Annotated in this window: 61 protein-coding genes, 1 tRNA gene and 4 pseudogenes (1 of these 66 cut by a window edge); 48 read left to right on the forward strand and 18 right to left on the reverse strand. The window is 64.5% G+C overall.

Annotated elements, in window-relative coordinates; genetic code table 11:
• Positions 1-18: 18 nt before the first annotated feature.
• From CRO48_RS26365 to CRO48_RS33405, 3 genes are all read left to right on the forward strand, one after another.
• Positions 19-95: transfer RNA gene (locus CRO48_RS26365), tRNA-Met, on the forward strand.
• Between the two features lie 43 nt (positions 96-138).
• Positions 139-333, forward strand: coding sequence for a hypothetical protein (locus tag CRO48_RS33400; protein ID WP_342588294.1), 195 nt, complete (start codon positions 139-141; stop codon positions 331-333).
• Positions 334-451: 118 nt separating this feature from the next.
• The gene (locus CRO48_RS33405) at positions 452-727 is read left to right on the forward strand and encodes a hypothetical protein (protein ID WP_342588295.1); all 276 of its coding nucleotides are present in this window, start codon (positions 452-454) and stop codon (positions 725-727) included.
• Here the strand turns inward: CRO48_RS33405 and CRO48_RS33410 are convergent.
• Positions 667-1,704: pseudogene (locus tag CRO48_RS33410) on the reverse strand (recombinase family protein); the annotation flags it as partial. The gene CRO48_RS33405 and the pseudogene CRO48_RS33410 sit on opposite strands and share 61 nt — an antisense overlap.
• Positions 1,705-1,723: 19 nt before the next feature.
• Complete coding sequence (locus CRO48_RS26375; protein ID WP_102026017.1) at positions 1,724-1,915, reverse strand: hypothetical protein; 192 nt, start codon at positions 1,913-1,915, stop codon at positions 1,724-1,726.
• 294 nt (positions 1,916-2,209) lie between these two features.
• On the opposite strand from CRO48_RS26375, the gene CRO48_RS26380 reads away from it, so the two are divergent.
• From CRO48_RS26380 to CRO48_RS26395, 4 genes are read left to right on the forward strand one after another with little or no spacing between them, the layout of a single operon-like run.
• Positions 2,210-2,512 (forward strand): hypothetical protein, encoded by a 303-nt coding sequence (locus tag CRO48_RS26380; protein ID WP_036742432.1) that lies wholly within the window; start codon positions 2,210-2,212, stop codon positions 2,510-2,512.
• Positions 2,509-2,940, forward strand: a complete 432-nt coding sequence (locus CRO48_RS26385; RefSeq protein ID WP_097142755.1) for a type II toxin-antitoxin system VapC family toxin — start codon at positions 2,509-2,511, stop codon at positions 2,938-2,940. The genes CRO48_RS26380 and CRO48_RS26385 overlap by 4 nt, the downstream gene beginning before the upstream one ends.
• Positions 2,941-2,976: 36 nt before the next feature.
• Positions 2,977-3,759 carry a phage Gp37/Gp68 family protein gene (locus tag CRO48_RS26390; RefSeq protein WP_097142756.1) on the forward strand — a complete coding sequence of 261 codons (783 nt, stop codon included), beginning with the start codon at positions 2,977-2,979 and terminating at the stop codon, positions 3,757-3,759.
• A 22-nt stretch (positions 3,760-3,781) separates the two neighbouring features.
• Positions 3,782-5,056: a three-Cys-motif partner protein TcmP gene (locus tag CRO48_RS26395; protein WP_097142757.1), complete on the forward strand. Its 1,275-nt coding sequence runs from the start codon at positions 3,782-3,784 to the stop codon at positions 5,054-5,056.
• Positions 5,057-5,174: 118 nt separating this feature from the next.
• Here the strand turns inward: CRO48_RS26395 and CRO48_RS26400 are convergent, their stop codons facing one another.
• From CRO48_RS26400 to CRO48_RS26435, 9 genes are all read right to left on the reverse strand, one after another.
• A complete protein-coding gene (locus CRO48_RS26400) occupies positions 5,175-7,628 on the reverse strand; it encodes an AAA family ATPase (protein WP_097142758.1) in 2,454 nt (817 codons plus the stop codon).
• Positions 7,625-7,801, reverse strand: coding sequence for a hypothetical protein (locus CRO48_RS32435; RefSeq protein ID WP_175496432.1), 177 nt, complete (start codon positions 7,799-7,801; stop codon positions 7,625-7,627). The genes CRO48_RS26400 and CRO48_RS32435 overlap by 4 nt, the downstream gene beginning before the upstream one ends.
• 330 nt (positions 7,802-8,131) lie before the next feature.
• Positions 8,132-9,331: a chromate efflux transporter gene (gene chrA / locus CRO48_RS26405; RefSeq protein WP_097142759.1), complete on the reverse strand. Its 1,200-nt coding sequence runs from the start codon at positions 9,329-9,331 to the stop codon at positions 8,132-8,134.
• A gap of 66 nt (positions 9,332-9,397) precedes the next feature.
• Entirely contained in the window at positions 9,398-10,114 is a 717-nt protein-coding gene (gene arsH / locus CRO48_RS26410; RefSeq protein ID WP_097142760.1) for an arsenical resistance protein ArsH, read from the reverse strand.
• Positions 10,114-11,169: an ACR3 family arsenite efflux transporter gene (arsB, locus tag CRO48_RS26415; protein ID WP_097142761.1), complete on the reverse strand. Its 1,056-nt coding sequence runs from the start codon at positions 11,167-11,169 to the stop codon at positions 10,114-10,116. The genes arsH and arsB overlap by 1 nt, the downstream gene beginning before the upstream one ends.
• 9 nt (positions 11,170-11,178) lie before the next feature.
• Positions 11,179-11,604, reverse strand: coding sequence for an arsenate reductase (glutaredoxin) (arsC, locus tag CRO48_RS26420; RefSeq protein WP_097142762.1), 426 nt, complete (start codon positions 11,602-11,604; stop codon positions 11,179-11,181).
• A gap of 8 nt (positions 11,605-11,612) precedes the next feature.
• Entirely contained in the window at positions 11,613-12,140 is a 528-nt protein-coding gene (locus CRO48_RS26425) for an arsenate reductase ArsC (RefSeq protein WP_097142763.1), read from the reverse strand.
• Complete coding sequence (locus CRO48_RS26430) at positions 12,133-12,504, reverse strand: ArsR/SmtB family transcription factor (protein WP_097142764.1); 372 nt, start codon at positions 12,502-12,504, stop codon at positions 12,133-12,135. The genes CRO48_RS26425 and CRO48_RS26430 overlap by 8 nt, the downstream gene beginning before the upstream one ends.
• Before the next feature lie 135 nt (positions 12,505-12,639).
• Positions 12,640-13,386 (reverse strand): sulfite exporter TauE/SafE family protein, encoded by a 747-nt coding sequence (locus CRO48_RS26435; RefSeq protein ID WP_097142765.1) that lies wholly within the window; start codon positions 13,384-13,386, stop codon positions 12,640-12,642.
• Between the two features lie 200 nt (positions 13,387-13,586).
• On the opposite strand from CRO48_RS26435, the gene CRO48_RS26440 reads away from it, so the two are divergent.
• The 7 genes and pseudogenes from CRO48_RS26440 to CRO48_RS26470 all read left to right on the forward strand — a co-directional run bounded on the left by CRO48_RS26440 (position 13,587) and on the right by CRO48_RS26470 (position 23,178).
• Positions 13,587-15,008, forward strand: a complete 1,422-nt coding sequence (locus CRO48_RS26440) for an IS1182 family transposase (RefSeq protein WP_097142766.1) — start codon at positions 13,587-13,589, stop codon at positions 15,006-15,008.
• Positions 15,009-15,175: 167 nt separating this feature from the next.
• A pseudogene (locus tag CRO48_RS26445) lies at positions 15,176-15,913 on the forward strand (ArdC family protein); the annotation flags it as partial.
• Positions 15,914-16,242: 329 nt separating this feature from the next.
• Positions 16,243-17,598, forward strand: a complete 1,356-nt coding sequence (locus CRO48_RS26450; RefSeq protein ID WP_245283067.1) for a tyrosine-type recombinase/integrase — start codon at positions 16,243-16,245, stop codon at positions 17,596-17,598.
• Positions 17,595-19,436 carry a hypothetical protein gene (locus CRO48_RS26455; protein ID WP_012112822.1) on the forward strand — a complete coding sequence of 614 codons (1,842 nt, stop codon included), beginning with the start codon at positions 17,595-17,597 and terminating at the stop codon, positions 19,434-19,436. The genes CRO48_RS26450 and CRO48_RS26455 overlap by 4 nt, the downstream gene beginning before the upstream one ends.
• The gene (locus tag CRO48_RS26460; protein ID WP_097142768.1) at positions 19,433-21,598 is read left to right on the forward strand and encodes a hypothetical protein; all 2,166 of its coding nucleotides are present in this window, start codon (positions 19,433-19,435) and stop codon (positions 21,596-21,598) included. The genes CRO48_RS26455 and CRO48_RS26460 overlap by 4 nt, the downstream gene beginning before the upstream one ends.
• Entirely contained in the window at positions 21,595-22,035 is a 441-nt protein-coding gene (locus tag CRO48_RS26465; protein ID WP_012112820.1) for a hypothetical protein, read from the forward strand. Before CRO48_RS26460 ends, CRO48_RS26465 begins: the two co-directional genes overlap by 4 nt.
• A gap of 216 nt (positions 22,036-22,251) precedes the next feature.
• The gene (locus CRO48_RS26470; protein ID WP_012112819.1) at positions 22,252-23,178 is read left to right on the forward strand and encodes an ArdC family protein; all 927 of its coding nucleotides are present in this window, start codon (positions 22,252-22,254) and stop codon (positions 23,176-23,178) included.
• Positions 23,179-23,194: 16 nt separating this feature from the next.
• On the opposite strand, the gene CRO48_RS26475 is transcribed toward CRO48_RS26470, so the two are convergent.
• Positions 23,195-23,623, reverse strand: a complete 429-nt coding sequence (locus CRO48_RS26475) for a MerR family transcriptional regulator (protein WP_012112818.1) — start codon at positions 23,621-23,623, stop codon at positions 23,195-23,197.
• An 86-nt stretch (positions 23,624-23,709) separates the two neighbouring features.
• Here CRO48_RS26475 and CRO48_RS26480 point away from each other — a divergent pair, with 86 nt between their 5' ends.
• From CRO48_RS26480 to CRO48_RS26595, 25 genes and pseudogenes are all read left to right on the forward strand, one after another.
• Entirely contained in the window at positions 23,710-24,135 is a 426-nt protein-coding gene (locus CRO48_RS26480) for a mercuric transporter MerT family protein (RefSeq protein ID WP_039194744.1), read from the forward strand.
• 21 nt (positions 24,136-24,156) lie between these two features.
• A complete protein-coding gene (locus tag CRO48_RS26485; RefSeq protein WP_012112816.1) occupies positions 24,157-24,453 on the forward strand; it encodes a heavy-metal-associated domain-containing protein in 297 nt (98 codons plus the stop codon).
• A 1-nt stretch (position 24,454) separates the two neighbouring features.
• Positions 24,455-24,703, forward strand: coding sequence for a hypothetical protein (locus tag CRO48_RS26490; RefSeq protein ID WP_036742955.1), 249 nt, complete (start codon positions 24,455-24,457; stop codon positions 24,701-24,703).
• Entirely contained in the window at positions 24,700-27,003 is a 2,304-nt protein-coding gene (gene merBA, locus CRO48_RS26495) for a bifunctional organomercurial lyase/mercury(II) reductase MerBA (protein ID WP_012112815.1), read from the forward strand. The genes CRO48_RS26490 and merBA overlap by 4 nt, the downstream gene beginning before the upstream one ends.
• A gap of 47 nt (positions 27,004-27,050) precedes the next feature.
• A complete protein-coding gene (locus tag CRO48_RS26500; protein ID WP_012112814.1) occupies positions 27,051-28,397 on the forward strand; it encodes a dihydrolipoyl dehydrogenase family protein in 1,347 nt (448 codons plus the stop codon).
• Between the two features lie 232 nt (positions 28,398-28,629).
• Positions 28,630-28,875, forward strand: a pseudogene (locus CRO48_RS26505) (zincin-like metallopeptidase domain-containing protein); the annotation flags it as partial.
• A complete protein-coding gene (locus CRO48_RS26510) occupies positions 28,872-29,243 on the forward strand; it encodes a DUF2958 domain-containing protein (protein ID WP_097142770.1) in 372 nt (123 codons plus the stop codon). The pseudogene CRO48_RS26505 and the gene CRO48_RS26510, both read left to right, overlap by 4 nt.
• Entirely contained in the window at positions 29,243-30,019 is a 777-nt protein-coding gene (locus CRO48_RS26515; RefSeq protein ID WP_097142771.1) for a hypothetical protein, read from the forward strand. The genes CRO48_RS26510 and CRO48_RS26515 overlap by 1 nt, the downstream gene beginning before the upstream one ends.
• 203 nt (positions 30,020-30,222) lie before the next feature.
• Positions 30,223-30,516 (forward strand): annotated as a pseudogene (locus CRO48_RS33645) (A1S_2505 family phage non-structural protein); the annotation flags it as partial.
• A 95-nt stretch (positions 30,517-30,611) separates the two neighbouring features.
• The gene (locus CRO48_RS26525; protein ID WP_097142772.1) at positions 30,612-31,016 is read left to right on the forward strand and encodes a hypothetical protein; all 405 of its coding nucleotides are present in this window, start codon (positions 30,612-30,614) and stop codon (positions 31,014-31,016) included.
• Between the two features lie 62 nt (positions 31,017-31,078).
• Positions 31,079-31,219, forward strand: a complete 141-nt coding sequence (locus CRO48_RS33045) for a hypothetical protein (RefSeq protein ID WP_197717547.1) — start codon at positions 31,079-31,081, stop codon at positions 31,217-31,219.
• The gene (locus CRO48_RS33050) at positions 31,216-31,398 is read left to right on the forward strand and encodes a hypothetical protein (RefSeq protein WP_197717546.1); all 183 of its coding nucleotides are present in this window, start codon (positions 31,216-31,218) and stop codon (positions 31,396-31,398) included. The genes CRO48_RS33045 and CRO48_RS33050 overlap by 4 nt, the downstream gene beginning before the upstream one ends.
• A gap of 105 nt (positions 31,399-31,503) precedes the next feature.
• Entirely contained in the window at positions 31,504-31,893 is a 390-nt protein-coding gene (locus CRO48_RS26535; protein ID WP_097142773.1) for a hypothetical protein, read from the forward strand.
• Between the two features lie 142 nt (positions 31,894-32,035).
• Positions 32,036-34,210, forward strand: a complete 2,175-nt coding sequence (locus CRO48_RS26540; protein WP_097142774.1) for a ParB/RepB/Spo0J family partition protein — start codon at positions 32,036-32,038, stop codon at positions 34,208-34,210.
• A gap of 101 nt (positions 34,211-34,311) precedes the next feature.
• Complete coding sequence (locus tag CRO48_RS26545; protein WP_097142775.1) at positions 34,312-34,788, forward strand: hypothetical protein; 477 nt, start codon at positions 34,312-34,314, stop codon at positions 34,786-34,788.
• Between the two features lie 66 nt (positions 34,789-34,854).
• Entirely contained in the window at positions 34,855-35,160 is a 306-nt protein-coding gene (locus tag CRO48_RS26550) for a hypothetical protein (RefSeq protein ID WP_097142776.1), read from the forward strand.
• A gap of 67 nt (positions 35,161-35,227) precedes the next feature.
• Entirely contained in the window at positions 35,228-35,497 is a 270-nt protein-coding gene (locus CRO48_RS26555) for a DUF6117 family protein (RefSeq protein WP_097142777.1), read from the forward strand.
• On the forward strand, positions 35,494-35,790 hold the full coding sequence (locus tag CRO48_RS26560; protein ID WP_097142778.1) for a hypothetical protein: 297 nt from the start codon (positions 35,494-35,496) through the stop codon (positions 35,788-35,790). The genes CRO48_RS26555 and CRO48_RS26560 overlap by 4 nt, the downstream gene beginning before the upstream one ends.
• Before the next feature lie 97 nt (positions 35,791-35,887).
• Positions 35,888-36,310 carry an antirestriction protein gene (locus tag CRO48_RS26565; protein WP_097142779.1) on the forward strand — a complete coding sequence of 141 codons (423 nt, stop codon included), beginning with the start codon at positions 35,888-35,890 and terminating at the stop codon, positions 36,308-36,310.
• A gap of 155 nt (positions 36,311-36,465) precedes the next feature.
• Positions 36,466-37,023 (forward strand): hypothetical protein, encoded by a 558-nt coding sequence (locus CRO48_RS26570; protein ID WP_097142780.1) that lies wholly within the window; start codon positions 36,466-36,468, stop codon positions 37,021-37,023.
• A gap of 65 nt (positions 37,024-37,088) precedes the next feature.
• Positions 37,089-37,490 carry a hypothetical protein gene (locus tag CRO48_RS26575; protein ID WP_097142781.1) on the forward strand — a complete coding sequence of 134 codons (402 nt, stop codon included), beginning with the start codon at positions 37,089-37,091 and terminating at the stop codon, positions 37,488-37,490.
• Between the two features lie 202 nt (positions 37,491-37,692).
• Positions 37,693-37,995, forward strand: coding sequence for a hypothetical protein (locus tag CRO48_RS33055; protein WP_245423679.1), 303 nt, complete (start codon positions 37,693-37,695; stop codon positions 37,993-37,995).
• A 70-nt stretch (positions 37,996-38,065) separates the two neighbouring features.
• Positions 38,066-38,545, forward strand: a complete 480-nt coding sequence (locus CRO48_RS26585; protein WP_245423680.1) for a hypothetical protein — start codon at positions 38,066-38,068, stop codon at positions 38,543-38,545.
• Positions 38,542-38,739: a hypothetical protein gene (locus tag CRO48_RS26590; RefSeq protein ID WP_245423681.1), complete on the forward strand. Its 198-nt coding sequence runs from the start codon at positions 38,542-38,544 to the stop codon at positions 38,737-38,739. The genes CRO48_RS26585 and CRO48_RS26590 overlap by 4 nt, the downstream gene beginning before the upstream one ends.
• A gap of 67 nt (positions 38,740-38,806) precedes the next feature.
• Positions 38,807-39,223, forward strand: a complete 417-nt coding sequence (locus CRO48_RS26595) for a hypothetical protein (RefSeq protein ID WP_097142782.1) — start codon at positions 38,807-38,809, stop codon at positions 39,221-39,223.
• A 68-nt stretch (positions 39,224-39,291) separates the two neighbouring features.
• On the opposite strand, the gene CRO48_RS26600 is transcribed toward CRO48_RS26595, so the two are convergent.
• From CRO48_RS26600 to CRO48_RS26620, 5 genes are all read right to left on the reverse strand, one after another.
• Positions 39,292-39,756, reverse strand: coding sequence for a YqaA family protein (locus CRO48_RS26600; protein WP_097142783.1), 465 nt, complete (start codon positions 39,754-39,756; stop codon positions 39,292-39,294).
• Positions 39,738-41,051, reverse strand: coding sequence for an MFS transporter (locus tag CRO48_RS26605; RefSeq protein ID WP_097142784.1), 1,314 nt, complete (start codon positions 41,049-41,051; stop codon positions 39,738-39,740). Before CRO48_RS26605 ends, CRO48_RS26600 begins: the two co-directional genes overlap by 19 nt.
• The gene (locus tag CRO48_RS26610; protein WP_097142785.1) at positions 41,051-41,332 is read right to left on the reverse strand and encodes a metal-sensing transcriptional repressor; all 282 of its coding nucleotides are present in this window, start codon (positions 41,330-41,332) and stop codon (positions 41,051-41,053) included. The genes CRO48_RS26605 and CRO48_RS26610 overlap by 1 nt, the downstream gene beginning before the upstream one ends.
• Before the next feature lie 302 nt (positions 41,333-41,634).
• The gene (locus CRO48_RS26615) at positions 41,635-42,024 is read right to left on the reverse strand and encodes a type II toxin-antitoxin system VapC family toxin (RefSeq protein ID WP_097142786.1); all 390 of its coding nucleotides are present in this window, start codon (positions 42,022-42,024) and stop codon (positions 41,635-41,637) included.
• Positions 42,011-42,286, reverse strand: coding sequence for an AbrB/MazE/SpoVT family DNA-binding domain-containing protein (locus tag CRO48_RS26620; RefSeq protein ID WP_097142787.1), 276 nt, complete (start codon positions 42,284-42,286; stop codon positions 42,011-42,013). The genes CRO48_RS26615 and CRO48_RS26620 overlap by 14 nt, the downstream gene beginning before the upstream one ends.
• Before the next feature lie 168 nt (positions 42,287-42,454).
• Between CRO48_RS26620 and CRO48_RS26625 the strand changes: the two genes are divergently transcribed.
• The 9 genes from CRO48_RS26625 to CRO48_RS32445 all read left to right on the forward strand — a co-directional run bounded on the left by CRO48_RS26625 (position 42,455) and on the right by CRO48_RS32445 (position 54,472).
• Positions 42,455-46,804, forward strand: a complete 4,350-nt coding sequence (locus tag CRO48_RS26625; protein ID WP_097142788.1) for a strawberry notch family protein — start codon at positions 42,455-42,457, stop codon at positions 46,802-46,804.
• Positions 46,804-47,844, forward strand: coding sequence for a DUF7146 domain-containing protein (locus tag CRO48_RS26630; protein WP_097142789.1), 1,041 nt, complete (start codon positions 46,804-46,806; stop codon positions 47,842-47,844). The genes CRO48_RS26625 and CRO48_RS26630 overlap by 1 nt, the downstream gene beginning before the upstream one ends.
• Positions 47,845-48,169: 325 nt before the next feature.
• Entirely contained in the window at positions 48,170-49,102 is a 933-nt protein-coding gene (locus CRO48_RS26635; protein ID WP_097142790.1) for a DUF2493 domain-containing protein, read from the forward strand.
• Positions 49,103-49,298: 196 nt separating this feature from the next.
• Positions 49,299-49,715, forward strand: a complete 417-nt coding sequence (locus CRO48_RS26640; protein ID WP_097142791.1) for a hypothetical protein — start codon at positions 49,299-49,301, stop codon at positions 49,713-49,715.
• A 508-nt stretch (positions 49,716-50,223) separates the two neighbouring features.
• The gene (locus tag CRO48_RS26645) at positions 50,224-50,772 is read left to right on the forward strand and encodes a hypothetical protein (protein WP_097142792.1); all 549 of its coding nucleotides are present in this window, start codon (positions 50,224-50,226) and stop codon (positions 50,770-50,772) included.
• Positions 50,773-51,195: 423 nt separating this feature from the next.
• Complete coding sequence (locus CRO48_RS26650) at positions 51,196-51,639, forward strand: hypothetical protein (RefSeq protein WP_097142793.1); 444 nt, start codon at positions 51,196-51,198, stop codon at positions 51,637-51,639.
• Positions 51,640-52,080: 441 nt separating this feature from the next.
• Positions 52,081-52,452 carry a hypothetical protein gene (locus CRO48_RS26655; RefSeq protein ID WP_097142794.1) on the forward strand — a complete coding sequence of 124 codons (372 nt, stop codon included), beginning with the start codon at positions 52,081-52,083 and terminating at the stop codon, positions 52,450-52,452.
• 939 nt (positions 52,453-53,391) lie between these two features.
• Positions 53,392-53,790 carry a single-stranded DNA-binding protein gene (locus CRO48_RS26660; RefSeq protein ID WP_097142795.1) on the forward strand — a complete coding sequence of 133 codons (399 nt, stop codon included), beginning with the start codon at positions 53,392-53,394 and terminating at the stop codon, positions 53,788-53,790.
• Between the two features lie 514 nt (positions 53,791-54,304).
• Complete coding sequence (locus CRO48_RS32445) at positions 54,305-54,472, forward strand: hypothetical protein (RefSeq protein ID WP_164477646.1); 168 nt, start codon at positions 54,305-54,307, stop codon at positions 54,470-54,472.
• Positions 54,473-54,682: 210 nt separating this feature from the next.
• Here the strand turns inward: CRO48_RS32445 and CRO48_RS26665 are convergent, their stop codons facing one another.
• A protein-coding gene (locus CRO48_RS26665; RefSeq protein WP_024338473.1) for a MerR family transcriptional regulator crosses the window boundary here: on the reverse strand, positions 54,683-55,084 show its 3' portion. The gene runs 12 nt beyond the window's last position; the window shows 402 of its 414 coding nt (coding positions 13-414); the start codon falls outside the window, past its right edge; its stop codon occupies positions 54,683-54,685.

Below are 55,084 nucleotides of genomic sequence, written 5' to 3' on the forward strand. Positions count from 1 at the left end.
AATACATAACCGGAATAACGCGGGGTGGAGCAGCCCGGTAGCTCGTCAGGCTCATAACCTGAAGGCCGCAGGTTCAAATCCTGCCCCCGCAACCATCTTTACTTGCGATCCACCCCGCCCTCCGGCGGGGTTTTTCGTTTGTGCGGAAATTATAAGGATTCCAGCGAGATCGCCCTGAACGTCGATCTCCACCTTGCCGTCCACGGGGGTCAGAACGATCTGGTTCACCAGCGAGCGAAGGATGTCCGCCGCCTCGATCCGCTTCTCTTCCTCTTCGTCCTGCAGGGCTTCATAGAGCTGCTGGACCCGCTTGCGGTATTGGAGCGCCATTGAAGGGTGCAGCAGGGGAGGGGGTTCCTCGGCCTCGGCCAGGAACGTCCTCAGCTCCGATTTCCGAGCTTCCAGCCGCTTCATGTCCTCTACGATGGCTTCAATCGGCCCGCCAGCCTTAATGGCGGTCAATAGCTTCGCCAGTTCGTGCTCGGTCTTTTCGATCTCGGCTTCCGCCGAGGCAATGCCCGCACGGCCTTCCATGCGTAGGCGATTCATCTCCTGTGTGAATACCTCGCAGAAGCGAGCGAACATCTCGGGATCGACAAGTTTGGTACGCAAGGCGTTCAGAACGCGCGCCTCCAACTCGTCGCGGCGGATGTTCACCCGGTTGTCGCAGGTGCCCTTGTTGCGCGCTGTCGAGCAGCCGATCAGCGTCGCCGAGATCGCGGAATAACCGCCACCGCAGCAGGCGCATTTGGTCAGTCCAGAGAACAGATATTTTGGCCGGCGCCGATGGTTCATCTTCCGGACATCCGCAATGCCGCTTTCGTCGCGTTCGGTGCGGTTCTCGCCCTGCCTCGCCTTCACGGCGTTCCAGAGATCGTCATCGAGGATGCGCAGTTCCGGCGCTTCCTGAATGACCCATTCGGATTCCGGGTTGGGCCGGGCCTGCCGCTTGCCGGTATCCGGGTCTTTGACGAAGCGCTGACGATTCCAGACGATCTTGCCCACATACATCTCGTTGTTGAGGATGCCGTTGCCACGCTTCGGATTGCCGTTGATCGTGCTGAAGCCCCAATCGCCGCCAGACGGGGCGGCAATGCCATCCCTGTTCAGGGAGAAGGCGATGGTCTTGGCCGACTTGCCGGCGGCATAGTCGCGGAAGATGCGGCGCACGACCTCGGCTTGAGCTTCGTTGATCGTGCGATCGCCGCGGATCGGTTCGCCGTTAGCGTCCAGCTTCTTCACCACGTCATAGCCGTAGGAGTTGCCGGCGCCCGACTTGCCCGCCTCGACCCGGCCGCGTTGCCCGCGCCGGGTCTTGTCGGCCAGATCCTTCAGGAACAGCGCGTTCATCGTGCCTTTCAGGCCGACATGCAGATGCGAGACTTCACCCTCGGAGAGGGTGAACATCTTCACGCCCGAATAGGACATGCGCTTGAAGAGGCCCGCTATGTCCTCCTGATCGCGTGAAAGCCGATCCATGGCTTCGGCGAGGATCAGGTTGAAGCACCCGCGTGTCGCGTCGGAAATCAGGGCCTGGATGCCGGGGCGGAGCAGCGACGAGCCGGAGATCGCGTGGTCGGAATATTCCTCGACGATCTGCCAGCCCTGCTTCTCGGCATGAAGCCGGCACATGCGGAGCTGGTCGGCGATCGAGGCGTCGCGTTGATTGTCGGAGGAATAGCGGGCGTAGATCGCGACCTTCAATGCACCTCTCCTTTCGGCATCAGGAGGTGCGCTTCCCCCGTCGCCTCGTCATCCTGACTTCTTCCGCGTAGCATTCCCGTGCTGCCTGTCGCGCCAGAAAGTCGACCAGAAGCAAAAGCCGCGGATCGGGATCGCCCCTCGGCGTAAAGGTCAGGTCCGGCTCGTCGATGAGCAGGGATTCGAGCAACTCTTCGCGCTCGTTGCTTGTCATCTTCGCCGGTGAATGGGTTGATCGTAAAGTCATACATCCAAGCATTCACCCGAAGATCAGCATAAGCAATTGAAATAACACGCGTATAGTTGGCGGCGGAAAGTATGCCCCCGGCGGCATCGGCGAAGCGCGGCGCAATCCTTCGTGCTACAGCATATGGAAAATACTGACGTGAACGCGCAGTATTCTCGTGCATTACTGCTCTGTGGTGAGCGTCCAGGGCCATCGCTGACATCCCTTGTTTGCAACGCAGAAATCGGCTATATGTCAGGATATATACCACGGAGGCCAGCCATGAGCAATGCTGCGCAGAAGAGAGCGATCGAGAATTACCGGGCGCGCCTGACACAGCGCGGCTTCAAGCGCTTTGAGGTTCTTGCGCTGGAATCCGATCGCGATCTAATCCGATCGCTCGCCCGTCAACTGGCCGAAGAAGGACCAGAGGCAGAGCAAGCCCGACAGACGGTGAGGGCTCTTGTTTCGGGTGAGCCTTCGAAATCCAGCGGCATTCTGTCGGCCCTGCGCCGCTCGCCTTTGGTCGGCGCCGATCTCGATCTGTCGCGCCCGCGCGAGGAAGGGCGACGGGTCGATCTGTGACGCGCTATCTCCTTGACACCAACATCATCAGTAACACCGTCAAGCCGCAGCCCTCGGAATCGCTGCTGGCATGGTGGAGCGAGCAGAGCGATCAAGACCTGTTCGTCGCGTCTCTGACTATAGCTGAAATACGCCGCGGCATTTTAGAAAAACCACGTGGCAAGAAACGAGAGGTTCTCGATACGTGGTTCACAGGACCGGAGGGACCGCAGGCTCTTTTTGCGGGGCGCATACTGCCATTCGACGACAAGGCCGGGTTGATCTGGTCGCGATTGATGGCGGACGGCAAGGCCGCTGGACGCCCTCGCAGCGGGCTCGACATGATCATCGCGGCGACGGCAGGCGCAAACGATTGCGTTGTGATCACGGACAACGAAAAGGACTTCGCCGGTATCCAGTTCATCAACCCCATGCGAGGCTTCGTTTGATGCTGCGGCAGAGAGCAAAATGCTCGGGAGGAAAATGTGGCTGAAACCCAGATCGAGTGGACCGACGCCACCTGGAATCCTGTCGCCGGGTGTTCGATTGTAACGGCCGGCTGCACGCACTGCTATGCAATGGAAATGGCCAAGCGCCTGGAGGCGATGGGCGTCGAGAAATATGCGGGGCTGACCCGCAAAACTGGCCGACGCACCGTTTGGAACGGGGTGGTGCGCGAAGACCGCGAGGCGTTATCCATACCACTTCGGTGGCGCAAGCCGCGCAAGATCTTCGTCAATTCCATGAGCGATCTGTTCCACGAACAGGTCAGCGACGACTTCATTCTCGATGTATGGCAAATCATGCGCGAGACGCCGCACCACAACTATCAGATACTCACGAAACGGCCAGAGAGAATGGCCGATCTGGTGGCCAGCAAGATAGGCGAGGTTCTGCCCAACGTGTGGCTTGGGACCAGCATCGAAAACGCTGCTGTAGCCGAACGGATCGAGCATCTGCGGAAAGCGCCTGCTGCGATCCGCTTCATATCATTCGAGCCTCTGATCGACGCCGTCGGCACCATCGACCTCAGTGAAATCCATTGGGCAATCGTGGGCGGTGAAAGTGGGAAATCCGCTCGTCCCATCCGTGAAGAATGGATCGATGAAATCTACACCAATTGCCAAACGGCAGGGACGGCGTTCTTCTTCAAGCAGTGGGGTACATGGGGCAAGGACAACAAAAAGCGGTCAAAAAAGGCAAACGGACGCGAGTATCGAGGCCGAACTTGGGATGAGATGCCGATAGCGCCTCAGCCGGCCGCATAAGAACAGGGGACTTGGGGGCGAAATGACGAGGAAACAGTACGAATGGCCGGATGGCGCAAAACTGGAAGACCACTCCAAACGCAAGCATAAGATCCTGCGTGAATACGTCTTCGACTATCTGACTGTTCGCTGCAAGCTTCCCCAGCGCGAACGCTTTCGGCTTGCTATCGTCGACGGTTTCGCAGGCGGTGGCCGCTACCAATGCGGCTCCCCTGGCTCGCCGTTGATCTTCATCGAAGAATTGAAGCGCGCAGTGGAAGCAGTAAACACTCATCGCACGGTGCAGGGCCTCGGCATGATTGAGGTCGAATGCCTGCTGATCTTCAACGACGCCAGCCTTGATGCCGTCGAGCTTCTGAAGGGGCATGTCGCGCCGATGCAGGCTGACATCGCCGCAACGTGCCCGAGGCTGCATCTGCGCGTCGAATACCTCAACGAGTTCTTTGAAGTCGCCTATCCCCGGATCAAGGGCCTTCTTGAACAGGGCCGATATAAAAATGTCCTGTTTAATCTCGACCAGTGCGGTGACAGTCACGTCAATCGCGAAACGATTATTGACATCATGCGCTCGTATGCATCGGCGGAGATTTTCTACACCTTCATGATCAGCTCTTTGTTGGCCTTCCTCAAGAAGGACCAGCCGGACCAGCTAACGAAGCGGCTTGATTACCTTGGTATCAAGGGCACCGACATCACGTCCCGGAACGACCTTATGAGCAAGAACGACTGGCTCGGAACGGCGGAGAAGATGGTCTTCGAGGTCTTCCATCGATGTGCGCCATTTGTGAGCCCGTTCTCGATCAACAATCCTGATGGCTGGCGCTATTGGTTTATTCATTTCGCCAATGCCTGCCGAGCACGGCAGGTTTACAATAATATCCTCCATGACAACGCGACCCTCCAAGCGCATTTTGGCCGCTCGGGTCTCAACATGCTCTCCTACGATCCGCGTGATGACGAAGGCAGACTATACCTGTTCGATAATAATGGACGAGCCTCTGCCAAGGAGCAGCTCATGGGAGACATTCCCCGCCTGGTGAGCGACGCGGGAGACGCCATGTCCGTTATGGAGTTCTATGAGAGCATCTACAACATCACACCGGCTCATGCTGATGACGTTCATGCCGCAATCATCGAGAATCCGGATCTTGAGGTAATTACGCCTGCCGGCGGTGAACGACGAAAGGCGAATACGATCGCGGCCGACGACATCATCAAAGTGAAAAACCAGCGTAGCTTTTTTCCAATGTTTCTAAGTGCGAGTTCGAACCGGAAAGGAATAAAGGGTAAGAACTGACCCAGCTCCGGATTGCGTCTGTCGCGAGACGGTAAACATCAATCTTCAGTATACCTGTCGGAGTTGCTACCCCCCTTGTGAAACGCATCAGAGTTGGCCGTTTCATCGGCGTTCAGGGTCACTTTGGTTTTGCCTTGAGATTCAGGCTCACGGTGCTGCATTGGCAACGCAGAGAATCAGGAGAACCACCCCGCGGAGACACGTATAACCACGATTGGCAGTCCTTGCACCGCAGACACTCCAGCAATTCCTTGAATGCCGTCACCACAGGCTCGAAATCCTTCTTCCCGAAGTTGGCCCACTCATTGTAATGCACGGCCTTGTTGACAGCCCACTGCTCGACATTGCTCGCCCCGCTAGAGCTGGAGAGTGTTGCCTTGCGCTCAAGCGCGGCTTCCTTTGCGGCGGCATTGCCCCACGACTGAGCTGCATCAGCGGCCTTTCCATAGACATCCTTCGCGCGCGAGAGGACGTTGGGTAGCAATTCGCCGAGGTCATAGTTGCCATCCGCCCGAAAAATCGGCCGCGCGCCAAGTTGGTCCGCGAGCTGGCGTGATGCGTATTCCAGATGGTGCCGTAGCCCGTGGGCGGCTGTCTCGACCTTACCCTTGGCGAGAGCCGTAGCGATCTCATCCCAGATATCCGCGTTTGACTCGACAAGCGGACCTGTATCCACAGTCCAGCTATGGAACGCCAGCGACGTCTTCGCGGTAACAAGCCCCGCTGACTTCATTTGCTCCGCCCATAGGCGATCATGCGTCGTTATGATGAACTGCGTGTCGGGGAAATGCGTTTTCAGCAACTTGCAAAACTGGTAGCGATGGCCCGAGTCGACGGACATCACCACATCGTCCAGCAGTGCGATCGTGAAGCTCTTCGCGAAAAGGCGCTTCATCAAGGCGAGGTAAAGACATACCCCCATGCCGTCTTGATGCCCCTCGCTGTGATAAGCGCCGGGCGGGAAAAGACCGCGCTCGTAGAAATTCACGTCGAAATCGAGCCGCCCCTCGCTGGGTGTCAGCTTCGCCGTGAACTTCGCCTCATCGTCCTCATTGATCAGACGGTAGAAAGTGCTGAAATCGTCCTGAACGTCGTCATAGAGAGCATTCAGCTCCTGTTCCATGACGCGACAATAGGCCTCGTAGGTTGCCCTAGCCGCATTGCTGGCGGCCTTCGCGGCCTCGTTCCTCCGCATGGCGTCGCGGTAGTCATTGAGGCGAAGCTGCGCTGTCGTGAGAAACGTCTGCGCTTCGATGGCCGCGCTCTGGTCAGGTTTCGCGTGGACCTTGGCCGTGAGGGCGGCAAGCCTAGAAGGAGTAGCTTCAGGCATTTTGGGCCATCCACTGCCCAACCGCTCTTTCAAACCGATCAGCCCGTCGAAATTCCCAAGTTGCCCCTTCAATTCCTGAAGGTCAGTCCCCCATGCGGTTATGATATCGGCTCCGACCGCGTCGTCTTCCTCTTTTGCGATCCTCAGAGCCTGCCTGAGAAGGCCGAGCAAGTTTTCCGCATGGGCGGCGAGGTTGCCGCCGTTCGAAAGAAGAGACGTCTGCAGTTTGCCGGCGTCCTCGGATTTTGAGAGCTTGGCCTTGAGGTGTGCGAGCAGATGGTTCTCGTCAGGCCAAGGGTGATCGCATAGCGGGCACTCGGGTCCATCGACAAGTTCAAGCCCCTTTTCCACCAGCGAACGCCGCTGCAAAGCTTGGAGCAGGGCGGGATCGCCCTCCAGCGTCGCGATGCCGGAAAGGATTGCCGCTGCTTCCTCCTTCCCCATGTCCGCAAGGGAGCCGAGCATATCCGACAACGCCTGGAGATCACGCAGTGCGGATTGCTTGTTGAACTCAGACAGCTTGTCGGCGTCGGAAAGACCTGCATCGATCTGCGTGTCGGATGTCAGCGTTTCGATCTTTGGCAGGCCAACCGATTCTCGCTTTGGGTTGACCGAGGCCAGCAACTCCGCGGCGCCGAACGTAGTGATCTGTAGATGCCGCTGCAACGTATCGCGGCTTGACTGCACTTGGCTTGTTGCAGCCTTGAATCCGGTCTGTAGCTTATTCTGCGCGGTATTGAGCGCGGCGCGAGTCTGTCCGATGCCGTCCAGCTTCAGAATCGCCTGGATTTCCTCCGAGCGTTTTGTCGGCTCCACCAGAATGAAACGAAGAATGTCACGCCGTGCGAGCGTGATTTCCGGATGATCCGCGATCTCGGCGAGTGCCGCTTTCACATCTGCGTCGGGAGGCACAATCTTCGGCTTGCCTGGAGCAGATACCTTCCGCGTGATCGTCGCCGACTTGCCGAGAGCGGAAATGAAAACCCTCAACTCCACGAAGGCAGCGTCCGGGAACTTCACCTTGTCGACATGCGGGCCGTGTTCTGAAACCGAAAGGCTTTTCGTACCCCGCCCAGTCAGACGCCCGATCTCTCCGGTAAGGCCGAACTCTATCGCGTCAATGACACCGCTCTTGCCGGTTCCATTCGGGCCGGAGATCGCGAAGGTTCCCTTTCCGAAGTTGATGTCGAGCTTGCGAATTCCGCGGAACTCTTCGACGTGAGCGGTTTCGAGTTTGATCACTTCACATCACCGCCAACCGGCGTCGAGAAGATTTTTACGAAGTCGTCAGCCTTGATCTTCTTATCGTCCGACAGCAGCTTCCTGATCTCTTCAACCTTGTCGGAATCGAGTTCTTTCCCCTCCTCAAGAGCTGAAATGAACTTCTTCGCAATGTCCTGTTGCAGCGTTACCATGTAGCCCCATGTATTGCCCGCAGAATCGGCACCAATTGTAGCGCGAAGTAGCTTCGCGGGAAGCTCGAAACGTGCAGCGGGTCTAACTTCTGAAACCCTGATATCCGTATTTGCGGGTTTGCGATTTTGCGGGGGAAAGCCTTCCCCCTGGCCGGCGCCGGGGTTGCCGGCACACCCCCTTCTGCGGAGAGACCCCCAGGCTGTGCAGAAACTCGCTCTGATGTCGCTGGGCTTGGATCTCGCCCGCTAGCGGTGGCGCGGCGCGACACAATTCAGCATCGTGCCACCTCGGGTTTGACAGAGTGAGCCCGATAGTTTTTCGAAACCGCCTTACGTCACCAAGCCAAGGGCAACTCCGCCCACGGCCGCCAACAATACGACAACCCATGGCGGAGCTTTCCAGGCGATCAGCGCCACGAAACAAATCAAGGCCAGTGCGAAATCCGGCATGCCTCCGATCGCGCTGGTGAAGACCGGCGTATAGAGGGCCGCGCCGAGAATGCCGACGACCGCAGCATTGGCGCCCTGCATGGCCGACTGCGCCCATGTCGTGCGGCGCAACTGATCCCAGAAGGGCAGCGCCCCGATCAGGATCAGGAAGCCCGGCAGGAAAAGTGCGGCAAGAGTGATTGCGGCACCGGCTACGCCGTTCGGCTGCGGTCCCATGACCGCCCCGAGCCAGGCCGCGAATGTGAACAGTGGCCCCGGCACTGCCTGCGCCGCGCCATAGCCCGCGAGAAAGGCGTCATCCGACACCCATCCCGGCGTGACGGTTTCGGCCTGCAAAAGCGGCAGCACCACATGCCCGCCGCCGAAAACCAACGAGCCGGCGCGGTAGAAGCTATCGGCCAGCGCCCATCCCTGCGCCTGTCCGGCGACGAGCGGGAGACCGATCAGCAAGGCAGCGAACAGCGCAAAGGCCGTCAGTCCGGCTGTCCGTGAAACCGGGACCGGCAGATGGTCGCCGACCGCGACCTGTCCATTGATGAGAACCAGCCCGGCGATTGCGCCAAGGAGTATGGCGGTCATCATTCCAATGGCGCCCGGCGCCCAGGCAAGCAGAAGCACGGCAACGGCCGCGATCGTAGCGCGCTCCTTATCGGGGCAGAGGTTCTTCGCCATGCCCCACACAGCTTGCGCCACAATGGCGACGGCCACGATCTTCAGACCATGCAGGACGCCGAGCGCAAGCGGGCTTTCCAGCCGCGTAGCCGTCATGGCGAGCGCGAGAAGGACCAGAGCCGATGGAAGTGTGAAGGCGAGGAAAGCCGCAAGCGCGCCGAGCCATCCCGCTCGCGTCAAACCAAGCGCAAAGCCAACCTGGCTTGAGGCCGGACCGGGCAGGAACTGGCATAGCGCCACCAGATCGGCATAGGCGCTTTCGCTCAGCCATTTTCGCCGCGTCACCAGCTCGTCCCGGAAATAGCCCAGATGCGCGATCGGTCCACCGAATGAGGTGAGCCCCAGCTTCAGGAAAACGCGGAAAACTTCGGCGACGCTGGCCTTTGACTGCTGGTGGCTTTGATCCATTCATGAGACCTCGTTGGTTCGGGCATTGTTGCGAGCGGTGACGTGTGATCGGCGCAGGATAGATTCTCAGGTTGCAGCCGTCAGATTGACCCGCTTCATAAGGGCCTCGCCACTCTCCTTGCGTTCGGAATAGCGGTCGGTCAGGTAGGGTGAGATATCGCGCGTTAGCAGCGTGAACTTCACCAACTCTTCCATAACGTCGACCACTCGATCATAATATGACGATGGTCTCATCCGGCCTGCTTCATCGAACTCCTGATATGCTTTGGCGACGGACGACTGGTTGGGGATCGTCACCATCCGCATCCAGCGGCCGAGCACCCGCATCTGGTTGACGGCGTTGAAGCTCTGCGAGCCGCCTGAGACCTGCATGACGGCGAGTGTCCGGCCCTGCGTCGGCCTTACCGCTCCGACCGAAAGGGGAATCCAGTCGATCTGCGCCTTCATCACCGCACTCATCGCACCGTGACGCTCCGGGCTGGTCCAGACCTGACCTTCCGACCAGAGCGAGAGTTCGCGAAGCTCCTGCACCTTGGAATGATTGACGTCAGCCCCATCCGGCAGCGGTAGGCCGGACGGATCGAAGATGCGCGTTTCTGCCCCGAAGTGTTTGAGCAGACGCTCGGCCTCGAATGTCAGCAAGCGGCTGTAGGATCGCTCACGGAGCGAGCCGTAAAGCAGCAGGATACGCGGCGGATGGGTAGACGGGGCGGCTACGCGCAGCCGACCAAGGCTGGGAGTATCAACGCAGCCGGCATAAAGATTGGGAAGATCGTGCGGCATCAGCGCTGTGCTTCCGCCAGCTTTGAAACTTTGCCGCCGCGCTCATACCAGCCTTTGGAGCGGTTCACGATCCAGACGACCGAGAGCATCACCGGCACTTCAATCAGCACCCCGACGACCGTGGCGAGGGCCGCGCCTGAGTGGAAGCCGAACAGGCTGATGGCCGCAGCAACCGCCAGCTCGAAGAAATTCGACGCACCGATCAGCGCCGAGGGGCCGGCCACGCAATGCTGCTCGCCGGCCATCCGGTTGAGCAGATAGGCAAGCCCGGAGTTGAAATAGACCTGAATCAGGATCGGCACAGCGAGCAGGCCAATGATTGCCGGCTGCGCGATGATCTGCTCGCCCTGAAAGCCGAACAGCAGAACCAGCGTCGCCAGCAGGGCAACGAGGGAGGCCGGGCCGAGCTTTGCAAGAAGTCGGTCAAGAGCTGCCTGCCCGCCACTGGCCAGCATCCGGCGACGGATGATCTGCGCGATAATGACGGGAATGACGATATAGAGCACGACCGACAGAACCAGCGTGCCCCATGGCACCGTGATGGCCGACAGGCCCAGCAACAGCCCGACAATAGGCGCGAAGGCGACAACCATGATGGCGTCGTTGAGGGCGACCTGGCTCAAGGTGAAATGCGGCTCGCCCTTGGTCAGGTTCGACCAGACGAACACCATGGCCGTGCAAGGTGCTGCGGCGAGGATGATGAGGCCGGCGATATAGCTGTCGATCTGATCCGCCGGCAGATAGGGCCGGAACAGCCAGCCGATGAACAACCATCCCAGCAGCGCCATCGAGAACGGTTTTACTGCCCAGTTGATGAACAGTGTCACGCCGACGCCGCGCCAGTGGCGGCCGACCTCGCCCAGTGCGGCGAAGTCGATCTTGAGCAGCATGGGGATGACCATCAGCCAGATCAGCACCGCCACCGGCATGTTGACCTTGGCAATTTCCATTGCCGCGATGGCATGAAATGCACCCGGCAGAAAATGGCCGAGCGCGATGCCGACCACGATGCACAGCGCGACCCAGAGGGTGAGGGAGCGTTCGAAGGTAGACATGGAATTCCCTCAGGCCGTTGCGACACGCTGGCCGTGTTCGTCGATCACTCGCTCGCCGTCTTCCTTGACGAACTCGCCGCGCTGCGGGGGCAACAGGTCGAGCACTTCCTCGGACGGCCGGCAGAGCCTCACGCCCTTCGGGCTAACGACGATGGGCCGGTTGATCAGGATGGGATGCGCCATCATCGCGTCGAGCAATTGCGCGTCACTCAAAGCCGGGTCGCCAAGGCCCAGTTCCGCATATGGAGTGCCCTTCTCGCGCAGCAGTTCCCGCACCGATATGCCCATGCGCGCAATAAGTCGGGTCAGCATCTCGCGCGACGGCGGTGTCTTCAGATATTCGATGACATGCGGCTCGACGCCCGCATTGCGGATCATCGCCAGCGTGTTGCGCGAGGTGCCACAATCCGGGTTGTGATAGATGATGACGTCCATGGCCGGCCTCACGCTGCGCTGTTGCGTGGAGACGACGCGCCATCAGACTGGCCGATCTCGGTCAGCTTCGTGCTCAGCGACGCCTTGTCGAGACTGGCGACCGGCAGGGACGTGAACGCCGAGAGGCGGTTCTTCATGTAGCGGAAGGCTGCAACGAAAGCGGCTTCCTTCTGGATATCTGGCCCATCGACGGCAGCAGGGTCTTCGATCCCCCAATGGGCGGTCATCGGCTGACCTGGCCAAACCGGGCAGGCTTCGCCGGCGGCGTTGTCGCAGACAGTGAAAACGAAATCCATGACAGGCGCGCCAGGGCCGGCAAACTCCTCCCAACCCTTCGAGCGGAAATCTTCAGAAGGATAGTCGAAGCTCCGCAATACCTTCAGCGCGAAGGGATTGACCGCGCCCTTCGGCTGCGACCCGGCAGAGAAGGCGCGAAAGCGGCCTTCGCCATCCTTGTTCAGGATGCTTTCTGCGAGGATCGAGCGCGCCGAGTTGCCGGTGCAGAGGAACAGAACGTTGAAGATGCGGTCAGTCATGGGCAGCCTCCTTGGCGGCGAGGGTTTGCGGTGGGCAGCAAGGGGAAAAATCAGCGATCAGCGGCGCGCAGATCTCGGGTCGGCCGCCGCAGCAATCCTTGACTAGAAAGCTGGCGAGCGCGCGCACGGCATCGAGCCTTGCCCGGTAGATGATCGACCGACTGTGCCGCTCCGGCTCGATCAGGCCGGCGCGCGTCAGCGTCGCCAGATGCGTCGACATGGTATTGTGGGGGACATCCAACCTGCGGGCGATCTCACCTGCGGGCAACCCATCCGGCTCATGCTCCATCAGCAGACGGAACACGTCGAGGCGGGTCGGTTGCGCGAGCGCGGCGAAAGCGAGGATGGCGTTATCTGATTCCATATGTCGAGACTAATCGACATATGGGTTTAAGTCTAGGTGGCAATGGTCCGTAGTTTCCGCCTCGTCGGGTAACCGCGATAATTGCGCGACGGCGGGGACATCACTGAAACTCGGTCGCGACAGGCAAACTGGCTGTCACCCGAACAGCAGCCTTACCCCTGAGGCAAAAAGGATTACAGCCAGAATAATGCGCAGCCATAGTTCGGGCAGGTAACGGCTGCCGATGAAGGCCCCGAGCGAGCCGCCAACAGCGACGGCGATCAGCCAGCCGGGTAGCGCACTCGGAATCTGATCCCACCAGGCATAGGCTCCGAGCAGTGCGGCCGCCGAGTTCATCAGGTTATAGACGGCGGTTGTCGCGGCAGTCTGGCGCGCTGTTCCCCAGTTCATCGCGAGGATCACCGGCGCAAGAAATACACCCCCTCCGGTCCCTGTCGTGCCGGATATGAAGCCGATGATCGCACCCGTGGCCAGCGCCGGTATGAACGGCGGATCGGTTGGCAGGTCCGCAGATACTCCAGATCTACGAAGGGCCGTCCTCGCCATCTGAGCGGCCGAAAGGACGAGAACCACCCCGACGACCGGGTAATAGATATCCGCCGGTAGCTGGACAGCGCCGCCGAGCAGAGAGAATGGGAAGCCAAGGATCGCAAAAGGCCATACGCTTCGCCATGACAGCCTTCCAGACTTCAGGAACATGGCTGTCCCGATTGCCGCAACCAAAAAATTGAGAGCGAGCGCGGTCGTCTTCATGGCCAGCGGCGCAAAGCCGAGCAGTGCCATGATCGCGATGTAGCCGGATGCCCCGGCCTGACCGACCGATGCATAGATCAGCGCGATGAGGAAGAAGGCTACCGCGAGCCAGAGCGCATCCAATTCCACCTTGCCTGAACCTCATCATGGTCGGCATCCCGAGCGTGCGGCAGCGCGCGCGTTCCCCGAAGCCTCCTTGTCTATCACCAGACTGATGCGAGCAATATGTTCTGAAGCTTGCCACAGTAGAAATTGCATGTATTGCCAAGCATTTACTGGGGTTATTCGCCCGCGGATGCTATACTCCATTACTTGCTGGACGGGGCAAAATGGGACGTTTTATTGAGGGATATGATCGCAGCCAGCCGTTACTGCTGCCCGCCTATGTTGAAGATTACGTGTCGCAGGAATCTCTCGTCCGAGTCGTAGATGCCTTCGTCGAAACGCTCGATCTCACGGCGCTCGGCTTTGAGCGCACTGTCTCCGCCGCGACGGGGCGACCCGGCTATCACCCCGGCGACATGCTGCGGCTCTACATCTGGGGCTACCTGAACCAGTTGCGTTCATCGCGCCAATTGGAGCGCGCCTGCCAGCGCGATCTGGAGGCCATCTGGCTGATGCGGCGCATGACCCCGGACTATCGGACCATTGCGGCGTTCCGGCACGATAACCCCGAAGCGATCATCCGCACGGGGGCCGCATTCATCAGTTTCTGTCGCGAGAACGGCTTGATCACTCCTGGCAAGGTGGCGCTGGACGGAACAAAGATGCGGGCGGTTGCCAGCGCGAAGAATATTGCAGGAGCGGATCGTCTGGCACGCGACATTGCTCATACCGAAACAGAAATCGCCTACTATCTCGACCGCCTCAACATAGCAGATCAACACTCGGCGGGCGCGCGCGATCAGACGGTCAATCGCGCGGCGTTTGCCAGCGCGATCGCGTCACTCGAACGCCGTAAGCAGCGCTTGGAAAAGCGGCAGGCCGAACTTGCTGAGCATGATACCAACGTCGTGGTCTTCGGAGAACCGGATGCACGACCAATGGGATATGGCCGGGCTCCGAAGTTCCCAGCCTATAATCTCCAGAGTGTCGTCGATATCGAAAGCGGCCTGATCATTCACAACGATGTCGCCAACGAAGCCAACGACAGCCAGCTGCTGCATCCAATGGCGATAGCGGCAAAAGAAGTGCTCGACGTTGACCAGCTAGAAGTGCTGGCGGACGGGGGCTACTCGAACGCGCAGGAAGTCGCGCGTTGCGAACAGGACGGTGTCCGCGTGGCAGCGCCGATCAAGCGCGGGGCCATGAGCGCGCAATACTTCCGCCCCGTGCAATTCGTCCATGACGAGCAGACCGACACGATCCGCTGCCCTGCTGGTGAAACCATGTATCCCAAGGGCAAGCATACCCGAAATCGGGCGATCCGTTACAGAACGCCCGCGTGCCAGACTTGCCACATCAAGCCGCAGTGTACGCCAGGAAATCAGCGCACCATTCACAGGCTCGTGGATCAGGGCGCGCTCGATCGGATGGAGCGTCGGCTTCACGAGAACCCTGATCTCATGACGATCCGGCGCTGCACGGTGGAGCATCCCTTCGGCACCATCAAGCGAATGTCTGGCGGAGGCCGCTTCCTGACCCGCGGTTTGCGGCGGGTGAAAGCCGAAGCTGCCCTCTCGGTCCTGGCATTCAACATCATCCGCGCTTCGAACGCCTTCGGGACCGGGGCGCTGATGTCGCGGGGCTAAGAGCCCCGCTCGATTCAGCTCGCGTCATCGCGCCCGCACTGAATTGTCGCCGAGTTTCTGCACAGCCTGCCCCGCAACGCCCCCTGAGAGTGAGAGTGCGGGCCGATTGGCCGTGACGGGTTGAGGGCTGGAGAAGAGGTCTCCGGCGCCCGTCGCGGAGAACCGCGATGTCCAGACACGACCGCGCCCCACGTCCGGCCAAGGACCGGACCAACCTTTACGACGACATCACCGGCAAGATCATCGCCGATCTCGAGGCGGGCCGCTTTCCCTGGGTCCAGCCCTGGGGAACGCCCGCCGCCGGCGCACCGCTCGCCATGCCGCAGAACGCCGCCACCGGCCGGCGCTATTCCGGCATCAATGTCCTGATCCTCTGGGGCGCCGTGATCGAGCGCGGCTTCCCAGGACAAAGCTGGCTCACCTTTCGCCAGGCGCTGTCGCTCGGCGGCAACGTGATGAAGGGCGAACGCGGCATCACCGTCGTCTATGCCGACCGCTTCACCCCCGAGGACGAAAAGCGGCGCGCCCGCGAAACCGGCGAGGAAGCCCACGCCATCCCCTTCCTGAAAAGGTTCACGGTGTTCAACGCGGCCCAGTGCGAGGGTCTGCCCGAGGAGATCGCCGCCGTCGCGCCGCCACCCCCTCCCGGCCTGATCGAGCCGACCGTCGAGGCGCTGATCCGGGCGACCGGCATCGACTTCCGCATCGGCGGCAACCGCGCCTTCTATGTCCCCTCGCAGGACTTCGTGATGGTCCCGCCGCCGCAAGCCTATCACGAGCCGATCAACTGGCATCGCACGGCCCTGCACGAGATGGGCCACGCGACGGGCCATCCCTCGCGCCTCGCCCGCGATTTCTCCGGCTCCTTCGGCACCAAGAAATACGCCTTCGAGGAACTGGTGGCCTTATCCTGACTCTGTGATCCTGTCTCAGAATCATGCATTGGAGGCGCCTCACCACGGCTCCGGTGAAGCTCTTCAGACGTCCGGGTCAAGCGTTCCCGCAGCGTAGCGAGGACAACGCTTGACGCGGCGGCGGCACGACAAGCTGTTCATGGGGTGCAGGCTAAGTCCTGCACCCCTGCCACGCGGCGAGCGGGAGAGCGCGAGGGGAACCCCTCGCATTCTAAACAATGAAGTTGCGCCGAAGGCGCTCCGCTTGGGTATCGTGCGTGCATTTGTATTTTACCGATCTTGACACTATTTCGCGTCCGCTTTTCCTTGATGACCTTGCAGTGAGCCTCGCGCCCGGTGCGCTCGACGCGGTCGAGCGCACCGGGCTGATTCACGGCATGCCGTTCATCCTGATGGATGACGGCAGCTACGATCTCGCTCTCAACCGGTTCTTTCGTGCCTGTCCTGCTATGGGAGCGCGATCGCCGAACACGTGGCGCTCCTACGCCCGCGACATTCTCGTCTGGGCGCGCTTTCTTGTCGAACGGCGCGGCGGCAAGACGGTCTGGCAGGCCGGCCGCGACGATGTCCTGGCCTTTCACCGGGCGCGTCGGCTGTCGGCAGCTCCCTACCGCATCTCGGCTGCGAGCTGGAACCGGAGCGTTGCCGCGCTCGACAAGCTCTATCGCTGGGCTGTCGAGGAAGGAATCATTGCGATCTCGCCCTTCAGCTACGGCGCCACCCTTCGCAGGGCCGGCGGTAGCCGCGCAGTGCTCGCTGTGACGACGAACCGTGCCCGCGAGCGCGCCGCGCGGCGCCACGATACCCGTTACATCGATCTTGGCCGCTACCTGCTGTTCCGCGAGGTGGGATTGCGCGGCCGGCTTCCCGACGGCTCGGAGGACGCGACGTGGCGCGGCCGCAACGGCGAGCGCAATGCGTTGTTTGCCGAGCTTCTCGTCACGACCGGCCTGCGGCTGACAGAGGCCGGCAGTCTGCTGCTGAGTGAGCTGCCGCGCCTGACCGATCCCGAATCGCGCTCGGTGCCGTTCGATCTCCCCGGTCCGATCGCCAAGGGCGGACGACCACGGCGCATCCGCGTTCCCCGCCGGGTACTGAGATTGATCGGCGACTATGTCGATCTCGAGCGCACGGTCTCTGCCGCGCGCTCAGAGCCTTCGGTGTCCGATCCGCTCTGGCTGATGCTGGAGGACGGGAAGGCAACAGACGCGGCGGGCAAGCGTGTCCGGCTCGACCGTCTGACGCTGGGCGAACGCCGCCGCGTGCTGGTCGGCACGCCCGGCCAGGCGCAGCATGCCTTGCTCTGGCTGACTGAAGGCGGCAAGCCCGTGCCCTCGGCGACTTGGGAAGCTGCCTTTCGGCGGGCCTGCACCCGCTGCCGCCGTTTCGGCATCGAGGTCGAGGTGACGCCACACACGCTGCGGCACACCTTCGCCGTCAACATGCTCTCCATGCTGATCCGCGAGCAGATCGGATCCGTGTTCGATCCGCAGGACCAGCACGGCGCAGCCTATCGGCGGATTCTCGGCGATCCTCTGCAGAAGCTCCAGCACCTGCTGGGGCATGCGAGTATCACCAGCACCTACATCTATCTCGACAGCCTCGCCGAGGCGCAGGAGCTGGTCGAGGCCGCCGCGGATCGCTGGGCCGAAGACACGGCTGGCGGCGCGGCATGACCGCCGCGGCGGCTCCATCGGTGCGGCGGCCGGGTCGCCGCGCCCTCTTTCCCGAGGCGCTGCCCGATCCCGAGGGCGAGGCCGCCGCTGCGATCGCATCGCTGCGCTTTACCGTCACGCTGGCGGATCGCAGCAAGACGATCGACCTGACGATGCTCGCCGGCCGCAAGGCATTGGCGCGGACCTTTGCCGGCGCGCTCTGGCGCGCCTGCCAGGTCGGTGGTCCGGCCGGCTCGATCTCGACGGCCTACGCCTATGCCAATGCGCTCAAGACATTTTGGCGCTATCTCGATTCCGCCGGATCGCACGTCGCCCGTCTCTCCGACGTCAGTGCCGTCTGCATCGACGGCTTCGATTCCTGGATGGAGGGGAGCGGCCTGCATCCCAATCACCGCCTGCACCGCATGAGCAAGGTGCTCAACCTGCTGCGGCTTGCCGAGGCCGCGGAGCCCAGCCACCTGCCGCCCGATGCCTCACGCCGGCTGATGTACACGAGCGATCGGCCCGGCGTGCGCGCCAGGCCGCGCGATGCCTATGGCGATGATGTCGCCGCGGCATTGCGGAAGGCGGCGCGCACCGATCTCGCCGCCATCATCCGCCGCTTGGGCGAGGCCGATCGTATTCCGGCGGTCGAGGATTCCGATCGGAGCAAGGCGCTGGCAGCAACCCACAAACAGGTAATGGAAGTGATCGACGCGGAAGGCGTCATCGGGCACAGGCACCCTCTCTTCAAGCGACTCTACACGCTCCGCCGCGAGAGTGGCCTGCCGAACGATCGCCTGATCCACGATCTGCATGGCCGCCGGCATCTCATCGCCGCCGATCTCGTGCCGCTCATCGTGCTTATCTCGCTCGACACCGGCATGGAGATCGAAGCGATCAAGGGCTTGCGAGCGGACTGCCTGAAGAACCCGGCGGGCGGCTATGTCGAGATCGAGTATTGCAAGCGTCGGGCGCGCGGCGCCGAGTGGAAGCGGCTGCGTGTGCGCGACGGCGGTTCCTCGACGCCGGGCGGCTTGATCCGCAAGGCGCTGCAGTGGACCGGTCCGGCGAGAAGCCGGCTCGGCGCCGACACGCTCTGGGCGCACTGTGCCTGGGGCCGCCTGACCCCTCGGGTGCTCAGCATGAAGGAGCTCGCGGCTTCATGGACGCGCCGGCACGGCATCCTTGATGAGCGGGGCCAACGCCTTCGCCTCAATCTGACGCGCCTGCGCAAGACGCATAAGGCGGCATGGTACCGGCGCACGGGCGGCCAGCTCGACCGCTTCGCCGTCGGCCACACTGTCGCGGTCGCGGCCGACCACTACGCCGACATTCCCGCGCTTCGTCATCTGCACGAGGCGACAATTGCCGACGCCATGACCGATGCGCTCGACGCCGCGTTCCCCCCCTGTGTCCTGTCGTCGGAGGAGGAAGCGGCCGTCCAGACCGATCCCGACAAGGCGACCGGCCTTCCCGTTGTCGGCGCCGCCGCGGTCAAGGCGCTGTTCGGCGGCGAGCAGGACGTCTGGCTCGCCAGTTGCGGCGGCTTCTACAACAGCCCGTTCGGCTCGGAGGGAGAGGCCTGTCCGTCCCCCTTCTGGGGGTGTCTCGAATGCAGCAATGCCGTGGTCACCGCCCGCAAGGTGCCCGCGCTCCTGGCCTTCCTCAACTTCATCCGGGCGCAGCGGCAGGTGCTGAGCGAAGCCGACTGGATCGCCAAGTTCGGCCGGGTTCACGGACGCATCGCCGAACAGATTCTGCCCCGGTTCGCCGACGCCGAGATCGAGGAAGCCCGTCGGATTGGGTCATCGGACCCCGCGCTCCTCTACCTGCCGCCCGAAGCGAGAGCGCCATGATGCCGGCACCGATCAAGCTGCCGCAGCACGCGTCGCTGCCTTCGGCCATTTATGGCAACGACGAGCCCGTGCTTGCCGGCGTGGCGGTCAGGGACGATGCCGACCGCACGCGACTTCCGCGCTTCGGTGACGATCTTTGGGACCTGGGCGCCGCCATTTTCCGGGTGAACGCCCGCTACAGCAATTACCGGCTGAACCTCGCCCGCATCGCCGATCCCGTCACGCGGCGGCTGGCGAAGGAGTACGTGATCGCCCGCCTGCGCATCCATGTGCCGGGATATCGGGCGCCCTGCGGCGCGACCTCGGCGATCCGCCTGCTGCGCTACATCCAGCATTTCGCCGCGTTCCTCCGCGCAAGGACTGGCGCCGTCGATCTCAGCCGGATCGATCAGGCGCTGCTCGACGCCTATCTGGCGTATGCCCGTGACGGCGGACGGCGAACGCCTCACGAGACGGTGAAGTATGTCGAGGTGCCGATCGACCTGCATCACCTGGCGCCATGGCTAACCGGCGGCGGCATCGGTTTCCTGCCGTGGCGTGGACGTGCGGCGCACCGCGTTGCCGGCCGGCCGCCAGCGCCCGCCGAGAACGCCACGCCGCGCATTCCCGAGCCGGTCATCGGCGCCATGCTGCGCTGGGCGCTCAAGTATGTCGAGGTCTATGCGCCCGATATCCTCGCGGCGCGGGCCGAGCTTGACGCTCTCGAAGCCCGCTGCGCCCGATTGATGGCGCGGGACGCGCGGGCCGGACGGGCCGTGGCCAAGAACTATCGCGCCCGCGTGGCCAAGTGGCTCGACGTGCGCCGGGCCATGGGCCGAGGCGTGCCGATCTGGGAGCACGCGCCCAATGTGGCCCGCCGCATCGACCCGCTCACCGGCGAAGAGACCCCGCCCTACAATCTCCATCTGATGCGCCTTCACGCCGGCGCTCCGCAGAGCGGCCGCATCAGCCAGTCCGAGCCGACTGCACGACTGATCGAGAAGGCAGCCGCCGAGCTCGGAACCGAGATCGGCGGGCTCGATACGCCGATCTCGATCGATCCGGACACCGGACTGCCATGGCGCGAGCGCTTCGACGGCCTCAGCCTCGCCCGCGAAGAACGGATGTTGCAGGGCGCCTGCTATCTCGTCTGCGCCTACCTCACCGGCATGCGCGACAGCGAGGTGCAGGCGATGCAGCCGGGTTGCGTGTCGCCGGTGCGCAGCGCCGACGGCCTGGTCGAGCGGTACCGGCTGCGCAGCACGGTGTACAAGCGCCATGGCGCGCGCGGCGTCACGGCCGACTGGATCACGATCGAGCCCGTCGCTCGCGCCGTCGCGGTGATGGAGGTTCTCTCGGCACGCAATCGCCGAGAGAAGGAACTGTCATCCTTGTGGGTGGCGCTGAAGGACTGGCCCTGGAGCAACGATCATCTCGGGATGGGTGCAACGCCGACACTCAACCTTTTCCGCGAGGGCCTCGACACGCGCTCGGAGGCCGCGCCGGCGATTCCGCGCATCGGCGACGAGCCTTGGAAGTTTACGACCCGGCAGCTCCGACGCACGATCGCCTGGTACATCGCCAACCGGCCGTTCGGCACGGTCGCCGGCAAGATCCAGTACAAGCACGCCTCGGTCGCCATGTTCGAAGGCTATGCCGGATCGGCGCAGGCCGACTTCCGCTTGGCGATCGAGCGCGAACGTGCACTCGGCCAGCTCGACGACATTGTCGCCCATTACGAGGCCTATCTTCGCCGTGAAGGCCCGGCGGGACCGGGTGCTGCGCGACTGCGACGCGAGTTCGGCCGCGTGCAGGAGGAACTTGGCGATCTTCCCGGCCGGATCTTGGACCGCAAGCGGCTGCGCACCATGGTTGCCCATCTCGGGCGGACCCTGCATGTCGGTTTCCTCAACGACTGCCTGTTCGATGCAGCGACCGCGCTCTGCCTCACCGGCGCGCCAGATGCCGAGCGGACGGCGCCGGCCCTATCGCGCTGCAGCCCCGACCGGTGCCCGAACGCCTGCCTGACCGCCCGGCACCGCGAACCGTGGCATGCCTCGATCGTCGAGGGCGAAGCGCTTCTGGCCGACCGGCGTCTATCGCCGCTGCAGCGCACGGCGATCCTGCGGGACAACGAGCGCAAGTGCCGGCTGATCGCGCCTCTCATGGACGGTGACGCATGACCGCGCTCGGGCCGAAGAGCCAAGCGGCGCTAAGGGCTGCCATGAAGCGGTTGCTCGACGGCCGCCCTGAACGCACCGACGGGGCGCTGACCGTCGCCAACCTGGCGCGCGAGGCCGGCGTCAGCCGAGCGACGGCGAACCGGGCCGGCGATCTTCTCGCCGAGCTCCGCGCGGCCGAAGCCCGCCTGCGGCGATCGTCGCCCAGGGCCCTCAAGGAACGCATCCATGCTCTGGAAGCGGAACTACGCGCCGTGCGTGGTGCCGAGATGGCGGAGCTGCGGGCGCTCACCCGGACGCTCGCGCAGCACATCCAGATGCTGACGTTGCAGCTCGCCGAGCGAGATGCCGTCATCGAAGGTCTGCGAGCGGAGCTGTCTCGATCCGTGGACGCCAGGGTCGTCCCGTTGCGGCGTCCGCCTCTGGACGGCACCGGCTGACAGCCGCGCTTCATCCTGACCGGTCCAGGCGCCGCTCGCCGGTCATGGCTGCCTCCCGTGCTCGCCCGTCGAGGCAGGGCTCGGGTTGTGGCAGACGCTGCCGGCCCATCAACCCTGTTCCGCACCAGCACCGAGAACAGGGTGTGACGGCCCGGCTTCCCGCGTCTGCCCCTGCCGCCTCGCCCTCGACGGAGAGGGCGAACACAGGAGGCAGCCATGACCACCGATCGCACACCCCAGCCCCGGAACGACATCTACGAGCGTGTCACCAGCCAGATCATCGCCGCCATCGAGGCCGGCGCCGACCAGTACCGGATGCCCTGGCACCACGACGGATCGGCCATCACTACGCCCGTCAACGTCGCCTCGCGCAAGGCCTATCGTGGCGTCAACGTCATCGCACTCTGGGCCGCCGCGCACGCCGCCGGCTTTCCCGCCGGCATCTGGGGCACCTATCGCCAGTGGCAGGCGCTCGGCGCCCAGGTCCGCAAGGGCGAGCGCGGGCACCTCGTCGTGTTCTGGAAGACCGTCGATCGCCACGGCAAGGCAGACGTACAGGACGGCGACGAGGATCGCGACGAGCCCGCCCGGCGCATGTTCGCCCGCGGCTACACGGTCTTCAACTGCGCGCAGGTCGACGGCTACACGCCGCCCGAGATACCGGTGCTACCCGAGGCCGAGCGCATCGAGCGGGCCGAACGGTTCTGCGCAGCGCTCGGCATCGACATCCGCCACGGCGGATCGCAGGCCTGTTACCGCCCATCCACCGACCACGTGCAGATGCCCGACTTCGCCTGCTTCCGCGATGCCGCAGCCTATTACGCCGTGCTGCTCCACGAATGCGGGCACGCCTCCGGCGCCAGGCATCGCCTCGACCGTGATCTCTCCGGACGGTTCGGCTCGGCCGCCTATGCTATGGAGGAATGCACGGTCGAGCTCCTGAGCGCCATGATCTGCGCCGACCTCCATCTCAGCGTCGAGCCGCGGCCCGACCACGCCAGCTATATCGCCTCCTGGCTCGAGGTGCTTCGCTCCGACAAGCGCGCGATCTTCACCGCCGCAGCCAAGGCGCAGCAGATCGCCGACTGGCTGCACGCCCAGCAGGGCAACGCTTGCCGGAACGACGTCAGGGGCGCCGCATAGGCGCTCCTCGACCCGATCAGTTGACAGTTCGCTCCCGGAACAGCGCCTCAATCAGCGGACATTCCGGCCGCGTGCCGTCGGCGCATTGCGCGACGACGTCCTTGAGCACCCGCTCCATGCGCTTCAGGTCAGCGATCTTCGCCCGCACATCGTCGAGATGCGCGGCGGCGACCGCGCTTGCCTCGGCGCAGGGCTGGTCGCGTTCGTCGACCAGGCGCAACAGCTCGCGGATTTCGTCGAGTGAGAAGCCGAGCTCGCGTGCCCGCAGCACAAAGCGAAGGCGCCGCTCGTGCGTCGTGTCGTAGCTGCGGTAGCCGGCCGCCGTGCGCGGTGGCTCGGGCAGGAGCCCGACCTTCTCGTAGTAGCGCACAGTCTCCAGATTGCTGCCCGTCCGCCGGGCGAGCTCAGCCCGCTGCAGGCCCTTCACGCCAGCGTGATCGCGCATCGCAAAAATCCCTCTTGACCCTGTAGTTGCTACAGACCGCATGGTACTGCGCAATGAGGATTTCGGCAAGGAAAGCGAGATCGGACATGGATATATCGCGACCCAGCACGGCGGGCATGACGTCCGCCACGACCGACGTGCTCGCGTCGGACCGAGCCGAAGTCGGACGGCAGCGCCTGGTCGCCGTCGGCGGCATTCTCGGCGCGCTTGCCGCCTCCTCGTGCTGCATCGTCCCGCTCATCCTGTTTAGCCTAGGCATTGGTGGCGCCTGGATCGGCAATCTGACGGCGCTCGCGCCCTACAAGCCGCTCTTCGTCGCCGGGACGACGGGCGTTCTCGGCTACGGCTTCTATCTCGTCTACTGGAAGCCGAGGCGGGCCTGCGCCGAGGATGCTGCCTGCGCGCGCCCGATCCCCAGCCGCATTGTCCAGATCGCGCTCTGGTTTGCGACGGTGCTCGTCGCGGCCGCCTTCGCATTCGACTACGTCGCCCCGCTGCTGCTTTCCGCCTGACACCAAGAGGAGACCCGTCCCATGAAGAAGAGTTTGAGTGCTCTTGCTTTGATCATGTCGGTGATGACCGCGCCTGCCGTGTTCGCTACCGAACGCACAGTCACCTTCGCCATCGACAACATGACCTGCGCCTCCTGCCCCTACATCGTGAAGACCTCGATGGCGGCGGTCCCCGGGGTCTCGACGGTGGCCGTCTCGTTCGAAGCCAAGACCGCGACCGTGACCTTCGACGACGCGCAGACGACCCCGGATGCCATCGCGGCCGCCAGCATGAATGCCGGCTATCCGGCCCGCCCGACGCAGGAGCAAGGCAGTTGACATGCATGACCGCGCCCTGATCCGCACCGGCGCCGCAGGCGCCATTGTCGTTGCGATCTGCTGCGCGGCGCCACTCCTTGCCGTGCCCCCGCCGCTGGCCGGCCTCGGCGCGTGGTTGACGGGTTCGGGTCTGGTCGTGCTTTCCCTGATCGCCGCGGGCCTCGGGCTTGTCGCCTGCGGCATCCATCATCGCCGTGCAAAGGTCGTCTGTTCCAACACGAAGATTCTGAATGAAGGCCTGAAGCCATGAACGATTGCTGCACATCCTCCGCGTCCCGCGACAAGGCGACGGTTTCTACATCCGCAACGGTGCCGAGCTTGGCCGTGCGGCCGGGTGTGACGTTTCCGGACTGGTCGGTGGTTTCGTCACCCGTGGTGAAGGAGGCCCTGCTGGCCATGGTCGGCTCCGACCATGTGCTCAACCGCTGGAGCGGCTACGAGGCGGCCACGGATCGCGTGCGCGTTGCGTTGCTACAGCTCTACGCCGAACACGGGCGAGCCCCGACCCCAAGCGCGCTTGCCAAGCGTGCGGGGCTGAGCGAGGAAGCCGTCCGTGCGCTGCTCGAAGAGCTCCGCCGTCGCGACCTCGTCGTACTCGATGGCGACATGATTGTCGGCGCGTATCCCTTCACCGACCGCGACACCGGCCACCGGGTCACACTGGACGGACGCACTCTTACTGCGATGTGCGCGGTCGACGCGCTCGGCATCGGCGCTATGACCGACCAAGACATCTCGATCGTCTCGCGCTGCCGCCACTGCGGCGCGCCGGTCCGGATCACCACGCAGGAACGGGGCCGGGCTCTGGCCGACGTTGAGCCGACGACGGCCGTCGTATGGCTCAGCGTCCATTACGAAGGCGGATGCGCTGCGAACTCGCTGTGCACTGCAACATCCTTCTTCTGTTCCGACGATCACCTCGCCGCGTGGCGCCGGCAGCGTCCTGCAGACGAGCCGGGATTCCGGCTGTCGATCGAGGAAGCTCTCGAAGCAGGTCGGGCGATCTTCGGGCCCAGCCTTGCCGGAATCGGCACAATCGCCGGCCACGGCAACAACGCGGCCGAGACACAAGGTGAGCCTCAATCGTCGGGCGATACGGCATCGCCGGACAGGCCCGTGACGCATCGGCGCCTTGGCACGAATGGCCGCAACAATGGTTCCTACGACCTTGCCATCATCGGCGCCGGCTCGGCCGGCTTCTCGGCCGCGATCACGGCAGCCGATCAGGGCGCCCAGGTGGCCCTCATCGGCAGCGGCACCATCGGCGGCACCTGCGTCAATATCGGTTGCGTGCCGTCGAAGACGCTGATCCGCGCCGCCGAGACGCTCCACAATGCCCGAGCCGCGGCACGTTTCGCCGGCATCACGGCCGAGGCCGAACTGACCGACTGGGGCGGAACCGTCCGTCAGAAGGACGCGCTGGTTTCGGAGCTACGTCAGGCCAAGTACGCCGACCTGCTCCCGGCTTACAACGGCATCGCCTATCGCGAAGGGCCGGCGCGCATCGTGGACGGCGGCGTCCAGGTGGACGGCACGTTTGTCTCAGCCGGCAAGATCATCATCGCGACCGGCGCGCGACCGGCCGTCCCTGTCATCCCCGGCATCGAGACCGTGCCATACCTGACGAGCACGACGGCGCTTGATCTCGAGGCGCTGCCCCGATCTCTGCTCGTGATCGGCGGCGGCTATATCGGGGCCGAACTCGCCCAGATGTTCGCCCGCGCCGGCGTCGAGGTGACGCTGGTGTGCCGCTCGCGTCTCCTTCCGGAGGCCGAACCCGAGATCGGCACGGCGCTGACGGGGTATTTCATGGACGAGAGCATCGCGGTGATTTCCGGCATCACGTACCGGACGATCCGCAAGACCGCGGACGGTGTTGCACTCACTGTCCATCGCGACGGCAAGGACGTCACGATCGACGCCGATCAGGTGCTCGTGGCGACGGGCCGCGCGCCCAATATCGAAGGTCTCGGGCTCGCCGAGCATGGGATCGCTCTCTCGCCGAAGGGCGGCATCTTCGTCGATGACCGCATGCGCACGACAAGATCGGGCGTGTACGCTGCCGGCGACGTCACCGGTCACGATCAGTTCGTCTACATGGCCGCCTACGGTGCCAAGCTCGCGGCGAAGAACGCCCTCAACGGCGACAGCCTGCGCTACGACAACAGTGCCATGCCGGCCATCGTCTTCACCGATCCGCAGGTGGCGAGCGTCGGGCTGACAGAGGCGGCTGCGCGGACCGCCGGCCACGCCGTCCGTGTCTCCACGATCGGTCTCGACCAGGTGCCGCGCGCGATTGCCGCCCGAGACACACGCGGGCTCATCAAGCTCGTCGCCGACGCTGGCAGCGGCCGGCTGCTCGGGGCGCATATCCTCGCACCGGAGGGAGCCGACAGCATCCAGACGGCGGCCCTGGCAATCCGGCACGGCCTCACCGTCGACGACCTCGCGGATACGCTCTTTCCGTATCTCACCACCGTTGAGGGCCTGAAGCTCGCGGCTCTTGCCTTCGACAAGGACGTGGCGAAGCTCTCATGCTGCGCCGGCTGAGCCGTGAAGGCTCGGATGTCGAACGTGACAATGTTGGAGGAGATCTAGTGGCGAAGAGATATGACCTTGCGATCATCGGCACGGGAACGGCTGCGATCGTAACAGCACACAGGGTTCGTGCGGCTGGCTGGAGCGTCGCCGTCGCGGACTTCCGGCCCTTCGGGGGCACCTGCGCCTTGCGCGGTTGCGATCCGAAGAAGATGATGGTCGGCGGCGCCGAGGCGGCTGATCACGCCTGGCGCATGAGCGGACGTGGAATCGAAGGGGACGCGACGCTCGATTGGACGGGACTGATGGCCTTCAAGCGCAGCTTCACCGATCCGGTACCGCAGAAGCGTGAGAAAGCCTTTGCCGACAAAGGGATTCACGCCTTCCACGGTCACGTTCGCTTTATCGGCCCGAATGCGCTCGAGTTCGGAGGAGAGAGGATCGAGGCGGACCGTATCGTGATCGCCGCCGGCGCCGAGGCCGTGCCGCTCGGCATTCCGGGCGAGCAGCACCTGATCACCAATGAAGGCTTCCTGGAACTGGAGAGCCTGCCTGAACGCATCGTCCTTGTCGGCGGCGGTTATATCGCGGCCGAGTTTTCGCACATCGCGGCGCGCGCCGGAGCACAGGTCACAATTCTTCAGCACGGGAAGCGAATGCTCAAGCAATTCGACCCCGATCTCGTCGGCTGGCTGATGGACAAGTTCAGCGAGCGCGGCATCAATGTCCGCACACAGGCAGGGGTGACCGCCATTGAGAAGGTATCAGACGGCTATCGCGTCCGGGCGGACTGTCCTGACGGCGAACTCGATATGGACGCAGATCTGGTCGTCCATGCCGCGGGTCGGGCGCCGGCGCTCGCGACGCTCGATCTCGATGCCGGGAGCGTAAAGCACCATAACGGGCGGCTGGCGTTGAACGGATTTTTGCAAAGCGTCTCCAACCCCGCGGTCTACGCAGCAGGTGATGCCGCCGGCCTAGGACCGCCGCTCACTCCGGTATCAAGCCATGACGCGAAGGTAGTCTCGGCGAACCTGCTCAACGGCAACACGGTCAGGCCTGAATACACAGGCGTTCCGAGTGTCGCCTTCACCATCCCGCCGATCGCAGCCGTCGGCATGAGCGAAGCCAAGGCGCGTGAGAAAGGCCTGAACGTTCGCGTAAAGACCGAGCGCGTGGACGGCTGGTTCACCGCACGCCAGCAGGCCGAGACGGTGTATGGCTTCAAAACGTTGGTCGACGCGGACACTGACCGCATCCTCGGCGCCCATCTTGTCGGTCCGCACGCTGACGAAGTGATCAACATCTTTGCACTGGCGATCAGGCAAGGGCTGACGGCAGAGCAGTTGAAGACCACCATGTTCGCATATCCCAGCGGCGCGTCAGATATCGGCGAGATGCTTTGAGCGTAAGTGAGGTGGTCGACCGGTACGGCCGCGGAGCAGTCTGCACGAAAGAAATCCCTTCACCAGTCGCATTCGGTTCGCTGAGCAGTCGTAAAAACCACGAACCGCAATGCGAAGAGCAGCCCTCCAGATACTCCCGAGTGTCTCACCCGTTCTAAAACCGCGCAACGCCGCCAGATCGGCTGGTTTCGGCTGATGAAAGTCCGCTGAGACAGCTTGACTGTTCAGATAAGTCGCGGAGATCACCGCCGCGTTCTGCTGCGCGACGCTCGGCATCGTGCCGACGGTTCGCCATGCCGATTATATCGGCTCCTGGCTGGACGTGCTGCGCGAGGACAACCGCGCCATCGTGCGCGCCGCCTCGCAGGCGAGCAAGGCCGCCGACTGGCTGCTCGGCTTCCTGCCGGACCCCGGCGATGTCGAGGACGGCGACGACGCCGACATCGGCGCGGCCGAGATCGACAGGAGGGCGGCATGATTCTTCTGACCGACGAACAGCGGGCGCAGCTCCTGGCCAATGGCCGCGACCACGGCGCCGACCATGTGCCGGTGGTCAAACTCTTCAACCCGCTCGGCGAAGGCGTCTGGCTGGCGACCGAGCTGGATGAAGACGGCGACCTTCTCTACGGCCTCGCCGACTTCGGGGAGCCCGAGATCGGATCGTTCTCGCTCTCGGAGATGACCTCGCTGGACCTGCCGTGGAGCATGGGGATCGAGCGCGACATCCTCTTTACCGGCGACTATCCGCTTTCGGTCTGGGCCGAGGCCGCCATCGAGGTCGGCAGCATCCGGGCGGCGGAACGCATTCTCTATCGCGCCCGCCGCGCGGCGCGGGAGGGCTCGTGATGCGCTTCCGCCGCTGGCACAGGCCGGAACCCTACAATGACACGTCGCGCAAGCGCGCGGCGTTCCTCCGCAAGCAGCGCCTCGAACGCGAGGCGCTGCCCCTCTTCGCCGATCAGATCGCCGCCGGCCAGCGCGGCGTCGACGAGGAAATGGCCCGCCGCGCCGTCTGGTGGGACGAGGCCGAGCGGGAGCGCCGCCGCATGTGGGCGGAGACCTGGCGCAAGGCCCGCGCCCGCCTCTTCGCGCTGCCCGACGCGCTGCGGCGCACGGTACGCGAGATCTGGCGCGATTGCCCATATCCGGCCGATCCCGCCTGTTTCGCGGACCTGCTCCATCAGATCGACGTCGGCCGCGTCGATCCGCACCGGCCGCCCTGGAAGTTCCATGCGGCGCTGAAGGCGCGGACGACGCCGGACCCGTCAAGCTTCGACGCAGCTTTCCGCCAGATCGGCCAGCGCAAGGTCGGCGGCGGCCCGAAGACGACGGAGGCCGACGAGCTGCTGTTCTGCGGCAATCTTGGCTCCGGCATCCTCTTCCTGCGCTCGCGCGTCCGTCTCGTCGAGCGGCACGAGAGCTTCTACACCTCGTCGAACCATCGCCTGCGCGACTCCAAGGTCGGCAGCGGCGGCCACTACTTCGAGATCGAGGTGACGGGCGGCTGCTCGGACGCGGATCTCGCCACGATCGAGCGCATCGCCCAGGCGGCCGACACGCGGCCCGTCGTCGTTCGGCGGGCGGCACGGCCCGGACGGACGACGAGCGGGAGGGCGGCATGACGCTCCCGATCGGCCTGCCGGCCGCTGTCGCGCGCCATGCGCGTTGTTCTCCCGGCGTGCCGCCGCAGCCCCCGCAAAGTCAACGGCCTTGCCGTTCCCCATCGCAGCCGCCCGCGGGCGCCCGCTCTGGTGACTGTCCGGGATTCCGGCGGTCCCTCGGAGCCCTACCGCTCACGGCGAGCGGCAACAGCCAGGAGCTTCCCATGCCTGTCCCGACTTCCACCCCATCCGTCTTCGTCTTCGGGTCCAACCTCGCGGGCCGCCACGGCAAGGGCGCGGCGCTGTGGGCGCGCCAGCACCGTGGCGCGATCCACGGCCGCGGCGTCGGCCCCCAGGGCAACGCCTATGCGATCCCGACGAAGGATCGTCATCTGCGCGTCCTGCCGCTTGAGGTGATCCACGGCCATGTCGCCGACTTCCTCGGCTACGCCCGACGCCGGCCGGACCTGCGTTTCGAGGTCACGCCGATCGGCTACGGCCTGGCCGGCTATCGCCCGGAGCAGATCGCGCCGATGTTCGCCGGATTGCCCGCGAACGTGTTCCTGCCGGACACCTTCCGCACCGTGCTCGCCGCGCCGGGGAAGGCTGCGTTATGGCTGACCGTTCCCCTCCGCCCGGCCACAATGGCGGGCCTCCGCTCGACGATCCCGCGCCGGACAGGCCGGGCCGCTGCCGCGACTGCCGCCACTGGACGCCGCCGCCGGAAAATCTCGAACGCGATCACGAGTTCTTCCGGCTCGGCCTCTCGCGCCGCCGCGTCAAGCGCCCGACCGGCACATGCGACCGCGTGCTGCTCGGCAATTCCAACATCCCGGCCTTCTCGGCCACGGCCGCGAATTTCAGTTGCCGCAACTTCGAGCCCGCGCCGCCCAAGCCGCCATCGAAGGGCGGCGGCTTCGTCACGATCTGGGAAGGCGATCGCATCCTCTGGAAAGGGCCGGAGGACGAGATACCGCCGCGCTTCCGCGATCGTGATGCCGATCCCGACGAGTGCTGAAAGCGTTCCCGCAACGCTTCCCCCTAACCGCGCCGCCGGCCCAGCCGCCCCGGCGACCAGCCATGATGGAGATTGCCATGATGACCCGCGACGCGCTACGCGCGGCCCTTGCGCGCATGGAACAAGCCCTCGCCGAAACCCGGCGCAATCTCGGCTTAGCCGAGGACGCCCTGCGCCGCCGCGCCGAGACCGAGGCGATATGAGCCGATGGACCGGCGCCGACGAGGCGGAATACCACCGCGTTCTGGGCGAGCTGCTGGAGAGGGTCGGGCCTGACCTCGAACGTCTGCGCCGCCGGATCGACCGGCAGGACGCGGCGATCAAGGCGCTCCGCCGGAAATACGGGGTGAACGAGGCGCGGCCGCGGCTCCCCGCGTGGTGACGTGGCGTGGGCGGCGGCGTTCGAGAGCGAGAGAGGGGATGGGGTTTTCGTGACGGGTCGAAAGGTCGAGAGAGGGTCTCGGCCGCCCGTCGTGGAGATAACCGGATGAGCACCGTCCTATCGCATGAGCGCCTGAAAACCTACCTCGTCTGCTACGGCTCCGAAAACGGGTTCTGGCTCTGCAAGGCCGACGATCGTGACCATGCCGTCGAGCAGTTCGAGAGCGCCGGGATCGACGGTGAGATCAACGACGTGTTCGAGTGCGTCCCCCCGACGAACCGCTATCTTGTCCGCCAGCGCCGCGCGATGTGGGTCTGCTTCGTCCAGAAGGTCGAAGCGGAAGATGACGATGCCGCCGTCAACGTCTTTCAGGATCGGTTCAATCCGCAGCACTCATTTATCGAGGGAGCGGTCCAACGTTTGGAACGCGGGCCGATCGCCGTCTTCGACCGCCGCGATTTCCCGCGCGTGCGGGATGTCGTCGACGCCGACTGACCGGGATGGAGATGCCGGATTTCGACGCTCCTGATCATTCCCCTGCAGCGCTGCTCTCTTCGAGTAAGAGGGCGGCGCTGTTTTTCGTGACGGGTTTAGGGTCGAGAGAGAGGCTCTCGGCGCCCGTCACGGAGAAACCGCCATGGCACGCGCCAAGAAGAAGCCCGCCCTCGAACTGATCGAGTTTTCGCGGGCGCGCGATATTCCTTTCAACCGCATCCGCCTGTCCAACGACAATGTGCGGGAGGTCGACGTCGAAGTCGGCCTCGACGAACTCGCCTTCGACATCGACCGGCGTGAGGATCTGATCCAGGGCATCAATGTCCGCGCCGTCCTCGACGCAGATGGCAACGAGTCCGGCGACTACGAGACCCCTGCGGGCGGCCGTCGATACCGGGCGATCTCGCGCCTGGTAGAAGCGGGTCGTTTCCCAGCGGACGGTCTGGTCCCCTGCATCGTCAAGAAGGCCAACGCCAAGACCTCGGCCGTCGACGACTCGCTCGCCGAGAACACGTTCCGGCTGGCGCTGCATCCGCTTGATCAGTTCAAGGCGTTCAAGCGCATGGTCGATGGCGGCATGGGCACCGAGGAGGTCGCCAGCGCCTACTTCACCACCACGCAATACGTCGAGCAGCGTCTTGCGCTCGCCGACGTCTCCCCGAAGCTGCATGAGGTCTATGCCGAAAACGGCATGACGCTGCGCATGCTGGAGGCGTTCACCGCGCACCCGAGTCACGCGCGGCAGGAGCAGGTCTGGGAGGCCGTCCAGCACTCGCACCGCAAGGAGCCATGGCAGATCCGGGACATGCTTACCGAGACCACGGTTCCCTTCTCGGACAAGCGCGCGCGTTTCGTCGGCGTCGACGCCTATCTGGCGGCAGGCGGCCCGGTCCTGCCGCGCTACCTCTTCGAGGATGACGAGGAGGGCTGGATGGACGACGTGGGGCTTCTCGACCGGATGGTCGCCGAGAAGCTGAAGGCCGCCGCCGCCGAGGTGGCGGCGGAGGGCTGGAAGTGGATCGCGGCCGACCTCGAACTTCCCTATGGCTACGACCATGACCTGCGCGGCATCGTCGGCACATCGGCCGAACTGTCCAAGAAGGAACGCCGGCAGCGCGAGGCTCTGCGCAAGGAACAGGAGCGTCTCGAGGCCAAGTATCCCAACAATGAGGAGCTGCCCGAGGAAATCGATCGGCGCCTTGGCGAGATCGAAAAGCAGCTCGAAGCCTTCGAGCGTCGCCCGATCGTTTTCGATCCGGCCGAGATCGCCATCGGCGGCGCCTTCGTCACGGTCGACGAGGACGGCGAGCTTGTGGTCGATCGCGGCTGGGTGCGTCCCGAGGACGAGCCGGTCGAGACCGTCGAGGGCGAGGAGACCGAAGGCGTCGAGCCGGGGGCCGGTATCGACGGTGATGACGAGGATGACATCGCGCCTGACGCGCTGCGCACCGTCGTCACCGTCAACGGTCAGCCGGCCGAGCCCGAGGAGGAGATGGAGGTCATCAAGCCTCTCCCCGAAAAGCTGGTGATCGAGCTGTCCGCGCATCGCACCATCGCGCTGCGCAATGCGGTCGGCGATAATCCGCACATCGCCATGACGGCGCTGCTGCACAAGTTGGTCCGTGACGCTTTCAGGCGGTCCACGCGCGGCGCGACCGTTCAGGTCTCGGTTCACGAGGTCTATTGCAGCGGTCAGGGACCCGACCTCAAGACCACGCCCTACGCCAAGGCCGTGGACAAGCGGCACGCCGACTGGAAGGCCAAGGTGCCAACCGACGACGACCAGCTCTGGGATTGGCTCGTTGCCCTCGACGACGAAAGCCGCATGGCGCTGCTGGCCCATTGCATGTCTCTCGGGATCAACGCGCTCTACGAGCGGCCCAATCCCTTCAGCGCCAGCGGCATCTCCGAAAAGCAGCTCCAGGCGCGCATGGCGGAAGCCGATCGCCTGGCCCGCGTGACCGATCTTGACATGGCGGAAGCCGGGTTCCGGCCCACTGTCGCGAACTATTTCGGTCGCGTGACCAAGAAGCGCATCCTCGAAGCCATCGCCGAAGGCGTCGGCGACAACATCGCCAATCTCCTCGACCTCCAGAAGAAGGACAAGATGGAGATGGCGGCCGTGGCGGAGGAGCGACTGGCCAACACCGGCTGGCTGCCGGAACCGCTGCGCCTCTACGTCGAGGAGCCGGCCGTCGAGACTGCGGCCGAGGAGGACGAGCCGGACGTCGCGCTGCCGGACTTCCTCGCCGGCGATGAGGAGGAGGTCGCGGCCGAGGCCGATGACGATCCGACGGTTCTCGTCGCCGCCGAATGACACGCCCCGGCGGGCTGGCTCCGGCCGCCTCGCCATCCTTCCCCTTCCATCACACGGCCCGGCATCCCGCCGGGCCGCTTTCGTTTCAGGAGATACCTTCCATGTCCGCATCCCTCATATTCGACTGTGCGCCGCTCGGCTCGCTCGTCGCCTATTCGGATGGCACTCCCAAGCCGCCCGCCCGCTTCACCAAGAAGCTCGCCGCCTGGGAGCGCAACAACGGCGTCGGCCGCCTCGTGCGCAAGGAGCCGGGCCGCGAGCGTCCGACCTATTCCTCCCCGCCATGCTTCACGCTGCATGAAGGCGACTTCAGCTCGGGCGGCATCATACTCGTCATGGTGACGCGCACCTACGGCATCGACAGCGATCTTCGCTTTCGCGTGGTCGAGCGGCCGAAGGTGGGTCAGGTCCGCGTGCTCCAAAATGTCGGAGATAACGTCGAGCTGTTGCACCTTGCCAACAACCGCGAGGCCGCAGAACTCTGGCTGGCGAAAGCCGGCTATGCGCGTGCCCGGCTCGATGAGGTCACGGCTGACGAGGTCGGCGCGGATGCGGTCGAAGGCCGCGCCGCAGCTTGACATCCCTTCCGATCCATCCGGCCCGCCGTCGCAGCGCGGCGGGCCTTCTCGGTTCTGGAGATCATCATGACGACCGAATCCGCATGCCTCCCGCCAACCCCGCAACAGGTCTGTGTCGCCATCTACGAGCATCGGCATGGCGCGGATATTCGCGTCTTCACCGACGCGGAACGGGCCACGCGCTGGCGCACAGCCCTGGCCAAGGACTGGTGGCGCAACGCCTTCGACGAACCCCCGCCGCCGGACGATGTGATCGGCGAGGAATATTTCGAGCGCATGCTTGAGCGCGACGAGTTTTTCTCGATGCAGGTATGCGAAATCGAAGGCGGCCTTCCTGCTTCCAATGAGCCGACGCCGCCCCGCGACCCCTAGCGCTGTCCTCTTTCCTCTCGTCTAACCAGCCCGGCCCTGTGCCGGGCTTTTCTTTCAGGAGCCCACCATGGCCATTCCCGATCATGCCCGCACCAATTTCAACACGCTGCTGCGCGCCGCCGGCGACGGCAATCTCGCGCTCATGGAGTGCCAGGATGCCGTCACCGGCGAGCGTCGCTATGTCCTTTGCGCCATCGGCCGCGCGGACAATGGCGACTATCTCATGACGCCGTTCGGCCATCTGGCCGACGGCAACCCCTACGACGCCTATCTGCCGCCAGATCCCCGCGATCCGGACACCTTCATCCCGAACTCCGACGACGGAGGCTCGCCATGAGGAGCGTGGACGAAATCTTTGCCGACGACCGCCGCTACCCTCCCGTCGAGCGATCGCTTCCATGGGAGGAAACGCGCGGCGGCGTCACTGTCGTCGTGGAGCCGAAACCGCATTGGGCCGAAGACATAACAGCGTTTCGGCTGACCGATCGCGCTTATTGCACCTACGCGGACTGGACCGCAAACGGTCCCGACGCGCGCTTCTTCCGCCATCCTGAAACGTCAGGAAAGGACGTGATGTCGAAGGCGCGAGCCATGCTCGCCCGCGAGATCGTCAGCGTCTGGAGGGCCTGAGAGAGAAAGAGGGCTGACGGGCCGGAGGCAGGCTCGGGCGGATGACGAGAGAGCGCTGCTCGGGCTTGCCCTTCAATCTCTCTGGAGATCCAAAGCCATGTCGATCGACCTCACCACGCGCCGGTCCGCCACCCTCGTTACCGAGGATCGCCGCGAGAAATTCCTGCCGACCCTGTTCGGACTTCGGTACATGATCGTAGCCGAAAGCACCGTCTATAAGATCATGCAGGGCCTTAGCCCCTATGACTATCGTGGCGGCTTCTGGAATTTCTACGAGCGCGGCGGCCGGCCTCTGTTCCTCGCCCCGACCTCGAAACCGTGCTTCCAGATCGAAAGCGGGCTCACGGATTTTCGTGGCGAGGTGTCCGCGGAGGCCGCCGGCATCATCGCCACGCTGTTCACCCTGTCGCATCTTTCCTTCAGTTTCGAGTCTGACCACTTTGCGGAAGGCTACCAGCGCCTGCGCGCCTATTCGGACGGGCATCCCGAATCGTCCGCGATCTTCGCTGCAATCGACTGACCTACACAAAGCGTCCTGCCTCACGGCGGGGCGCTTTTTCCATGCACGCCGTGCCGCCGTTGCCGGCGGCGAGAGTGAGAGACGGGCCGGTTTGGCCGTGACGGGTTTGAAGGCGGGAGAGAGGCTTCCGCCGCCCGTTCCACGGAGTTTCCCCCATGAACCGAGACCCCCAGACCACCTTCACGTCGATCGGCGACGTTCTCGCGCGGCAGGTCATGCCGGACCTGTATCGCGCCGCACGAACGCCGCTGCGCGTGACCTTCATCGGCGTTGCCGGCTTCGACGGCTGCAACGAAGCCGACAGCTTCGACCGTACGGTCGCCATCGGCGAAGCCCCGACGCCGGAGGACGCAATGTGCCTCGCCAGCCAGCGTGTCTCGCGCTGCGATATTCGCATTAGCGCCGATGAGGCGCTGCGCTTCCAGCCCCGCTTCGCCGTCATCATCGACCGCGAACACGGCATGGTCCTCGCCGGCGCGGTCCGGGCCGGCATCATCGTGTGGCAAGAGCCGGTTTCCTCCAATGCCGAGGCGCGCCGCGTCGTCACCGACGCGAGCCGGCTGCGCGGCCGCGCCTTTGCCGCCGCCGATCGCGGCGAGCACGCATCGGCCCGCGAGTTTCGCGAATCCGCCGCGTTGCTCGAGGCCAGGCTGGTCGATCCCATCTGGCGGGAGACCGTCGCCGAACTTCTGCGGCTGCCGCAGGCCGCGTGATCTCACCTCCGATTTCCACCTATCGGCCCGGCGGCGTTCCGGGCGCTTACCCAATGGAGTTTCCCATGCCGAAATTTGTCGTCAGCAAAGGTCACGACGCCTTCGCCTATTACGAAACCGTCGTTGAGGCCGACACGCCCGAACAGGCGCGAGGCCGCGCCGAAAGCGTCTATTACGATGGCGAATGGCTCGCCACCGGCTACGTGCAGGAGTTCGACGACTACGAAATCGACGAGTATAGCGGCGTCCGCCTGCTCGAAGACGGCGAGACCGTCGAGGCGTTCGTCTCGCTCGCCGTCACCGCCCAGGAGCGCGACGCCGTGCTGGCGGGCCTGCGGCTCCTTCAGCTCACCCTTGCGCGCGCTGACATCGACCCGGCGCTCGGGAGCATCGTCACGAATGACGGCGCGCATGCCGGCCTCGACCTCACCCAGATCGACGCCCTCTGCGAACGCCTCAACGTATAGGACGCCGGCATGTAGTCGAGCCGCCGCCTCGGGCGGCGGCGCGCCATCGCATCCTTATTGATCCGGCCCGGCCATAGCGCCGGGTATTTTCATGCGGGCAATGCCTGCGTCGTCGGCGACGAGAGGGAGAGGAAGCCCGTCAGGCCGTGACGGCTTACAAGGCGAGAGAGAGTTTCCCGCCGTCCGTCGAGGAGTTCGCCCAATGAACGATGACCAACAGACCACCTTCAACCAAGCAGAGGAGCATGGCGGCTTCGACCTCATCGCGCTCAAGACCATATGTAAACGATTCGACGTGTGGGACGTGGCGATGAAGGCCGCCTATGTGCGCCTCGGCATCCTGCCGTGGGGCAGCGATCGCGCCCTCATCCGTATCGCGCGCCGCAAGCTCGTTCCATCGAACCTCTGCGATCCTGCTTTGCGGGAGGCGCGCAGGAGCTACTACCGCGCGATGCTCCGCCACCATTCCGAGTTCAAGAGGCTGACCGGCTTGTTCCACCGCTGATGCCGCCAGCACCGCAATCCCCCAATCCTGCCCGGCCTCGCGCCGGGCTTTCTCGTTTCAGGAGCCTGACATGCCCGAATACACCATTGAAACCACTTATCACCCGGCCGCCTATCGGCAGCGCACCTATGAGGCTGACACCGTTGCGGACGCCTGCCGCCTCGCCATCGAGAACAGTTGGTCAGGCAAGGAAAAGGTCGACCACGAAGGCGCCATCGAGATCTATGTCTCCGGCATCTGGCATGGCGCCAATGCCGCCTATTCCGGCACGCCGGTTCCAGTCCCCTCGCAATTCGAGGAATCCCTTCAGCGCAAGGCCGGGCATTTCGAGATCCTCCTTGGCCTTCTGAAGATGCTCCTCGCGGACATCCAGGCTGTCCGTCCATCGTCAGATCAGTGGATCGAACACGCCATCTGGGCAGTCGCTCGCGGCGAGGCAATCCTGGCCGGGGCGCGCGATCCTGATCGACCGGCATATGACGACTCTGCCCGCGCCGTCGACTCCGAAGCCCAGGCGCCCGCCGGCGACAATGCGGGAGGCGGTCAATGATGCACTCGATCTATACCGATCTCAACGTGACCCCGCTCGACACCGATCGCGCAGTTCTCCGCGCGGCGGTGAAGCGGCTGCCCATCTGGGTGCGGCGCGACCCATGCCGCCGGCTGGTTCGACGGAGGTTCTACCGTGAGATGCTGCGCTGCCATGCCCGAGCGCAGCGTGGCATCAGCCCCACCCTGCACTGACCCCGATCTCCTCTTCCCCCCGACGTCCTGGCCATCGCGCCGGGACTTCTCGTTTCAGGAGCCTGACATGGCCAACTACTACACCCATTTTTCGTGCCTGCTCGATGTCGGGACGCCCGACAATGCTGCCAAGGCCCTCAACCTCTACAACCGGCTTTCCGAGGAGGGCGCGTCCGAAGACCCACCCTCGGAAGGCTTCCTGCTCTCGATCCAGCCCGAGCATGGCGGCACAACGTTGTGGATGCGCGACGACGAGACCGGCGATCCCGAGCGCCTGATCCACTTCGTCAAGCTCTGCGCCGCCACCTTCGGCTTGACCGGCCGATGGGGCTTCCAATATGCCAACACCTGCTCGCAGCCGCGCGTCAATGGCTTCGGCGGGGGCGCGCATGTCCTCGATCTCGCCACAGGGGAGACCGTGGCCTGGACCTATACCGACGGCTGGCTGGCCGGGATTCTCGACGGAGGTGATCCCGACGCCTGAGAACATCGAAAGCACCTTTTATCGGCTCAATGCGCTGTTCGGCCGCTGGATCGAGGCCATATCCTCCATCATAGGAACTCCATCGTCACCAGCACCAGCAAGATGTAGCGGCCTGCCTTTGCGATGATTACGAGCAGCAGGAAACTCCAGAACGGCTCGCGCAGCACCCCGGCGGCCACGGTGAGCGCATCGCCGCCGACCGGCGCCCAAGAGAGCAACAAGCTCCAGCGGCCCCACCGCCGATACCAGCCCGTCGCGCGGTCGAGCGCCTGTTCGCTGACAGGGAACCAGCGTCGATGACGGTAGTTCTCGATCCAGCCGCCGAGCAGCCAGTTGACGACGGAACCAAGCACATTGCCGATGGTCGCGACCACCACCAGCAGGACGGGCGACTGTTTGCCGAGGACCAGCAGCCCGACCAGGGCGGCTTCCGATTGAGCCGGCAGGATCGTGGCGGCGACGAACGCGACGGCGAACAGCCCGGCGAGCGAGAACAGGTCTTCCACGTTTCCGGTCAGCGCTCGCGTGGCCATGCGAGGTGCATATCGTCGATCACATAGGCATGGGCGTGGCGATGCCCATGCCCGGCCAGCGCAAGATGCGGATGGTTCGCCGGGAGGTCGTTATGGCTATGTTCGACGACCTCGGGATCGTCAGCCGGCCAGACCGCAAAGCCGATGCCGATGGCTGCAGCGGCCACGGCCGCGAGAATGGCGGCCGTCGTCGGCAAGCCCAGTGTGGCACCTGCCCATCCGGCGAGCGGATAGGCGATCAGCCAGCAGGCATGGGACAGCGCGAATTGCGCGGCAAACAGTGCTGGGCGGTCCTCGGGGTTGGCCGAGCGCCGGAGCAGTCGGCCCGATGGTGTCTGCGCCGTCGAATAACCAAGGCCGAGCACGAACCAGAGTGGCAGCAGCCAGCCGTAACCGGGTAGCGCTGCTGCCGTCAGCGTTCCCGCCACCAACAGCGACGCGCCCGCCAGCATGGCGGTCCGGTCGGGCACGGACTCAAGCAGCTTCGGCAGGACGAGCGCCGCGACCATCGATCCCCCGCCGAAGCAGGCGAGCGCCAATGCGGTCGCCTGGTGGTCGAGGCCGTAGGCTGCCTGCACATAGACCACCGTGTTGACGATCACCAGCGCGCCGGCCGAGGCGACGGCGAGGTTAATCGCCAGCAGCCCGCGCAGGCGCGGCGTCGCCATGTAGATGCGGATGCCGCGCGTCGTGCGATCATAGATGCCACGCGGCTGCGACGGCTTGGGGCTCGGCAACACGACCGACACGACCAGCGCCGCAGAGATCAGGAAGCCGGTCACCGTGCCGGCGAACAAATTGTGGAAGGAGATGAAGGCGAGAAGTGCGGCCGCCAGCATCGGGCTGACGACGCTTTCCAGATCATAGGCCAGCCGCGAGAGCGACAGGGCGCGCGTGTATTCCTTCTCTTCGGGCAGAATGTCGGGGATCGTCGCCTGGAAGGTCGGCGTGAAGGCGGCCGAAGCCGATTGCAGCGCGAAGATCAGCACATAGACCTGCCAGATTTCGGTGACGAAGGGCAGCAACACGGCCACGGCAGCATGCACGAGATCGAGCGCTACCAGCATGGCGCGGCGCGGCACGCGTTCCGCGAAGGCCGATGCGATCGGCGCAACGCCGACATAGGCGATCATCTTGATGGCCAACGCGGTCCCAAGCACCGCCCCTGCATCGGCTCCGGCCAGATCGAAGGCGAGCAGGCCAAGCGCGACCGTGGCAAGGCCGGTTCCAACAAGTGCGATAACCTGTGCGAGAAAGAGGTGGCGATAGGTTCGGTTCTTGAGGATCGTCAACATCACAGATACTTCGCGATTTCCTTGAACTCATCAATCGACCGCCGCCTGTCGCGGGTGAGCGGACCGACCACTTCCTCAAGGCAATGGTCGAGGTGATCCTGAATTAGCGTCTTCTTGGCCTGTGCTATAGCTTTCTCAACGGCATGGAGCTGCTGAGCGACGTCGAGGCATGGCCTACCTGCCTCGATCATCTCGATTACGCCGCGCAGATGGCCATCGGCGCGCTTCAGGCGCTTGACGATCGCAGAGTGAGTTTGATGAAGATGCGATAGCTGATCCATGTCGCTATCCTATCCTCCTGTAGGGGATTAGCCAAGGTTTGACGGAGGCATCGATACTGCCCGATCGATTCACCAAGACCGCACCCAGCACATTCGCCACTCCATGGGCCACTGGGCCTTACAGCCATCGACGTCAAGCGTTATGCCCAGCTTGATCTGGAGACTCCCGCACGACCACCCTGCGGACTCGGACCAGCCAGCCTCGACCCGCCAGGCCGAGTCAGCCAGTTCAGGCAATGCTTGGCGCGGCCAATTCGACAGACGGGCCGAGACGGACAGGCGCGGCCCCCGTTGACCGGCCTTCAGGCTTCCCGCACGGTGTTGTAGCCGGCTGCCTTCGCCGCCTTCACGAATTTGCGGTCGAAGCTCGCCATTCCCGAGCAATGCGCCGCCTTTCCCAGATGCAACGCATCAGCGAAATCCATGCCGCGCTCGGCCAGGTCGAGCGCGGTCGCCACAACCGCGCCGTCCTCGACCGTGACGGTCGGGAGACCCGCGAACGAACGCATTGCGCGGGCCACATCCGCCGGCCGATATTCATAGGTGCTGCGCAGCACCCATTCCACTTCGAGCATCACGGTGACGGCAACGAACACGGCCTCGCCGTCGATCAATGCCCGCGCGCGGGGCGACTGCTTCGGGTGATCGTTGGTCAGGTAGCGGATAACGAGGTTGGTATCAATCGCCAGCATGTCGGCGCTTTGCTTCGGCCAGGACACCCGCATCCATCTCGGCGATCGTCTTCGGCCTACCCTTATGAGGTAGCACACCGAAGACATCTTCAGGCCGCGTCTCGGCGAAGGCCGGCGCCGGCTTCAGCAGCACGCCGCCGTCCGCTTCCTCGACCGTCAGTTTTGTGCCGGCGCTCCATTCGCGCCGCTGCCGCAGCCCGGTAGGCAGGATGATCTGCCCCTTGGTGGAGACGGTGGTCGTGAACTTTTCCGGGGCGGCCATTGGCCTGATCCTTCTCGATGTAAGACAAACGTAAGATAGCGCGCATCGACCCGCCGATCAAGGTTGCGTCTGGAGAGGGAGAGGAAGGCCGGGAGGGGTCGAGTCCGTGCGGTCGAGAGAGAGCGCCGTACGGGCTCTCACCCTTTCCGCTCTTCCGAGGTTCCCACCATGTCCATGATTTCCGCATCCGCGGCGGCATCCGCCACCGCGCCGCTTCCCCTTGCCCTCGAAACCGATACTGCCGCCCGCGTCTTCGCCGCAGCGGGCCTGCTGCTTCCCCATGTCGAACGCGGCCAGCGGATCGACGCCGCCACACTTCGCGGTGCGATGGAAGCGGCCTTCGGCGCTTCCGACGCGGCCGGCGCCTGGGACTGGAAGACCGCCTACGAGGCGTGCGAGGCCGCCACAGTCCTGTTTCTGCGCAAATACGGAAAGACGCTTATCCGCAAAGCCGGGTCGGCCGCGCATGGCCTGCCGATGCTGACCAAGATTGCCGGGCTCCTGCCGACGCATACCCGCCGCTCGGAGGAAGCGCAGACCTTCCAGCAGTTCTCGACCCCGATCCCGCTCGGCCTGGTCGCCGCGACCGCCGCCGCCATCACGCCGACCGACCGCGTGCTCGAACCCTCGGCCGGCACCGGCCTCCTCGCCATTCTCGCCGAGATCGCCGGCGGCGGACTCGTCCTCAACGAGCTGGCCGACATGCGGGCTAGTCTTCTCTCCTCCCTCTTTCCGGCCCTATCCGTCACCCGCCTCGACGCAGCCCAGATCGACGATCATCTTGATCCGGCCCTCGTCCCGTCCGTGGTGCTGATGAACCCGCCGTTCTCGGCGCTGGCGAATGTCGATACCCGCATGGCCGACGCAGTTTACCGCCATGTCGCCTCAGCGCTTGCGCGCCTGGCGCCCGGCGGCCGGCTGGTGGCGATCACCGGCGCGAACTTCGCGTCCGACAATCCGGCGTGGACCGACGCCTTCACCCGCATGCAGGAGCGCGGCCGCGTCGTCCTCTCGGCCGCGATCGACGTTTCCGTCTATGCCAAGCACGGCACGACGATCGCCACGCGGCTGACCGTCATCGACAAGCTGCCGGCCGACGATCCCGCGATTTTCCCGGCCGCTCCGGGCGTCGCGCCGGATGTCGCCACGCTGATGGGTTGGGTCACGGAACATGTTCCGGCCCGGCTCCCCGTCGAGCTGCCCGGCCTGCCTGCCGCCACGCCGACCTCGGCCGCGCCTCGGACCGTGCGCGGCTATGTCAACCGCAACACCCGACTCGCACGCCCCATCACGCCCGCCGAGCCCGAGGCTGAGCCGCTCGACTACGAGACCCAGGACTGGCAGGCCGCCGAGGGCAGTCACATCAGCGATGCGATCTACGAGGACTACCGCCTTCAGGTCATCCGCATTCCCGGCGCTCAGGCCCATCCGACGCAGCTTGTGCAGTCGGCGGCCATGGCCAGCGTCGCGCCGCCCAAACCCAGCTATCGGCCGCATCTGCCGAAGACCATCCGTAGCCTGCTGTCGGACGCGCAGCTCGAAACCGTCATCTATGCCGGCGAGGCCCATTCGGACCACATCCCCGGCGCCTGGACGGTGGACGAAACGCTCGATGTCGTCTCGGCCGCGCCCGAGGACGCCAAGGACGCGGTGCTGTTCCGCCAGGGCTTCATGATCGGCGACGGCACCGGCGTCGGCAAGGGTCGCGAGTCGGCGGCGATCATTCTCGACAACTGGATGCAGGGGAGGCGGAAGGCCGTCTGGATCTCGAAGTCCGACAAGCTCCTGGAGGACGCGCAACGCGATTGGCGCGCGCTCGGCATGGAGCCTTTTCTGCTCGTGTCGCTGTCGCAATTTCCGCAGGGCAAGCCGATCACGCTCGGTGAGGGCATCCTATTTACCACCTATGCCACGCTGCGCTCCGACACCCGCGGGGAGAGGGTTTCCAGGGTCGAGCAGATCGTCCAATGGTTGGGAAAAGACTTCGATGGAGTGGTCATTTTCGACGAGGCGCACGCCATGCAGAACGCTGCCGGCGGCAAGGGAGAACGCGGTGACGTCAGCCCGTCCCAACAGGGTCGCGCCGGCCTTCGCCTGCAACACGCGTTGCCCAATGCCCGCATCGTTTACGTCTCGGCCACCGGCGCGACCACAGTGCATAATCTCGCCTACGCGCAGCGGCTTGGCCTCTGGGGCGGCGAGGATTTCCCATTCTCGACGCGCGCCGAATTCGTCGAAGCGATTGAGGCCGGCGGCGTCGCGGCCATGGAGGTTCTCGCCCGTGACCTACGCGCGCTCGGCCTATACACCGCTCGCTCGCTCTCCTTCGCCGGCGTCGAATACGAGTTGGTCGAGCACGAGCTGACGCCCGAGCAGAGGCGCATCTACAACGCCTATGCCGGCGCTTTCACCGTCATCCATAACAATCTGGATGCGGCGATGGAGGCGTCGAACATCACCGGCTCCTCCGGCACCTTGAACCGGCAGGCGAAGTCGGCGGCGCGCAGCGCCTTCGAGTCCGCCAAGCAGAGGTTCTTTGGCCATTTGTTGTGCAGCATGAAAGCGCCAACCCTGCTGCGCTCGATCGCCGCCGATCTGGAGGCGGGCCATTCAGCCGTCATCCAGATCGTCTCGACCGGCGAGGCCCTGATGGAGCGCCGGCTGGCCGAGCTACCGACCGAGGAATGGAACGATGTCCGCGTCGACATCACGCCGCGAGAATACGTCCTCGACTACCTCGCCCATTCCTTCCCGGTGCAGCTCTACGAACCGTTCACCGACTCGGAAGGCAACCTGTCGTCGCGGGCCGTCACACGCGACGGCCAGCCGGTCGAAAGCCGCGAGGCGGTCGCCCGCCGAGACGCGCTCATCGCCAAGCTCGCCAGCCTGCCACCGGTCCCCGGCGCGCTCGACCAGCTCATTCAGCACTTCGGCACCGACACCGTGGCCGAGGTGACCGGGCGCTCCCGCCGCATCGTCCGCAAAGCCGGTAACGGCGTCACGGTCGACCGGCTCGTGGTCGAGACCCGCGCCGCCTCGGCGAACCTTGCCGAGACCCAGGCGTTCATGGACGACGCCAAGCGCGCCCTGGTGTTCAGCGACGCCGGCGGAACCGGCCGCTCCTACCATGCCGAGCTGTCGGCGAAGAACACGCGGCTGCGCGTCCACTATCTGCTCGAAGCCGGCTGGAAGGCCGACACCGCCATTCAGGGACTTGGCCGCACCCACCGGACCAACCAGAAGCAACCGCCGCTCTTCCGGCCGATCTCGACCAATGTGAAGGCCGAGAAGCGGTTCCTCTCGACTATCGCCCGCCGGCTCGACACGCTGGGCGCAATGACGCGCGGTCAGAGGCAGACGGGCGGCCAAGGGCTGTTCCGACCCGAGGACAATCTAGAATCGCACTACGCGCGCGACGCGCTGCGCCAGCTCTATCTCCTGCTCGTTCGCGGCAAGGTCGAGGGCTGCTCGCTCGAACGGTTCGAGGCCGCGACCGGCCTGAAGCTAATGGACTCCACCGGCATCAAGGACGAGCTGCCGCCGATCACGACCTTCCTCAACCGGCTGCTCGCGCTGACGATCGAGCTTCAGGGCGTTCTCTTCACCGCCTTCGAGCAGCTCCTTGCCGCCAAGATCGAGGGCGCGATCGCATCCGGCACCTATGACGCGGGACTCGAAACCCTGCGCGCGGAGAGCTTCGTCGTCACCGAACGGCAGACGATCTACACCCATCCGCGCACCGGCGCGGAAACCCGCCTGCTGACCATCGACGAGCGCAAGCGCAACCGGCCGGTCACGCTCGCCGCCGCCCTTGCCGAACTCGACGATCCGCGCGCGAAGCTCCTCATCAACGAGCGGTCGGGCCGCGCCGCCGTGCAGATTCCGACCACCAGCGTCATGCTCGACGATGGCGAGGTCGACCGCCGCGTGCGGCTGATCCGGCCGATGGAGGCGCATAACATCCCCATCCGGCTGATGGGCGGAACCCAATGGGTCGAGGCCGACAGCGACGCCTTCGCTTCGGCCTGGAGCGCCGAGGTCGCGGAGGTGCCGGAGTTCTCGACCGGCACGCTGCATATGGTGACGGGCTTGCTGCTGCCGATCTGGAAACGGCTGCCGAACGAATCCACCCGCGTCTATCGGCTCCAGACGGATGCCGGTGAGCGCGTGATCGGCCGCCGCGTCTCCCCGGCCTGGGCCGCGCAGGCGACCGAGACCGGCACCACGGCGCTTGCGCCTTCGGATGCCTTCACGGCGCTCATGGACGGCCGCACCGTCCTTGATCTTGCCGAGGGGCTTCAGCTTCGGCGGGTCCGCGTCATGGGCGCGCATCGCATCGAGCTGTCCGGTTTCACCGACACGATGCGCGAGCGCCTGACGGCCTACGGTCTCTTCCATGAAATCATCTCGTGGAAGCTGCGCATGTTCGTTCCAACCGATGCGTCGGCCGTCGACGTGCTTACCCGCATCCTCGACCGCTGGCCGGTCGAGCGCATCGGCGAACGGGAGACGGCTTAATGTCTCGGCTCGACGCCTCGGAACTTGCTATCCGTCTCGGCCGAAGGGCCGAGGCGGTTTGTCGCCAATATCTCTCCAATGGTCGCCGTGAAGGCCATTATTGGCTGGTCGGTGATGTCAACAACACGCCGGGCCGTTCCATGTATGTGCGCCTGACCGGCCCGGAGACCGGCAAGGGCGCAGCGGGTAAATGGACCGATGCTGCGGTCCCCGACGCCCATGGCGACCTGCTCGACGTGATCGCGGCGGCGATCGGGCGCTCCGACTTCCGCTCCATTGCGGCCGAGGCACGACGCTTCCTGTCGGAACCCGATCCCGGACCGCTGGAGGGGACGGCTCATGGCCGGAAACCGACGCCATCTGGATCGCGCGAGGCAGCGCGCCGGCTCCTTGCCATCTCGCAGACGATCCGCGGCACGATTGCGGAAACCTATCTGCGCAGTCGCGGCATCACGGCGCTGCATGATCTCGGCAGCCTCCATTTCCATCCCGGCTGCTACTATCGTCCCAGAGGGTCCAGCGTCACCCAGGCGCTTCCGGCGATGATCGCAGCCGTCACCGACCTCGCCGACGCCGTGACCGGGGCGCATCGCACTTGGCTCCCGCCGGGCGGTGTCTGGAGCTCGAATGTCGAAACACCGCGCCGGGCGATGGGCGGCCTCCTCGGCAACGGTGTGCGGTTCGGCCGGTCGGGCGACGTGATGGCGGCCGGCGAAGGCATCGAGACCGTGCTGTCGGTCCGCTCGGGTCTGCCCCGCATGCCGATGATCGCGGCGCTCTCGGCGGCTCACCTCGCCGCCGTCCTGTTCCCGACGGAGCTGCGCCGGCTCTATGTCGTCCGCGATCGAGATCCGGCTGGAAACCGCGCGCGGGACATCTTGATCGCCAGGGCAACGGCGGTCGGAATCGAGGCGATCGGCCTCGCCCCGCATGGCGGCGACTTCAACGACGATCTGCGTGACAGCGGCCTCGACGCCCTCATGGCGTTGCTGAAGGACCAGCTTCACCCCGACGATGCGGGCCGTTTCCTGAGCCGTTGAGTGAGCGTGATCGGGGCCGGGCGATGCGACCGGCGCGAAATCGTCGTCGGGTCATGGAGACCCGGTCTCCGTGTGCCGGAAAGGCCGGCGACCTTGGCCTTCTGAGAGGGCGAGCGGCCCACAAACCGGCCAGCCAGGCAATGGCCGCGACCGGCTAATTTCCGCCGGCGGGGCGAGCCCCGCCTTTGCATCGCGAAAACAAATTAGCCGGACCCGGCCATCGAGGCCCTCGCAAGAGGCGAGGGCTGCCAGGCCGTCCCGCCCGTGGGCTTTCGTCGCCATGAAGGCCGCGACGGTCGCGGCTTCCCGAACAAGGAGCAACGGGATGACCCATCACGACGACGATTTCGAGCCGGTCCACACCTCGTCCCCCACCGATCACGTCCTCACCGAATTGCAGCTTTACGGCTACCGCCCCTTCGAGGATGAACTCGATCCTCGTCCGCTGCCCGAAGGCAACGCGGTCGCAGGCGCCATCGCCGACATCTTCGACGCCCTGGTCGCCACGCTTGGCGATACCCGCCTCGAACCCGACCTCGACGAGTTGCTCTGGGGAACGGTCAATCTGTTCCATCGCGCCGCCAGCCGGATCGAACGCGAGCTTGACGACAATGAGCAGGCACAGCGCCGCCTCCAGCGGGAACAGGACGGCTCCGAGGTGAAGTCGACCGAGCTGGAGCGCCTCACGGCCGAGGGCCAGACGCTGATCGAGCGGCGGAACGCTTTCGAGCTGATGCGCGACCAGGCCGGCGATCACTTCGAGCACCAGACCGGCACGCCCTGGCGGCCCCGCACCGGCTCGTTGGTCAACCATCGCAACATGACGGCGGCGGTGATTGACAGCCGGGACTTCCTGGCGGCCAGACGCCGGGCGGAAACCGAGCTGATGCTGCCCTCCGGTCCGGTGGTCGCAGTCTCCGGCGGCACCGACTTCAACGATCACGCCCTCATCTGGGCGAAGCTCGACCAGGCCCTTGGGAAGCGACCGGACATGGTGCTGCTGCACGGCGGCTCCGAGCGCGGCGCCGAGAAGATCGCCGCCCGCTGGGCAGATAGCCGCAAGGTGAAGCAGTTCCCGCTCAAGCCGGATTTCAAGAAGTATCCGGCGAAGCAAGCGCCCTACAAGCGCAACGATGCGATGCTCGAAATCCTTCCGGTCGGCGTCCTCGTCTTCGGCACCGGCGGGATTCAGGCGAACCTCTACGACAAGGCTCGCAAGCTCGGCATCCCTGCCAGGATGTATGAAGGTGGCGCGTGAGCGCCACCTTCACCACGGCGAGGCGGCTCGGTCGGCCGCCTCGTCCCTGCGCAGAATGGCTGCAAAGACTTGACTGCAGCGCCGTCTTACGGCTCAAATAGGAGCCGTAAACCCGGCGAAATAGTCAAATCCAGGCGGTGCGCAGCGTAGAGACGGCCTGTCGAGATACGACCATCATCGACCCGAGGAGGCTTTCATGACGCTTATCCTGCTTGCTATTTCCGGCACCATCACCTTCTGCGTGATCGCGTGGCACCTGGCGATCTATGCCCTGCCGTTCATGGTCGGGCTGACCGCCTTCCAGTGGGTCTATGCCGCCGAGGCCGGCTTCGTCTGGTCGGGCCTTGCCGCTCTCGGTGCGGCGCTGGCCTCCGTGGTGCTGGTCATCGCTGTCGTCGGGCTGGCGAAGAACCTTGCGCTGCGCCTGGTGGCGCTTGCCGTCTTCGCCGTGCCGGCCTTCATCGCGGGCTATGCCCTGGTCTATGGAATCCTCAAGCACGGCACCGATTCCGCGCTCATGCTCAATTCCTTCGGGATCTTCGCCGGTGTCGTGATCGCCATCGCGGCGATTGTCAACCTCAACGCGCTCGGCGAGGCGGCGCTGTCCCGCTAGGCGGCGGCGCGGGCCTTCGGCCGGGCGCCCCGCCGGTAAGGAATTATCGGCGGAACCGCCGCGCTAGGGCGCGCGGCAATCCCACATTCCTGTCAGAGCATCGGATCGGTCCAAAAACCGGAATCCACTTTTTGGTCCGATGCTCCCGCGATGAAAGGGTGGCAGGGCCGCCCCTCTCAAGCTCTCCCCAAGGGTGCAGGGCAGAGCCCCGCCCCCTTCGACCCCCACCCATGGAAGGGGGTATCACCCCCTTCCAAACCATCCCCATCCCAATGCGGACACGGCGTCTGGTCGACGCCGTGGTTGCTCCTCTCTCTGACTTCCCATTTTACGTCAGCCCATCCGGTGTAAAGGACTTCGCGGCACCTCCAATTTTCAGCTTCGCCCGAAGATGGTCAAAGCAGAAAATCGGTTCCTCCGCTTGCCGCACGGCGGCCGCTGAAACGGTCCTCGACACCTCTGGGCTACAACGTGGCCCACCTTTCGTCATCACGAAAGGAGACATGACATGCCTAAACTCGTCTTCAGCGACTTCCTCACGAAGTTCGATGCCTACGCCCGCGAGGTTCGGGAAAACCGCACCAGATGCGAAACGCGCTTCGCACAGGTCGTTCATGACCGGCTGATCGAGGCGCTGGAGCGCCATGCCGGATCGTGCCGGCAAGCCGTCGAGATCGAGCGGTTACTGCTGGCCGAGACGGATGAGGACGCGCGCGAGGCCCTCGAAGACAAACTCAGCTTCTGCGTCGGCGATCTCGAAAGTGGCGGCGGCGGCACCTATCCCTGGCACCTGCTGGACGCCATTGATCCCGATCCAGGCTGCGGCGGTTACATCGACCCCGCTGCGCGGATGCCGACCTATCGCCCCATCCCGGCGTCGATGACCGTGAGCGACGAACATCTCTGCGGACTCGGCGCGATCATCGAGCGGATCGCGGCAGATACCGGCATCCGCTTCACCACTTACCTCTACTACGATTGCATCGGGCCGGAGGGCGCAGCCGATCTCGATCCTGAGATCTACGAGAAGCCCCTCGGCAGCATCACCTACCGATAGCGCCGGTAAGGCGGCAGGCGGCGAAAGCCGCCTGCCGCCTTTCTGCTGTCGAGATGGCGACGGCCGTTCGGATCGACCGGCCGCCGTCGCCTCGGAAGGAAGGGCGCGCCCCTCCTTCCACCATCCTCCCGTGGAAAGGGGTGTCACACCCCCTTCCAGACCTTCCCCCGATCATCGGGGATCGCCTTCGGCGATCGTCATGCTCTCCATCTCCGGGGAAAGACGACTCCGCCCTCTCTCCCCAGCAAGGCCGTGCCCCCGGTATCCCCGACCTTCCGCGCTGCGCTTGTGCAGGGCGGGTGATCCCCCTCCGCGGTCCCGGCCTTGCCCCCCTCTCACCCGCTGCTCCGCGCGAACTCGGAAGCAGGAGCGGGCGCCTGCTTCCGCAGAAAGACCCGGCTTCGCCATCGAGAGGACTTCGACATGACCGATTTCAATCCCATCGCGCTTCTGCAATCCGTCAAGCGTCTGCGCCATAGGGCGCTGCTCGGCCGCGACGACAGCACGACCACCTTCATGCGCAACCTCTATGGCCAGCTACTCGACAAGCTCAATCTGATGGCCGCCGATCTTGTCGACGAGATCGCAACCTTCGAGGAACTGGACCACGACCGAAAGGCGTCCGAGGCTGGCGAGTCGTGGTTCTATTTCTACTATATCTGCACACCCTTCGAGCGCAGATGGATCGAGCACGGCCCGATTTCGGTGCTGGACGAAATCACCATCTTTGCCCGTATCGAAGATGACGCTTGCCTCATCGACCTGAACTATACCGAGGTTCCGGCCGCCGAGCTGGGCGAATTGCCCGCGCTGCTCGAGGCGATCCGGCAGAAAACCCGCGTCACCTTCATCGCCGCCCGCGTCTGAACCGATGGAGGGCAGGCCATGCCTGCCTTCCTTTATCATCGCGGAACGCCGGGCAAGCCGGAGACGACCATCGGCTTGGTGCAGAAAAAGGGGGGCAAGCCGCCCCTCGCAAAGCTCACCCCCATGAAGGAAGGGCATGGCCCCTCCTTCAAACATCCTCCCCTGGAAAGGGGTGTAACACCCCCTTCCAGACCTTCCCCGTTCCAATGCAGTCGCGGCCCCTCGTCGGGGCCGCGGGCTACCTCTCTCTCTGACGTCCTATTTTACGCCAGGCCATCCGGTGTAAAGGATGATCGGCACCTCCAATTTTCCTCCGCCGGCCCTTGGCCGACTCCAAAAAATCGGCACCTCCGATCCCCGCGAGGCGGCCGCTTGCGCGGTCCTTGACACCTCTGGCCAACAGCGTGGCCCACCTTTCGTCAGAAACGAAAGGAGAACTCCATGACCTATCGCAAGATCATCACCATCGACGGCGGCAGCGCGCAATATTGGCAGGACCGAAAGGAAGGCTTCCGGCTCATCCGCGAGGCCGAGGAAGCCATCGAAAACCTGAGGGACGAGCGGATGTATATCGCCGGCAGGTGGGACGACGAATACGGCGACTACGAACCCGTCGAGAATCTCGCACCTTTCGACAGGGTGGATGAAGCGATCGCGGCGATCGAAGCCAATGAGACGGCGGTGAGCATCCTCATCGCGCAGCGCCGCACCTGCATCGGCGACTGGAAGGTCCGCGCGGTGATCTACGCGCTTGCCCGGATAGACGGGATCGACCCGGAAAGCGACTACGAACTGCTGCACGGCCCGGACTGATAAGGTTAGGCCAGCGACAGGCGGCTTCGGCCGCCTGTCGCCTTTGCTTTGATGTCAGTGCAATGACGGCAGGATCGACCGGCCGCCATCACATGCGAAAGGGGGCGTGCCGCCCCCTCTCACAACTCTCCCCATGAAGGGGCAGGGCCTTGCCCCGCCCCCTCAAACACCCCCACCCATGGGAAGGAGGGACGGTTCCCTCCACCTCCTTCCCAAACCCATCCTCCCCTCCCGGTTGAAGCTCGGCCGGCCGCTTCCGCCGGGAAAACCGGACCGAAGGCTGATGCCGCCAGATTTCGGTCCCCCGGTCAGACCAGGATCGGTCGTCTGACAGTTCCGTCCTGATCTTCGACGTTCGACGTCGGCGGCGACGCCCCAGACGCTCTCGGCGAAACGACTGCGTAGTGGCGGTCGCTAACCCTGCGGCGCAAGCCATGGGTCGCCCTGTTGCGGCCGATGACGGGAACCATCATGCCTCTCATGCTTGGCAGCGTCTCGAGGCCAGCCGTTCGGGCCGACAACGCGGTGACGGTTCCAGCCATTATCGGCGCAGGCGTTCGGCGCGATCATTCCGACGTGGCGACGAGTAGGGTGGTGGCTTGCTCGTTGCGACAAGGGAGCGGTCGCCATGTCGGCGTTGCGGTATCGGTGTCGCCGGGAAGCCGCCGAGGATCAGGTTGACGCATAGGTCTTCGGTTTGCTCTCGCGGAAAGACCAATCCCTCCTCCTTGAACGATCCCCTAAGTCCGTTCCGTTTCCACCGGCAACCCGCAAGCTTTCCGGGCCGTGTTGCCGCGCGAGCGCGACTGCCCGCCCCACCCCGGACCTTGCGAGTCGAGCTGCCGCCCAAGGGCGTCAGTGCAGGTGCCTCCGGACGGCCTTCATCCGGGTCTCGTCGGAGGGACGGTCCCTCCGGCGAGAGCAAACCGGAGACAGAAGATGTTCAACCAAGTCACCCTCATCGGCAACCTCGGCGCAGACCCCGAAATCCGCAACACCAACGGCGGCGGCAAGGTCGCGAACTTCTCCGTAGCCACCTCCCGCCCGCGCTACTCCGACGGGAAGATCGTTCGCAACGAACGCGGCTACGCCGAACAGGAAACCGAATGGCACCGCGTCGTCGCCTTCAACGGCCAGGCCAAGTCCGCGGAGAAGTGCGTGAAGGGCATGATGGTCCTCATCATCGGCCGCAACAGGACGAACAAGTGGCAGGACCGCGACGGGAAGGACCGCTACACCACCGAGGTCGTCGCCGAGAGTATCAGGTTCCTCGCCTGGCCGAAGCGCGAGGACGAAGATCCGGCCCCCGATGTCCTCGACGACGATATCCCGTTCTGACCGGAGGACGAAAGGCCCGGCGGCACCAGCCGCCGGGCCTTTCCCCATGTTGGCGGTCGGCCGAGCTTCGACAAGAAGGCGCGCTGCCGCATCCGATATTTCCGCACACACCGGATGGTCCGCCAGGAGGAACCTTGCCATCGCGCTCCATGCGGTCGTGCCAACATCCGCTCGGCGCCACCATCGCCATTCGGTCGAATCGCGGTCATGCCAAGGCGACGTCGCGGTCGGCGCTGGCAGTGCCGATCACCCATCAATGCGGCAGGATGACGCAGCGGCGTGAGCATCTCCGGCAGCAAGGAATCCAGCTCCGGCTGGATGACAGCGCCACCCCGCTCTTGGAGGCTGACCTTGGTTTCAATCCCGGCCTTCCACGATCAACCCCGCAAGGGGGTCCGCTACGCGCGCGTGCGGCCCTTCCGGCTCTGGCCTCCAGGGTGATCGCGGCCGCGACCAAACCCATCGGGCGCCTGTCGAGCGGGGATGGTCCCCGCCACCAGAACGGGAGCCGGATATGTCGCTTGTAGATGCCCACGCCTTTGCCCTCAGCCTCGCCTCGACCCTGATGGTCTCGATCGTCATCTTCCGCGCCGGCGACGGCACTATGGGCGTGATGCCCGCCACCGAATATGACGGCGACGAGGACACCATCGTCCACGAGTTGGACCCCTTCGCCCGGTGAGGGCGCCGCCGGGCCGCCTCCGGCCCGGCGTCAGCGGACGCGGTCGGCAGAGACGCACGAACCCGAATCAGAAAAATGCCACCCGCCACTTGACGCAGCTTGGACGGCGATAATGGATGGATTTGGCCGGCAAGAACGACTATTATAGATGGGGTATTCGGGCACTCCCTAGCCAACAAAGTCGTGGATGTTCCTGAATTCCTCAGCGATTCAGGGGGCATCATGCGAGTTGGGTGAGTCAGCTAAAACTTCTATGATCCGGCACGATGCGACTTTCCCATTGTCGCACGATTTGATCATCCGAGTGAGCTCGCTCTTAAGTCCGAGAAGGCGTCGGATCCGCACCTCGACGGCTTCGAGCTGATCGGTGGCAATTCGGCTCACCTGCTCACAAGAGGACTCTGGCCTTTCCTGCAGAGCGAGCATCGTCTTAATAGCCGGGATGTCGAAGCCGAGATCCCTGGAATGGCGTATGAACGTCAGTCGCCGAACATCCTCTGCTTCATAGAGGCGCCGCCTGCTCTCTGTGCGGGGCGGCGGCGGGATGAGATTGATCCGCTCGTAGTAGCGGATTGTCTCGATATTGACGCCTGTCCGTTGTGACAAGGCTCC

The sequence above is a fragment of the Rhizobium subbaraonis genome (assembly GCF_900220975.1).
GTDB lineage: Bacteria > Pseudomonadota > Alphaproteobacteria > Rhizobiales > Rhizobiaceae > Mycoplana > Mycoplana subbaraonis.

Coding starts and splice junctions, on each gene's coding strand:
- CRO48_RS26565 (WP_097142779.1), top strand. CDS start 35,888: ATGTCGATCGACCTCACCACGCGCCGGTCCGCCACCCTCGTTACCGAG.
- CRO48_RS26550 (WP_097142776.1), top strand. CDS start 34,855: ATGACGACCGAATCCGCATGCCTCCCGCCAACCCCGCAACAGGTCTGT.
- CRO48_RS26470 (WP_012112819.1), top strand. CDS start 22,252: ATGACCACCGATCGCACACCCCAGCCCCGGAACGACATCTACGAGCGT.
- CRO48_RS26610 (WP_097142785.1), bottom strand. CDS start 41,332: ATGGATCAGCTATCGCATCTTCATCAAACTCACTCTGCGATCGTCAAG.
- CRO48_RS26380 (WP_036742432.1), top strand. CDS start 2,210: ATGAGCAATGCTGCGCAGAAGAGAGCGATCGAGAATTACCGGGCGCGC.
- arsC (WP_097142762.1), bottom strand. CDS start 11,604: ATGGACGTCATCATCTATCACAACCCGGATTGTGGCACCTCGCGCAAC.
- CRO48_RS26485 (WP_012112816.1), top strand. CDS start 24,157: ATGAAGAAGAGTTTGAGTGCTCTTGCTTTGATCATGTCGGTGATGACC.
- CRO48_RS26635 (WP_097142790.1), top strand. CDS start 48,170: ATGACCCATCACGACGACGATTTCGAGCCGGTCCACACCTCGTCCCCC.
- CRO48_RS26645 (WP_097142792.1), top strand. CDS start 50,224: ATGCCTAAACTCGTCTTCAGCGACTTCCTCACGAAGTTCGATGCCTAC.
- CRO48_RS26425 (WP_097142763.1), bottom strand. CDS start 12,140: ATGACTGACCGCATCTTCAACGTTCTGTTCCTCTGCACCGGCAACTCG.
- CRO48_RS26525 (WP_097142772.1), top strand. CDS start 30,612: ATGGCTGACCGTTCCCCTCCGCCCGGCCACAATGGCGGGCCTCCGCTC.
- CRO48_RS26590 (WP_245423681.1), top strand. CDS start 38,542: ATGATGCACTCGATCTATACCGATCTCAACGTGACCCCGCTCGACACC.
- CRO48_RS26615 (WP_097142786.1), bottom strand. CDS start 42,024: ATGCTGGCGATTGATACCAACCTCGTTATCCGCTACCTGACCAACGAT.
- CRO48_RS26620 (WP_097142787.1), bottom strand. CDS start 42,286: ATGGCCGCCCCGGAAAAGTTCACGACCACCGTCTCCACCAAGGGGCAG.
- CRO48_RS26595 (WP_097142782.1), top strand. CDS start 38,807: ATGGCCAACTACTACACCCATTTTTCGTGCCTGCTCGATGTCGGGACG.
- CRO48_RS26440 (WP_097142766.1), top strand. CDS start 13,587: ATGGGACGTTTTATTGAGGGATATGATCGCAGCCAGCCGTTACTGCTG.
- CRO48_RS26555 (WP_097142777.1), top strand. CDS start 35,228: ATGGCCATTCCCGATCATGCCCGCACCAATTTCAACACGCTGCTGCGC.
- CRO48_RS26655 (WP_097142794.1), top strand. CDS start 52,081: ATGACCTATCGCAAGATCATCACCATCGACGGCGGCAGCGCGCAATAT.
- merBA (WP_012112815.1), top strand. CDS start 24,700: ATGAACGATTGCTGCACATCCTCCGCGTCCCGCGACAAGGCGACGGTT.
- CRO48_RS26625 (WP_097142788.1), top strand. CDS start 42,455: ATGTCCATGATTTCCGCATCCGCGGCGGCATCCGCCACCGCGCCGCTT.
- CRO48_RS26650 (WP_097142793.1), top strand. CDS start 51,196: ATGACCGATTTCAATCCCATCGCGCTTCTGCAATCCGTCAAGCGTCTG.
- CRO48_RS26515 (WP_097142771.1), top strand. CDS start 29,243: ATGCGCTTCCGCCGCTGGCACAGGCCGGAACCCTACAATGACACGTCG.
- CRO48_RS26465 (WP_012112820.1), top strand. CDS start 21,595: ATGACCGCGCTCGGGCCGAAGAGCCAAGCGGCGCTAAGGGCTGCCATG.
- CRO48_RS26460 (WP_097142768.1), top strand. CDS start 19,433: ATGATGCCGGCACCGATCAAGCTGCCGCAGCACGCGTCGCTGCCTTCG.
- CRO48_RS33055 (WP_245423679.1), top strand. CDS start 37,693: ATGAACGATGACCAACAGACCACCTTCAACCAAGCAGAGGAGCATGGC.
- CRO48_RS26560 (WP_097142778.1), top strand. CDS start 35,494: ATGAGGAGCGTGGACGAAATCTTTGCCGACGACCGCCGCTACCCTCCC.
- CRO48_RS26660 (WP_097142795.1), top strand. CDS start 53,392: ATGTTCAACCAAGTCACCCTCATCGGCAACCTCGGCGCAGACCCCGAA.
- CRO48_RS26605 (WP_097142784.1), bottom strand. CDS start 41,051: ATGTTGACGATCCTCAAGAACCGAACCTATCGCCACCTCTTTCTCGCA.
- CRO48_RS26510 (WP_097142770.1), top strand. CDS start 28,872: ATGATTCTTCTGACCGACGAACAGCGGGCGCAGCTCCTGGCCAATGGC.
- CRO48_RS26570 (WP_097142780.1), top strand. CDS start 36,466: ATGAACCGAGACCCCCAGACCACCTTCACGTCGATCGGCGACGTTCTC.
- CRO48_RS26540 (WP_097142774.1), top strand. CDS start 32,036: ATGGCACGCGCCAAGAAGAAGCCCGCCCTCGAACTGATCGAGTTTTCG.
- CRO48_RS26630 (WP_097142789.1), top strand. CDS start 46,804: ATGTCTCGGCTCGACGCCTCGGAACTTGCTATCCGTCTCGGCCGAAGG.
- CRO48_RS26375 (WP_102026017.1), bottom strand. CDS start 1,915: ATGACAAGCAACGAGCGCGAAGAGTTGCTCGAATCCCTGCTCATCGAC.
- CRO48_RS26475 (WP_012112818.1), bottom strand. CDS start 23,623: ATGCGCGATCACGCTGGCGTGAAGGGCCTGCAGCGGGCTGAGCTCGCC.
- CRO48_RS26480 (WP_039194744.1), top strand. CDS start 23,710: ATGGATATATCGCGACCCAGCACGGCGGGCATGACGTCCGCCACGACC.
- CRO48_RS32445 (WP_164477646.1), top strand. CDS start 54,305: ATGTCGCTTGTAGATGCCCACGCCTTTGCCCTCAGCCTCGCCTCGACC.
- CRO48_RS26585 (WP_245423680.1), top strand. CDS start 38,066: ATGCCCGAATACACCATTGAAACCACTTATCACCCGGCCGCCTATCGG.
- CRO48_RS26490 (WP_036742955.1), top strand. CDS start 24,455: ATGCATGACCGCGCCCTGATCCGCACCGGCGCCGCAGGCGCCATTGTC.
- chrA (WP_097142759.1), bottom strand. CDS start 9,331: ATGGATCAAAGCCACCAGCAGTCAAAGGCCAGCGTCGCCGAAGTTTTC.
- CRO48_RS26535 (WP_097142773.1), top strand. CDS start 31,504: ATGAGCACCGTCCTATCGCATGAGCGCCTGAAAACCTACCTCGTCTGC.
- CRO48_RS26640 (WP_097142791.1), top strand. CDS start 49,299: ATGACGCTTATCCTGCTTGCTATTTCCGGCACCATCACCTTCTGCGTG.
- CRO48_RS26545 (WP_097142775.1), top strand. CDS start 34,312: ATGTCCGCATCCCTCATATTCGACTGTGCGCCGCTCGGCTCGCTCGTC.
- CRO48_RS26455 (WP_012112822.1), top strand. CDS start 17,595: ATGACCGCCGCGGCGGCTCCATCGGTGCGGCGGCCGGGTCGCCGCGCC.
- arsB (WP_097142761.1), bottom strand. CDS start 11,169: ATGTCTACCTTCGAACGCTCCCTCACCCTCTGGGTCGCGCTGTGCATC.
- CRO48_RS26430 (WP_097142764.1), bottom strand. CDS start 12,504: ATGGAATCAGATAACGCCATCCTCGCTTTCGCCGCGCTCGCGCAACCG.
- CRO48_RS32435 (WP_175496432.1), bottom strand. CDS start 7,801: ATGGTAACGCTGCAACAGGACATTGCGAAGAAGTTCATTTCAGCTCTT.
- arsH (WP_097142760.1), bottom strand. CDS start 10,114: ATGCCGCACGATCTTCCCAATCTTTATGCCGGCTGCGTTGATACTCCC.
- CRO48_RS33405 (WP_342588295.1), top strand. CDS start 452: ATGGCGGTCAATAGCTTCGCCAGTTCGTGCTCGGTCTTTTCGATCTCG.
- CRO48_RS33050 (WP_197717546.1), top strand. CDS start 31,216: ATGAGCCGATGGACCGGCGCCGACGAGGCGGAATACCACCGCGTTCTG.
- CRO48_RS26600 (WP_097142783.1), bottom strand. CDS start 39,756: ATGGCCACGCGAGCGCTGACCGGAAACGTGGAAGACCTGTTCTCGCTC.
- CRO48_RS33045 (WP_197717547.1), top strand. CDS start 31,079: ATGATGGAGATTGCCATGATGACCCGCGACGCGCTACGCGCGGCCCTT.
- CRO48_RS26395 (WP_097142757.1), top strand. CDS start 3,782: ATGACGAGGAAACAGTACGAATGGCCGGATGGCGCAAAACTGGAAGAC.
- CRO48_RS26575 (WP_097142781.1), top strand. CDS start 37,089: ATGCCGAAATTTGTCGTCAGCAAAGGTCACGACGCCTTCGCCTATTAC.